We start from the raw sequence: 41353 nt of genomic DNA, 5'->3' as shown, positions 1-41353 counted from the left end.
AGGCGCCGAAATTGATCATCGGCGCCATGATGCGCAAACTGGTACACGTGGCATTCGGCGTGCTCAGGTCAGGAAAAATATTTGATCCGACCTTGCACGCCGCTTGACGGGGATAACAGTATCTACGCCACTGCGCTGGTTCGATTACGCGGCTTTGGCGCTGGTTTGATTACGCGGCTTTGGCGCTCGTTTGACGCCGCGGGTGGTGTCGGATTACGCCCTGCGGGCTAATCCGACCTACCAACGCGCTGAGACGTTTACGTTCGCGTTCGCGTAGGTCGGATTAGCGCTTCGCGCGTAATCCGACAATATTGTTGGCGCCGCGGTGTTGCATCAGCCGCAGCTGAATGTCGCCACGCCCTGGTAGTTGGCACCGTTGGCCAGCACCACCTTGTAGCCGCCGGTGACGAGGTAGCGGCCGGCGCCGCCATCACCGAGCGCCAGCAGGGTGCCGGAACTGCCGCCGAGGAAGGCGCCGTTGATCACGGTATTGGCTGGTGCAGGAATCGTGCCGCCGCCGCTGATCTTGCCGCTGCTGCCGCCGGCAGTCACGTCGAGCGCCATATTCAGCACGGCGCCGCCGCTGCCGAACGACAGCGTGGCCGCGCCGCTGGCCGTGCCGAAATAGGCATCCTGGCCAATGATTGTGCCGCCGATATAGCTCGGTGCCGTAAAGACGCCGGCATTGCAGCTCGCGCTGCCGCTCGCTGGCAGGCTGACCAGCGCATTGTAGGCAACGTAATGCGTACTGGCGTTATTGCCACTCAGCACGGATGCCACACCAGCACGCGTGACGGTGCCGGTAAACCAGCGGCCCTGCGCAAAGCTGGCGTCGCCGCTGATCTCGCGCGTGATGGCCGGAGATCCGGTAAAACTGCTGCCGGCGATCTCGGTCAGTGCACCGGAACTGCCTTGCGCCACGCTGGTCAGCACGCCGGTGCTCTGGCTGGCCACGGCCATTAGCAGATAGCGGCCACTGCCATTGGCGGCAAAGCGCGCGCTGACGCTGCCGGTATCGCCGCTGGCGGTCGGCGGCGTTACCGGCGTAGTAGGATTGGTCGGATTGGCCGGATTGACAGCCACCGGGCTGTCGGAGGAAGAAGAGCCGCCGCCGCAGGCGCTCAGGGCGCCGGCCAGCAGCGCCGTGCAGGCGATCTGGTAACGTAGGGTCATGGATATCTTGTCGGTAGTAAAAGAAAGGCCAGCGATGGGCGAAGTGCAGCATGCAGGATTGCTATCGTTGGCAAATCCATCATAGTTAAAAACTGATATTGCTGTCGCACGCCTGGTCGCTTGCCAGGCGCTACAATGGCTGCTGACTCCTGCCTGAAAGCCCGCATGCCGTCTTCGATCACCATCCGCCTGGGCCCGCGCGCCCGCGCGCGCATCGCCGAGCATGGCCTGTGCGCGGCCGATATTGCCATCGTGCCGGCCGCTGCCGGCGGGCCGAAAGGCCTGATTCTGCATCAGCTCGACTGCTGGCTGTTCGGCCATTACCTGCCACAGGCGCCACGCCGGCGGCATTTTGTCGGCGCCTCCATCGGCGCCTGGCGCATGGCAGCGGCCATGCTGCCTGACCCGCAGGCGGCGCAGCGGCGCCTGGTGCAGCAATACGTGGGCCAGCGCTATCCCGACAAGCCCACGCCGGCGCATGTCAGCCGCACCTGCCGCGCTTTGCTTGACGCCATGCTCGACGGCCAGGAGACGCATCTGCTGGCGCACCAGCAACACAGCCTGGCGGTGCTGGCCGTGCGCGGCACGGGCGCGCTGGCGCAGCCGGGCAAATGGCGCGACCGGCGCGGTTTTCTGCAGGCGGCGGCCGGCAATGCGCTGGCGCGCGCGCGCCTGGCCAATTCGCTGGAGCGGGCGGTATTTCATGCGGGGCCGGACGGCGCCGGCTGGCTGCGCTCGCGCTTTGACGCCTTCCAGGCCCATTTCGTGCCTTTGGTTCAGGACAATCTGCGCGACGCGCTGCTGGCCTCGGGTTCGATTCCGCTGGTACTCGACGCGGTGACCGACATCGCCGGCGCGCCTGGCGGGCGCTACTGGGATGGCGGCCTGATCGACTACCATCTGCACCTGCCCTACCAGCGCGAACCGGAACTGGTGCTCTATCCGCACTTTGCCGACCATATCGTGCCGGGCTGGCTCGACAAGGCGCTGCCGTGGCGGCGCGCGCGCGCCGGCGATCCGGCGCTCGACAATATGATCCTGGTGTCGCCCTCGCCCAGTTTTGTCGCCAGCCTGCCCAATGGCAAGCTGCCCGACCGCCGCGATTTCCCCCATTACGGCCAGGACCATGCGGCGCGCATCCGCGACTGGCGCCGCGCCATTGCCGAAAGCGAACGCATGGCAGCCGAATTTGCGCGCTGGGCCGAACAGCCCGATCTGCGGCAGGCGCTCGACCTGCCGGGCTGAACAACGATATCGCTATCGGCAATCACAGGCCCATGGTACGATTTCTCCTGATGTGACGCCGCCCTCCCCTCCAGAACGGCGCGGCGCTCTCCTGTAGACGATCATGCCGGCGGCCCCACACCTGCCCTGGCATGTCAGCCGGCCCCATGTCGGACGGCGCCAGCCTGTTATGGTCGGCCTGATTTCATTATTAAAATCATTACCTTGTGGCTACCTGGCAACAGCCTGCCACCACGCCGGCGAGCGCCTGCCGTCATCGCCCCGTCGCATTTTCCAGCGAAAATAGCTCAACAGTAGCTCAACAATAGCCTATCGACAATTGTAACCAAAAGACACCATGAAAACTCTTGCCAACATCCGCATCGGCAGCCGCCTGGCGATCGGCTTTGCCATCGTCCTGCTGCTGGCCATCGTCTGTACCTCGTTTTCAGTCATCAGCGCCTATCGCAATGCGCAGGCCACACGCATGATGATGGAAAAGCCGCTGGCCAAGGAACGGCTGGTGTCCGACCTGTACCTGCTGATCTATTCGGCCATCGAGCGCACCACCCTGATCGCCAAAAGCTCGGACGAAAGCCTGTCGGTGACCTTTGCCGAAGAAATCGCCGCCGGTACCAAAAAAGGCGGCGGGCTGCTCAAACAGGTCGAAGGCATGCTGTCTGGCGAGGCGGAAAAAGCCGCGTTTGCCGGCGTGATGGAGGTGCGCGGCGTGTACCAGAAAGCCAAGCAGGATGTGATGGCAGCGAAGAAAACCGGCAAGAGCGATGACGCCGAACGCGCCTACAGCCAGCAGTACATGCCGGCCGCCAATGCCTATCAGGCCAAGGTACAGGCCTTCCTGGCGCAGCAGCGCGAGGCCATCGACCAGACAGCGCAATCGATCGATGACGCCAATGCACGCAGCCTCACCCTGACGCTGATCCTGGGCGCGCTGATGATCGGCTTTGGCAGCCTGTGCGCCTGGCTGATCACGCGCTCGATCACGCAGCCGCTGCATGCGGCCATTGCGGTGGCCACCACGGTCGCCACCGGCGACCTGCGCACGCGTTTTGGCGCGCGCTCGCGCGACGAGGTCGGCGACCTGATGCATGAACTGCAGGGCATGAACGACGCGCTCACGCGCGTGGTGTCGCAGGTGCAAAGCGGCACCCACGCCATTGCCACCGCGTCGAGCGAAATTGCAGCGGGCAACCTCGATCTTTCATCGCGCACCGAAGAACAAGCCAGTTCGCTCGAGGAAACCGCTTCGTCGATGGAAGAACTCACCTCCACCGTCAAGCAGAACGCCGACAACGCGCGCCAGGCCAACCAGCTGGCGCAAAGCGCCTCCGACGTAGCCGAGCGCGGCGGCACCATCGTCAGCCAGGTAGTCGACACGATGGGCGCCATCGACGCCTCGTCGCGCAAGATCGTCGATATTATCGGCGTGATCGACGGTATTGCCTTCCAGACCAATATCCTGGCCCTGAATGCGGCGGTGGAAGCGGCGCGCGCCGGCGAGCAGGGCCGCGGCTTTGCGGTGGTGGCCACCGAGGTGCGCAACCTGGCGCAGCGCTCGAGCCAGGCGGCGCGCGAGATCAAGGCGCTGATCGAAGAATCGGTACAGCAGGTCAATGGCGGCAGCCGCCTGGTGGAGCAGGCCGGCAGCACCATGCAGGAAGTGGTCGACAGCGTGCGCCGCGTTACCGACATCATGGCTGAAATCAGTTCGGCCAGCGCCGAACAGAGCATGGGTATCGACCAGGTCAACCAGGCGATCGCACAGATGGATCAGGTCACCCAGCAGAACGCCGCCTTGGTGGAAGAAGCGGCAGCAGCCGCCGAAAGCATGCAGGACCAGGCAGCGCGCCTGGCGCAGGTGGCTGGCGGCTTCAAGCTGGAACAGGCGGCCGCAGCCCCGCCGGCGCCGGTATTGCGGGCAGCGCCAGCGCCCGTGTCGAAGCAGCTCGCTACTCGCCCACCGGCAGTGCGCAAGGCGCCGGCGCGCGTCACGAACGAACAGGACTGGGAAGAGTTCTGAGGCCACATAAAAAACTTGGCCAGGCGTCCTCCTGGACTGACTGGGCACGCTGGCAAACCCGGTAGGTCGGATTAGCGCAGCGCAGCTGCGTGTAATCCGACAATCCCACCGCCGTCAACAATGTTGTCGGATTACGGCCCCTCCGGGGCCTAATCCGACCTACCGCCAAATCCGTCCTCCTGGACGCGCCTGCCCCGGCAGTCAAAATTCAATCTTCCAGAAACATCTGCTGCAGGTCGTTCAGAAAACTCAAGCCCAGTTCGGTCGGCTTGATCAGCTGATGGTCGCGGTACAGCAGGCCCTTCGCTTCGGCTGCATTCAATGCGCGCTCGATGGCGTTAAGGGGCACGCCGGTACGCTCAGCAAACAGGTTGGGCGCAAAGCCGCCGGTCAGGCGCAGGGTGTTGAGCATGAATTCAAAGCCCATCTCGTCGCGCGCCAGTTCGCGCTCTTCCTGCACCGGGTTGCCGGCGCGTACCGCTTCCATATACGCCTTGGGCTGCTTGTAGCGCGCCTGGCGCAGCACGCGGTGCGGGAACGACAGCTTGGAATGGGCGCCGGCGCCGATGCCCAGGTAGTCGCCGAATTCCCAATAGTTCAGGTTATGGCGCGCGCGCCGGCCCGGCTGCGCATAGGCCGACACCTCGTAGCGGCCATAGCCGGCGCCGGCGGCAGTCGCGGCCACCATATCGGCAATATCGGCGCTTTCGTCGTCGTCCGGCAGTGCTGGCGGGTATTTTGCAAACAGCGTGTTCGGTTCGAGCGTCAGGTGGTACAGCGACAGGTGCGGCGGTGCGAACGACAGCGCCGTGGCCAGGTCGGCCTGCGCCTCGGCCAGCGTCTGCGACGGCAGCGCATACATCAGGTCGAGATTGAAATTGTCGAAGTTCGCGTGCGCGATCTCGACTGCGCGGCGCGCTTCGTTGTCGTCATGGATGCGGCCCAGCGATTGCAGGTGGCGGCTGTTGAAACTCTGGATGCCGATCGACAGGCGGTTAATGCCGCTGGCGCGGTAGGAGCGGAACTTTTCCGCCTCGAACGTGCCGGGATTGGCCTCCATGGTGATCTCGCAGTCGCCATCGAGCGGCAACAGGGTGCGCACGTCCGACATCAACTGGTCCAGGCCGGCCGCCGACATCAGGCTCGGCGTGCCGCCGCCGATAAAGATGGTGTGGATCTTGCGTCCCCAGACCAGCGGCAGCGCCATTTCCAGGTCCAGCCGCAAGGCGGCCAGATACTCGGCTTCGGGAAAGCTGCCGCGCACCTCATGCGAATTGAAATCGCAATACGGGCATTTCTTCACGCACCAGGGAAAGTGGATATACAGCGACAGCGGCGGCAGCGCCGTCAGGCTGAGGGCACCGGGCTGCAGGTATTTCAGGGCCGCACCGGCGGCGCCCGACAGGCCCTCCTGCGGCGCAGGCGCCGACGGCTTCGAGGCAGGACGCGACGTGCTGCCAACAACTTTAATCGGGATCATCGCAATTTCTCGACCAGCGCGCGCAGGGCCTGGCCGCGGTGCGACAGCGCATTTTTTTCATCGGACGACAGTTCTGCCGCGCACTTGCCCAAGGCCGGAATATAAAAGTGCGGATCGTAGCCAAAGCCGCCCTGCCCGCGCGGCATGGCAATCATTTCGCCATTCCAGCGCCCGTCGGCGATCACCGGCTGCGGATCGTCGGCATGGCGTACATACACCAGCACGCAGTAATAATAGGCCGACTTGTCGGCATGCGGTTCCAGGTCGGCAATCAGCTTGGCGCTGTTGGCCGCGTCCGACTTCGGCTCGCCCGCATAACGGGCCGAATAGACGCCCGGCGCGCCGCCGAGCGCATTGACGCATACGCCCGAATCGTCAGCCAGCGCCGGCAGGCCGGTCAGGCGCGCGGCATGGCGCGCCTTTTGCAGCGCGTTTTCAACAAACGTATGGAACGGCTCGTCGCTCTCGGGCACGTCGTATTCGCCCTGGGCGTGGACGGAGAAACCGATGGTCGAAAGCAGCTCGTTAAATTCCTTGAGCTTGCCGGCGTTATTGGATGCGAGAATCAGGCGTTGGGTCATGATGGGTGCAATAGCAAAATGAAATTAAAGACCGAGCGCCTGTTTCTGCAAACCGATCAGCTCGGCGATGCCGCCCTGCGCCAGATCGAGCAAGCGATTCATGCCGGCGCGGTCAAACGCGGCGCCTTCGGCCGTGCCCTGCACTTCGATGAAATGGCCCGCTTCGGTCATCACCACATTCATGTCGGTATCGCAATTGGAGTCTTCATCGTAATCGAGGTCGAGCACCGGCATGCCCTGGTAGACGCCCACCGAAATGGCCGCCACGAAGCTCTTGACGGGAATGGCGGTGATCGCGCCGCGCGCCTGCAGCTGCGCAAACGCATCGTAGGCAGCCACCATGGCGCCGGTAATCGAGGCGGTGCGGGTGCCGCCGTCGGCCTGGATCACGTCGCAATCGAGATGCAGCGTGCGCTCGCCAAAGGCCTGCAGGTCGAACGCGGCGCGCAGCGAACGGCCGATCAGGCGCTGGATTTCCTGGGTGCGGCCCGACTGCTTGCCGCGCGCCGCTTCGCGGTCCATGCGCGTATGGGTCGAGCGCGGCAGCATGCCGTATTCGGCCGTCAGCCAGCCCTGTCCCTTGCCTTTCAAAAAGCCCGGCACCTTGTCTTCGATACTGGCGGTACAAATCACCTTGGTGTCGCCGCATTCGATCAGGACCGAGCCTTCGGCATGTTTGGTGTACTGGCGGGTCAGGCGGATGGTGCGCAGCGCATCAACGGCGCGGCCACTGGGGCGGGAAACAAAGCTCATGGAATTCCTGTAAAGATGACGGTAGATAGAGTGCGGCAGCGATTCTAACATTGCCTGCGCCGGCTGCTGATGGCGACTGTTAGTAACTTGCTTAATTGCAATAGCGCGATGATGCACACACGATGCAGACTTTCGTGCCACACCGTGCAAAAATTTCTTTACAATGCGGTAAAACGCGCGGCAAGAAACATCAGTCCGGCAGCAAAGAACGTTACGCGCAGTGCGCGTTCTTGCGTGCGCCGGCTGAAACCGTGTATAAGACAAGTGATGGTATATAAAAGATCAAATCGGGGAATCCATTGAGCATTTCAAGCATGACAGGCTACGCGGTTGCCACCAGCGAAGGTGCTGCAGGCACACTGACGATTGAAATCAAGAGCGTCAATTCGCGCTTTCTCGACCTGCAATTTCGCATCAACGATGATTTACGCACGCTCGAGCCTGACTTGCGCGCCGCCGTCATGGGCGCCATTACGCGTGGCAAGGTTGAAGTACGCCTGAGCTTTGGCCGCAAAGCCGCCGCCAGCGGCACGCAGGCGCTGAACCTGCCGCTGCTGGCCGAACTGGCGCGGCTGCAATCGGAAGTAGGCCAGCACTTCGTGTCGGCACCGGTCATGACAGTGGCCGAACTGCTGCGCTGGCCTGGCGTGATCGAAGAGGCGCAAGTCGGCCAGGAGTCGCTGCAGGCCGACGTGGCCGCCCTGACCAAACGCACCATTGCCGCCTTTGTCGACAGCCGCAAGCGCGAAGGCGCCGCACTCGAAGCAGTGCTGATCTCGCGCATCGAAGCGATGGAAGCGATCGTCAAGCGCATTACGCCGTTGATTCCGCAAGTGGTGGCCGGCTTCCAGCAAAAAGCCATCGAGCGCATGCAAGATGCGCTGGGACTGGCCAGCCAGGGTTCCAATTCGTCGATGTCGCGCCAGGATGCGATGGAGCGCATCCGCCAGGAAGTGATCCTGTACGGCATCCGTATCGACGTGGCCGAAGAGCTGGCGCGCCTGTCGGCCCACCTGGGCGAAACGCGCCATATCCTGACCAAGGGCGGCCAGGTCGGCAAGCGCCTCGACTTCATGATGCAGGAACTCAATCGCGAAGCCAATACGCTGGGCGCCAAGGCCTCGGTCAAGGAACTGGCCGATGCCTCGATGGATCTGAAGCTGCTGATCGAGCAGATGCGTGAACAGGTGCAGAACCTGGAATAATCAGGCTGGCAAGCGGCTGCGCTCAGTAGCTTGAGCGCAGCGCGTACGGTCCGTGCTGCAAATGTTCGCGCAAGAAGGCTATGCAGGCGCTGATCTTGGCCGACTCGGCGCCGCGCGTGCTGGTCATCACCCATAAATCGGCCGGCTCGTAATAGTCGGGCAAGATGCGCACCAGCTTGCCGCTGGCCATCTCGCCTGCCACATCCCACTCCGACAGCAGCACGATCCCCATCCCCTGCAAAGCCCAGTCGCGGATAACCTCGCCCTGGTTCGAGCCAAATCGCCCGCGCACCTTGACGAACTCGGGTCCATCGGGGCCATGCAGGCGCCACAGGCCCAGTCCCTGCTCGCGGTAGCGTGCCACCAGGCACTCATGGTTTGATAGCTGCGCCAGCGTGGCCGGTTCGCCATGCTGCGCCAGGTAGCTGGGCGCGGCGCACAGCACGCGTGCACCGGTCAGGATGCGGTGTCCGATCAGCTCCTGCTGCGGTGGCTGTCCAACGCGGATATCGATATCGTAGCCTTCGCCTACCAGGTCCACCTCGCGGTCAGCCAGTTCCATCCAGATATCGACCAGCGGGTAGCGCTGGGTGAGCAGCGCCATGATGGGGGAAATCTGCGCACGCCCCAGGCACGGGCTGGCCGCTACGCGCAGCACGCCGCTCGGTTCGCTGCGGTTGCTGGCGATGGTCTCGCTCAACGCGGCCATTTCGTCCATCATCTTGCGTGCGCTGACGTAGACGGTTTCGCCTTCCTGGCTCAGCACCACGCGCCGGGTATTGCGGTGAAACAACTTAACCCCTAGCTGCCCTTCCAGGATGCCGATACGCTTGGTAACAAAGGCAGGCGAGACGCCCAGTTGTGCGGCCGTGCGGACAAAGGTACCCGCTTGCACTACGGTACAGAAAACGCGCAGATCGGAAAGTAGAGGTTCGGAAGACACACAACACCGTCAGTCAATAACACAGGCAATTATAGAGTTAACCGGGGCCAGGTCGCGGCCTGGCCCTGGCTTTTTAACGGGCGGCGTTGGCAAACTTCAGCTTGGCCGGCGCATTGATGCTCTTGCGCGCCTCGGCCACGCTGGCGGCGCTGACGGCCGGTGCCGCGTTGCCCCAGCTGTTGCGCACGAACGAGCCCACCGCCGCCACTTCGGCATCGCTGAGTTTCCAGGCGAAGCCCGGCATGCCTGCACCGGTCGGCTTGCCATGCGTAATGGCTGGCGTGGTGCCGCGCAGCACGGCGTTGATCAGGTTGCTGGCCACCCCTGCCTGCAGGGCGCTGTTGCCACCCAGCGAGGTGACCAGGCCGTCCAGGCCCTTGCCATCGCTGCCATGGCAGGCGGCGCAATTGACCTCGTAGACGCGCGCGCCCAGCAGCATCTGCGCATTGTCAGCCGGCAGCGGCGCCGGACGTGCCGGCATGGCTGGCCCGGCCACGCTCTTCAGATACACGGCAATCGCACGCAAGTCGGCACTGCTCATGTGCTGGGTCGAGTTCTCGACCGCTTCGGCCATCGGCCCCGAAGCCATGCTGATGCGGTTGCCGCCGGTCTGCAGATACTCCACCGTCTGTTCCACGCTCCAGTCATGCAGGCCACCCCGGCTGCCGGTGATATTGGGTGCATACCAGCCGCCCAGCGTGCCTCCGGCCAGCGTTTCGGACTTGTCGGCACCAAATAAATTCTTTGCAGTGTGGCACGATGCGCAGTGTGCCAGCCCCTGCACCAGATAGGCGCCGCGGTTCCACTCTACCGAGCGGGTTGCATCAGGCTTGAAGGGCGAATTATCGAAAAACAGCCAATTCCAGCCCACCATCAGCAGGCGTATATTGAAAGGAAACGGCAACTGGTTGGCCACCACCGTGTTTTCAACCGGCTTGATGGTTTTCATGTAGGCCCACAGGTCGCGCATGTCGGCGTCCGACACCTTGGCATAGGCGTTGTAGGGCATCGCCGAATACAGGTTCTCGCCATGCTTGCCTTTGCCCTGGCGCACCGCGCGTGTGAACTCTTCTTGCGTCCAGCTGCCGATGCCCGTTTTCACGTCCTGCGTGATATTGCTGCCCACCAGCTTGCCAAATGGTGTTTCAAGGACAAGCCCGCCGGCAAACGGCTTGCCCGATCCGTGCGCCGTATGGCAGGCTATGCAGTCGCCAGCGACCGCCACGTAGCGGCCGCGCTCAATGGCCGCTTCCTGCGCATTGCGCGGCACCAGGCCCGGCGTGGTATCGGGTGGCGCACCGGCATCCTTGCCTGCCGGCGCACCCACCAGCGCATCGCCTGCCACGGCCTTGCCGGGCGCATGATTGTCGGGGTCTGCCGCCAGAGCCTGCGTACCGGCAATAGTCGCCACCACGCCAGCACCGGCCAGGCCCAGCGCGCCGGCGATTTTCAGTTTCTTCAGCAAAGTCATTTTCATGTCACTCAGTCATTCAGGCCTGTACCAGCGGGCCGGGATTTTTCAGATAGCGGTCGATAATGGCGCGCGCCGTCCACAAGGTCAGCGCGCCGATGGTGCCGGTCGGGTTATAGCCAGCGTTGTTGGGGAAAGACGAGGCGCCGCAGACAAACACGTTGGGCACGTCCCAGACCTGCTGGTAACGATTGAGCACGCTCGTTGCGGGGTCCATGCCCATCACCGCGCCACCGATGGTATGGTCGCTGGCCAGGTCGTAGGGCGACCATTTGCGGTCGGCCGAATTGGTCGGTACCACATGTTTGACGCCTGCCATGGCATGCGAAATCTCAATGGCTTTCTGCTGGATAAAGGCAGCCGAGCGCTTGTCGTTTTCGTTGAAGTCGAACGTCATGCGCAGCAGCGGCTGGCCATGCATGTCCTTGTAGGTCGGGTCCAGGTCGAGGTAGGAATCCTTGTGGGAGTAGCTGGTGCCCTGGCCAAATACCACCGTACCGTTCTGGAACGCATGCTTGTAGGCTTTCTTCCACTCGCTGCCCCAGCGTGGCGTGCCGGCCGGCAGGAAGTCGGTATTGCCGATCGGACGCGAACCGCGCGATACCACCAGGATGCCGGCGCCGCCAATAAAGCCCAGGCCGGCATGGTCGAAGTTGTCGCCGTTCCAGTCATCAACCTGCGACGACAGCGCGCCGGCACCCATGTACTGGTTAAGCTGCTCGTCTTCAAAAAAGATACTGGTACCCGACACCGTCTGGTAACAGTAGGCGCGCCCCACCACACCCTTGCCGGTGCGATGGTCATACGGCTGGCCGATTTTCGACAACAGCAGCAGACGGACGTTTTGCGCCTGGAAGGCCGAAAACACCACGATATCGGCTGGCTGCTCCCATTGCTTGCCATCTTTGTCGACATAGGTCACGCCGGTGGCGGTTTTGCCGTCTTCGGCCAGGTTGGCGCGCAGCACGGTCGATTCGGCCAGCAGGGTAAAGTTGCTGCGCATTTTCAGCACCGGAATCACGCAGGCATTCGGGCTGCCCTTGGACCAGTTGCCGCAACCGTAGTAAAGGCAATAGCCGCAATAGGTGCACGGCCCCATTTTCACGCCCAGCGGATTGGTGTAGGCGCCCGAGGTTTGCGCGGCCGGCACCATGAATGGATGCAGGCCCAGCTTTCTGGCGCCGGCGTCAAAGATATCGGTCAGGCGCGTGCTTTTCAGCGCCGGCAGCGGGAACTCTTCGGCGCGCGCGCCCTCGAACGGATTACCGCCTTCGATCATGTCACCGCGCAGATTGCCGGCCTTGCCGGAAATACCGGCGATCTTCTCGAAACGGTCGTAATACGGCTCCAGGTCGTCATACGTCACGCCCCAGTCCTGCACGATCAGGCCGTCGGCCAGCTGCTTCTGGCCATAGCGCGCCTTGACGTGCGTGGCGGGCTGGAAATCGAAGGGCGTAAAGCGCCAGGCCATGCCGGCCCAGTGCGTGCCGGCGCCGCCGACATTGTAGCCAAAGTCAAAGGTATTCCATTCGCGGGCCGGCAAGGCGCGCTCGCTGCTGGTATTGCGAAACGTCAGCGCTTCGATGGCAGGCGGCAGTATCATGCTGCGCCGTGCATCCCAGCGCAGCTCGTCAGCATCGACGGCAGGTGGAAAATCGCTGGCGGCGTCACGCCAGGGGCCGCGCTCGAGCGCCACCACGTTCAGACCGGCGCGAGTGAGCTCCTCGGCCATCAATGAGCCGCACCAGCCCAGGCCAACGATCACAGCGTCGGCTTTCGGACGAATATTAGCCAAAATAATTCCTTCTTGAATGATTCAGATGACAGCCGCGGCCAGGCATGGGACCAGCGGCAAGGCAGTTCAGCTGGCGCTATCGATCAGGCTGACGGGGATAAAGTTGAATTTTTCGCCCTTGCGATCCATGTAGTCGCGAAAATCGTAGCGGGCGCCGGGAAAGCCCAGCATTTTCCAGCTGGCCATGTCCTTGTTGCCGCCATAAACGGGGTCAGCCAGGAAGCCCTCGCGCACGTTCTGCAAGACCAGCTCGAACAGCGGCTTGCTGTCGACCTGGCCCAGCGCCAGCTGGTTTGCTTCCATGCGGGTCAGCAGCTGATCCTGGGTTGCCGCATCGAGCTGGGCGAAGCCCTTGCCATATTCGCGCTGGCAGTAGGCAGCCAGTGCTGCCAGGCCGACGCGGTAGCGCTGGGCCGGCGTCAGCTTGTTCTGCGGACCCTGTTCAGGCGTGCCCTGATAATAGGGGCCACGCCGGTAGTCGGACACACCCTGTCCGAAAGTACCGTCGAGCTGGCGGTCGATAAACGCCACGCAGCCAGCCTCCTTGCCGCCAATGCTCAGTTCGTCAGCCGGTATCAGACGGTCGGCGATGGCGCCCAGCGTCTCGGCTTCGGTGGCAGTCAGGAACAGCAGGCCGCCTGCGCGAGGTGGCAGCGCCGGATTGGCGGCACCCGCTTCCCACCTGGCCGGTGGGCTGGCAGCAGGCGCGCCATCGGTGGTGGCGGCGCGCAGCAGCGGCACGCTGGCGGCCGTACCGGCAACGGCGGCCATGGATATCAGAACTTCTCTACGTTGCATAATCGTTGCTCACAGTGTCGTTCGCCGGTCGCGTCCTCCCGGATACGGCCTGCGCTCTGGCTTGATCGGGCTGGCACTGTATCAGTTGCCGGGGCGCCAATTATTCACGCTTCGTGAGCTTAAAATGCATGGCTTTCAAGCTGGCCAGACGGTCAACATGATGCTATGCAGACAGTGCTGCCTAGCGCCCAGCTGCTAAATTGATGACTGGAAAGCGCCATCTTGGTAAAATACGCCTTTGGGCGATGCCTTTGCCTGCAGTACAGCGGCCGCCCACCACAGAATATGGAAAAATCCGCATGACCCACCCTACCGCCTTTTCGGGCAGCCTTTTCGTGGTTGCCGCGCCGTCCGGCGCCGGCAAGTCGACCCTGGTCAATGCCTTGCTGGCACAGGAACCGGCCATCAAGCTGTCGATCTCGACCACCACGCGTCCACCGCGCCCGGGCGAAGAACATGGCCGTGAATACTATTTCACCAGCGCCGAAGACTTTGTTGCACGCGCCGACCAGGGCGAATTTCTGGAGTGGGCCGAAGTGCATGGCAACTACTATGGCACCTCGCGCATCATGGTCGAGCAGCAGATGGCGGCCGGCACCGATATCCTGCTGGAAATCGACTGGCAGGGCGCGCGCCAGGTGCGCAAGCAGTTCCCGCGCGCGGCCGGCATTTTCATCCTGCCGCCGTCGATCGACGCGCTCGAAGAACGCCTGCACAAGCGCGGCCAGGACGAGCCGCACGTGATCACGCGCCGCCTGCTGGCGGCCGGCGGTGAAATCGCACACGCTCCCGAGTTCGAATATGTTATTATCAATGAAGAGTTTACGGTCGCTTTGTCCGAACTGAGCGCGATCGTGAGAGCGGCCCGTTGCCGGTTTGCGCAACAAGCGGCCCGCAACGCATCGCTTTTCACCCAATTGGGCCTGCACGCGGAGTAAGCAGCACCTTTCCGCATCTGCGCCACAGTTCATCAAGCACACAGCACCACGCACTATTTTTAGGAGTTACCATGGCCCGTATCACGATTGAAGATTGCCTGAAACAAATCCCTAACCGTTTCCAGCTGACCCTGGCAGCGACCTACCGCGCACGTCAGTTGCTGCAAGGTCACACACCGAAGGTGGAAGCCAAGGACAAGCCTACCGTTGTTGCGCTGCGCGAAATCGCTGCTGGCAAGGTCGGCGCCGAAATGCTGAAAAAGGTCCCTATGTAATCGGGAATGCGCGTGACGGAACAGTGCTGATTCCCGGTTTTATCGTATCCTTTGTTCACACTGTAAAGTAACGCGACGTTTTATGAGTCTGACACCAGCCGACACGACCTCACCTGCCACGCCGCACCTGGCCCCGCGCCAGCCGGCAAAATCCCCGGGCGCTCAAGCGCCCGGTGTTGTCACGCCTGCTGCTCCGGCAGCACCGGTACCCGGCGTGGCTTCGGTCACTCACCTGATCGACAAGCTGTCCGAATACCTGTCCCCGCTCGACCTGAAAAAAGTCAAGGAAGCCTACCGCTTCTCCGACGAAATGCATTTGGGTCAGATGCGCCGCTCGGGCGAACCATATATTTCGCACCCGATCGCCGTCGCTGAAATCTGCGCCGACTGGAAACTCGACGCGCAAGCGATCATGGCGGCGCTGCTGCATGACGTGATGGAAGACCAGGACGTCAAGAAAGACGAGCTGCACGAACGCTTCGGCGCACCGGTAGCCCATCTGGTCGACGGCCTGTCCAAGCTGGAAAAAATCGAATTCCAGAGCCAGATCGAAGCGCAGGCGGAAAACTTCCGCAAGATGCTGCTGGCGATGGCTTCGGACGTGCGCGTGATCCTGATCAAGCTGGCCGACCGCCTGCACAATATGCGCACGCTGGACTTCATGACGGCTGCCAAGAAGCGCCGCATCGCCAGCGAAACCATGGAAGTGTATGTGCCGATCGCGCACCGCCTCGGCCTGAACAATATCTTCCGCGAGCTGCAGGACCTGTCGTTCTCGCACCTGCATCCGATGCGTTACCGCACGCTGGCCAAAGCGGTCAAGGCGGCGCGCGGCAATCGCCGTGAAGTGGTCAACAAGATCATGGAAGCGGTGAAAAGCACGCTGTCGATGGCGGAAATCGACTCGGAAGTAACGGGCCGCGAAAAAAGCCTGTACGACATCTACAAGAAGATGCGCAGCAAGCACCTGTCGTTCTCGCAGGTGCTCGATGTGTATGGCTTCCGCGTGGTGGTAAATAGCTTTGCCGACTGCTATGTCACGCTGGGCACACTGCACAGCCTGTACAAGCCGATGCCGGGCAAGTTCAAGGACTATATCGCGATTCGCAAGCTCAACGGCTACCAGTCGCTGCACACCACCGTGATCGGCCCGTATGGCACGCCGGTGGAGTTCCAGATTCGCACCCAGGAAATGCATCGCACCGCCGAGTCCGGCGTGGCGGCGCACTGGCTCTACAAGAGCGGCGAGACCAATCCGTCGGACCTGCAGCAGCGCACCCATGCGTGGCTGCAGTCGCTGCTCGACATCCAGCAGCAGACCGGCGACTCGGCCGAGTTCCTGGAACACGTCAAGGTCGACCTGTTCCCCGATTCGGTGTACGTGTTTACGCCCAAATCGAAGATTATCGCGCTGCCGCGCGGCGCCACCGCCATCGACTTTGCCTATTCGATCCATACCGGCATTGGCGACCAGACCGTGGCCGTCAAGATCAACAACGAAATCTCGCCGCTGCGCACCGAACTGCACAACGGCGATATCGTGGAAATCGTGACCGATTCGAGCTCGCGCCCGAGCCCGACCTGGCTGTCGTTCGTGCGCACCGGCAAGGCCCGCTCGGCCATCCGCCACCACCTGCGCACGATCAACCTGCCCGAATCAATTGCACTGGGCCAGCAATTGCTGGCGCAGGCGCTGCACAGCCTTAATATCGACGCCGAACTGCCGGCGCCGCTGGCCGAACGCCTGCTCAACGAATCGAGCGCCAACTCGCTCGACGAGCTGTATGCCGACATCGGTATCGGCAAGCGCATGGCCACGTTGGTGGCGCGCCATATCTTCGGCCTGAGCGGCGGCGAAGCGGCCAGCATGCCGGTCGAACACAACAGCGGCACCGAGCTCGACACCGTGACCATCTGCGGTACCGAAGGCGTGTCGGTACAGCTGGCGCCATGCTGCCTGCCGATCCCGGGCGACCAGATCATCGGCCAGCTGCGCCGCGACCAGGGTCTGCTGGTGCACACCAGCGACTGCTCGCAGGCCAAGCGCCAGCGCGTCAAGGAACCGGATCGCTGGATTCCGGTGCGCTGGGGTACCGAACTGAACCGACGCTTCGACTGCCGCATCAAGGTGCTGATCAACAGCGAGCGCGGCATCCTGGCGCGCGTGGCCGCCGAAATCGGCGAGTCCGACGCCAATATCATCTATGTCGGCATGGATGAGGACAAGGACAACGTGCTCGACCAACTGCGCTTTACCGTGCAGGTCAAGGACCGCGTGCACCTGGCGGCGCTGCTGCGCAATGTGCGGCGCGTGGCTGGTGTGAACCGTATCTTGCGCGAACGCAATTAAACCGTAGGTCGGATTAGGCGCGTAGCGGCGTAATCCGACAACGTTGTTGGCGTCAGCGGTATTGTCGGATTACGGCCCGAAGGGCCTAATCCGACCTACCCCGCTCCATCCCCGGGCGCGGGGTAGCTTACCTCCAGCAACTCCAGCTCCTGCACGCCCTGCGGGGTATTCAACATCACCACATCGCCCTCGCGCGCCTTGGTGATGGCGCGCGCCATCGGCGAGACCCAGCTGATCTTGCCGTTTAGCGGGTCGAACTCGTCGATGCCGACGATGGTGATGGTGTGCTCCTCGCCGTCGCTGGTCTGGTAGGTGACGGTGGCGCCAAAGAAGACCTGGTCGTTGCCATGGTGCACACTGGGGTCGACAATGGCGGCCAGGTCCATGCGCTTGGTCAGAAAACGGATGCGGCGGTCGATCTCGCGCAGACGGCGCTTGCCGTAGATATAATCGCCATTTTCCGAGCGGTCGCCGTTGGACGCGGCCCAATGGACGATCCTGACCACTTCCGGACGATCAACATCGATCAGCTGCAGCAATTCATCCTTGATGCGCTGATAGCCGGCGGGCGTAATGTAATTCTTGGCGCCCGCAGGGATGGCCAGCGCCAGCGCTTGCGCCTCTTCATCGTCGTCCTGGTCGGACTCTTTTACAAATGCTTTATTCATGCGGCTATTGTAGCTGCGACTGGCCTTGTGAACGGCGCGCGCACCGGCTTTTTTGACGTATCATCGGGCGAGGGCGGCCAACAAGGGCGCCAAGTGGAGACGGATGAAAAAAAAATACAGAAACCGGCGCTGGCTGTTTGCGCCGCTGGTCTACCTGGCCGCCATTTTCCTGCTGATCGAGGAATGGCTGTGGGCGACCGGCGCACGCATCATGCAGACCGTTGCACAGTTTCCGCCGCTGCATGCGCTGGAAGCGAAGATCGTGCGCCTGCCGCCGTACTGGGCGCTGGCGCTGTTCGTGCTGCCGGCCGTGCTGCTGTTTCCGGTCAAGCTGCTGGCCCTGCTGGCCATTGCGCGCGGCCATGCTTTTTCCGGCATCGGCGTGATTATTGCTGCCAAGCTGGGCGGCGCCGCTGCCGTGGCGCGTCTGTACAGCCTGACCCGCCCTGCCCTGCTGACGCTGCCCTGGTTTGCCCGCTGGCATGGTCTGTTTATGGAAACCAAGGACCGCTGGATCGCCCGCCTGCGCGCCACCCATCCATGGCGCCGCGTCAGCCGCTTCTCCAGCCTGCTGGGCCGCGCGCGCCGCAACTGGTGGCGCCGCCTGCGCGCCGGCATGCAGGCGCCCGGTCGCCACAACACCCGCTCGACGCGTATCCTGCGCCGCTTTACCGCCTTCTGGCGCGCACGCCGCTGATGAACGGGACCGCCATGCACCTGTCACCTGCCCTGCAGCACGCTGCCGCCGAAGTTTATCTGTTCGATCGCGCCAGCCTGCAGCTGCTCGACGCCAACGCGGCGGCGCGCGACAACCTCGGCTACAGCCTGGCCGAACTGCAGCAGTGGCGCCTGCCGGACCTGGCGCCGCAGCTGGCCACGGATCAGTTGCTGGCACAGCTGGCGGCGCTGGACGACGCGGCCGGCGCGCAGGCCAGCGTGCACCTGCTGCCGCGCCGCCGCGACGCCAGCCAGTATTCGCTGACGCTGTCCCTGTCGCACACCAGCTGCCGCGGCCGCACGCTACTGCTGGCCCAAGGGGAAGACTGGCGCACGCCGCAGGCCACGGCGGCCGCGCTGGAACAGGTACAGTCGCGCTTTAACGCGATCGTGTCGGCCACGCCGGGGCTGGTGTACCAGTTCTGCCTGCAGGCGGACGGGCGCACCGATTTTCCTTACCTGAGCGACGGCTGCCAGGCGCTGTTGGGCCTGAGCCCGGCGCAGCTGCGGGCCAACCCGGAACTGTTTCTTGAACTGATCTTGCCGGAAGACCGCGCCGCTTACCTGGCTTCGATGCAGGCCTCCAAAACCGCGCTGTGGAGCTGGAACTGGGAAGGCCGCATCTGGGTGGATGCCTGGAAAGATGTCAAATGGATCAATCTGCGCTCGACGCCGCGCATGCTGCCAGGCGGCGCGCTGCAGTGGGAAGGCATCATGACCAATATCACCGAAAGCCGGCTCGAACAAATCGAGGTGCGCCAGTCGCGCGCGCGGCTGGCCGAACTGACGGCGCATATCGACAAGGTCAAGGAGCAGGAACGCATGCGCCTGGCACGCGAACTGCACGACGACCTGGGTGGCAACCTGACCGCCATCAAGATGGCGCTGGCCATGCTGGGCAGCCGCCTGCCGCCGGAACTGCCGCAGTTGCAGGAAAAGGCCGCCTACGTCGATGCCCTGGTCGACCGCAGCATCGACGCCGTGCACCGCATCTCGCTCGACCTGCGTCCTTCCATGCTCGACTTGGGCATCGTGGCCGCGCTCGACTGGCAGGTGCGCGAATTTGCGCGACAGGCCGGTATCGACGGACACTTTCGCTGCAGCCACAAGGATATTGCGCTCGATCCCGACCAGGCCACCAGCGTGTTTCGCATAGCCCAGGAAGCGCTGACCAATATCGCCAAGCATGCGCGTGCCAGCCAGGTAACGGTCAGCCTGGCCCTGCAGCGCCAGCAGCTGCGTTTGTCGATCGAGGACAACGGCGTGGGCATACGGCAAAGCGACCGCGCCAAGCCGCAATCGTTTGGCATCCGTGGCATGATCGAACGCGCCAGCGCGCTCGGCGGCAGCCTCAGCCTGGCCGACGCACCGGGCGGCGGCACCAACCTGACCATAAAAATCCGACTGACAACGGCGCCAGCGGCGATAATAGCGCCTCAGACAGATCAGGACGGACCCGGCCTCGCGTAGGCCACAGATAAGAAATCATGCAGTCATGAAAGAAAAAGCCCCCATCCGCGTATTTATCGCCGACGACCATGCGATCGTGCGCGAAGGCTTGAAACAGATCCTGGCCGACACGCGCGACATCGTGGTGGCTGGCGAGGCGGAAAACGCGCACGATGCGATCAAGCTGTTCCGTGCTTCGAAATGCAAGGTCATGCTGCTCGATATCTCGCTGCCCGACCGCAGCGGCATCGACGTGCTCAAGCAGATCAAGAAGGAAAAGCCGGAACTGGCCGTGCTGATGCTGTCGATGCACCGCGAAGACGAATACGCGATCCGCTCGCTCAAGGCGGGCGCGGCCGGCTACCTGACCAAGCAGAGTGCACCGCACGAACTGGTCATCGCCATCCGCCAGGTGGCCGAGGGCCTCAAGTACATCAGTGCCTCGCTGGCGCAGGAACTTGCCAATACGGTGGGCGAAAGCCATGAGACGGCACTGCATGAAACATTGTCGGATCGCGAATACCAGACGCTGGTGATGATTGCTTCCGGAAAAACGGTGGGCGCGATTGCCGAGGAACTCAAGCTGTCCGTCAAGACCGTCAGCGAGTACCGCGCGCGGCTGCTGCTGAAAATGAAGTTAAAAAATAGTGCCGAGCTCACGCACTATGCAATCCGCAACCAGTTGGTGCAATAGCCGGCCCAGACCATGCCGCCGTATCCTGTGAAATAGGCGAGCTTATCCTTGCTTCTCGAAGTATAAGTGCTTTGCCAACTCGCATATCATGGGGATAATTAGCAAATATCTAAAAAAGGCCGTGCCTACATGTCCAGCAAACCGCCCTCACCGTCCGCCAGCAGCACCGGTACGCCGAACAATCCGGCCGATATCGCGCGCGAAGCGTTTCGCCGCCTGGCCGCGCGCCGCATTGCGCCCACGCCCAATGCCTATCGCGAAATCTATAATGAAATCGCCGGCATCAGCGAAGCGCCGGACGGCGCTGCCGACGCGCCGGCTGCGGTGCTGGCCGCCAGCGCACCGGTCGACCCGGGCGCAGAAAACGTCCTGAGCCAGTTTGCCGCCAAAATGAGCGAAGCCGGCGGCGAACTGGCTGACTTCGGACGCCGCTTCCAGCGTGCCGTCAAGGCGCGCGACTGGGACAGCTACGCGCGCACGCTGGCGCAACTGGCCGAGAAAAAACAGCTGAAGAAAGGCGGCGACATCGAATTGCCACCGCTGCCGGACGGCGAACAGACACGCACCCTGCGTGAATTGCTGAGCCGCACGCTGGGCTTTGCGGTGGCAACCTTGCTGACCGGCACGCCTGCCCTGGTGGAGGAAGCCGAATCGCTGGGTGCGGCCATCAAGCAGGCCCATACGGAAGAGGCGCTCAACGATGCGGCCGTGCGCCTGAAACAATTGTGTTACCAGATCGAACTGAAAAGCGGCGATACGGCCGAACAGCAGGAGTTGCTGCTGCGCCTGTTCAAGCTGCTGCTCGACAACGTCAGCCAGCTGCTCGACGACGACAGCTGGCTGCGCGGCCAGGTCGATGCGGTGCAGAACCTGATTGCCGGCCCGCTTGACCAGCGCGCGCTGGAAGACGCCACGCGCAGTCTGAAGGAAGTCATCTACAAGCAAAGCCAGCTCAAGCACAGCCTGACCGACGTCAAGGTGACCGTCAAGAACATGATGATGACCTTTATCGACCGCCTGGGCCAGGTGGCGGCCAGCACCGGCGACTTCCATGAAAAGATCGGCGGCTACTCCGACAAGATCAGCCAGGCAGAAAATATCAGCGAACTGAACGTGGTGCTCGACGAAGTGCTGCGCGAAACACGCATGGTGCAGACCGAGGCGCTGCGCGCGCGCGACAAGATGGTGCTGGCGCGCCAGGAAGTGCAGGACGCTGAACAGCGCATCCATACGCTGGAAGCGAAATTGCAGCATTTGAGCGAACTGGTGCGCGAAGACCAGCTGACCGGCAGCCTGAATCGCCGTGGCCTGGACGATGTGTTCGAACGCGAAACGGCGCGCTCGGACCGCCGCGGCACCCCGCTGTGCATCGCCATGCTCGACCTGGACGACTTCAAGCGCCTGAACGATACCTATGGCCACCAGGCTGGCGATGCCGCGCTGAAACACCTGGTCAAGATCGTCAAGGAAACGCTGCGCTCGATGGACGTGATTGCGCGTTTTGGCGGCGAGGAGTTCCTGATACTGCTGCCGGAAACCACGGTCGAGGCGGCGGCGGCCACCATGACGCGCCTGCAGCGCGAACTGACCCGCCATTTCTTCCTGCACGATAATGAAAAGGTACTGATCACCTTTTCTGCCGGTGTGGCCCTGCGCCTGCCCAACGAAGACCAGGGCGAACTGGTCAAGCGTGCCGACCGAGCCATGTACCAGGCCAAGCAGACGGGCAAGAATCGCGTGGTGATCGCCGATTGACCTGTGCCCCCGCCCTGTCACCTGCCCTGCCCGCCCTACGGCGGGCTTTTTTTTGCTTTTTCACAGCATGATTTAACCGTTATTTTTTTTATTTTTGCCATAAAGTATTAAAAAACGCTGCCGTATAGGCGCAGCGGCGAACAGCGCCCATAGGAGAAAAGTCGAAAAAAGTGCATTTCCACCCCTAAACTTTTTTGAGCAGGCACCGTTAATCTTTACAACTACGGTTTGTGTGCCCCAGAGCGAAGGGGCAGACCAAGGTAACTAGGCACAGAGCCAAAACCCAGATTATCCGGGAGCATTACCATGGCCGCAGTTATCAATACCAATATCGCTTCGCTCAATTCGCAACGCAATCTGAGCACTTCCCAATCCGCACTGTCCACCTCCCTGCAACGCCTGTCGTCCGGTCTGCGCATCAATAGCGCGAAAGACGACGCTGCAGGTCTGGCTATTTCCGAGCGCTTCACCTCGCAAATCCGCGGCCTCGACCAGGCTCGCCGCAATGCCAACGATGGTGTGTCACTGCTGCAAACGGCCGAAGGCTCGCTGCAATCGACGGGCGATATTTTGCAACGGATACGCGAGCTGTCTGTGCAGTCGGCCAACGCCACCAACTCGGCAGGCGACCGCAAGGCAATCCAGGCTGAGGTTGGCCAACTGCTGTCGGAAGCGGATCGCATTTCGCAAACGTCCGAATTTAACGGCTTGAAACTGCTCGATGGCACCTTTGGCACCGCCACTTTCCAAGTTGGCGCCAACGCCGGCCAGACCATCCAGGCTACTACCGCCAATTTCCGTACCAATAACTACGGCAACAACGAAGTGGCCACCACGGCGCCAACCACCACGACCGCAGGCACTGCTTACACCGGTGGCACCTTCGATATTCAGGGCCTGCAGACGTCCTCCATCACGGTCAATTCCACCGATACCGCACAGACGCTGGCGTCGACCATCAACGGTTCCTCCGAAAAAACCGGCGTCACGGCATCGGCAAAGACCGATCAGGCTGCTGCATTCGTTGCCAACGGCGTCTACTCGCTGGGTGTGAAGTCGGACAATGGCACTGCAGCCAACGTCACCTTCACGGTGGGCGCCTCCCTGAACGCCTCTGGCCTGGCGTCGGCTGTCAGCGCCTTTAACGACGTTTCCTCATCGACTGGCGTCACGGCCAAGCTGAACAGCACGAACGACGGCCTGATCCTGACCAATGCGGCGGGCAACAATATCACGCTGACCAATAACAGCACCGCTGTCGGCAGCACCATTACCACCGGCGCGATGAATAGCGCCGGCACCGTCGGCACAACCGTCTCGGTCGCCGCCAGTGGCGGCTCGGCCACCACAATGGGCTATATTTCGATGAATTCGGATAAAGGCTTTTCGATCGGCAACGTCGCCACCACCAACGCCGTTACGGCTGGCGGCGCCAAGCTCAGCTCGGTATCGACCATCGACGTCTCGACCGTCAAAGGTTCCAACGATGCGCTCAAGGTGATCGATTCGGCCCTGGCGGCTGTCAACGGACAGCGCGCGATCTTCGGTGCCTTGCAGTCGCGCTTTGAAACGGCTGTGTCGAGCCTGCAATCGACCTCGGAAAACCTGTCAGCTTCGCGCTCGCGCATCCAGGACACCGACTTTGCCGCGGAAACGGCCAAGCTGACACGCGGTCAGATCCTGCAACAGGCAGGCACGGCCATGCTGGCCCAGGCCAATACCTTGCCGAACGGCGTGCTGTCGCTGCTGCGCGGCAGCTAATACCAGCGGCACGATTCATCCAGTTCATCCCCGGCCGGTATCGATCCCTGATCGATGACCGCCGGGGATTTTTGCGCTTGAAAAATTACTTTACTACCATCTATGTTAAACGCAAGGAAATAAAAAAATGCTCTCAAGTTTTGCCGGAATCTGCCGACAGACGCCGCAAAAAGTCACAACTTGAGGGCCAAATTAAAAAATATAGACGGCGTGTTTTACTAAACTTTCCACGGGGCATTCCGTTAATTGAAATAACTGCGGTGTGAGCGTCCCGGAATGGAGGGGCGGACCAAGGTAACAGGCATATAGCCAAAACATATAGCAAGGAGCATCAAAAATGGCCTCAGTAATTAACACCAATACCGCGTCACTGAATGCGCAACGCAACCTGAGCACTTCGCAGTCGGCCCTGTCCACCTCATTGCAACGCCTGTCCTCGGGTTTGCGCATCAATAGCGCAAAAGACGATGCTGCAGGCCTGGCGATTTCCGAGCGCTTTACGTCGCAAATCCGCGGCCTCGACCAAGCCAAGCGCAATGCCAACGACGGCGTCTCGCTGCTGCAAACGGCCGAAGGCTCGCTGCAATCGACGGGCGACATTCTGCAACGTGTACGTGAATTGGCAGTACAGTCGTCGAACGCCACCAATTCGGCCGGCGACCGCAAGGCAATCCAGGCCGAGGTTGGTCAGCTGCTGTCGGAAGCCGACCGTATCTCGCAAACATCGGAGTTCAACGGCCTGAAGCTGCTTGACGGCACGTTCGGTACGGCTTCGTTCCAGGTGGGCGCCAATGCTGGCCAGACCATCCAGGCTACGACCGCAAACTTCCGTACCAGCAACTACGGCAACAACCAGGTATCAACCACGGCTCCAGCCACGGTAACAACTGGTACGGCGTACAGCGCAGGCACGTTCGACATTCAAGGCTTGCAGTCGAAAACCATCAACGTCAAAACAACGGACACGGCGCAATCGCTGGCCGCGACCATCAATGGTTCGACTGACTCGACCGGTGTAACGGCATCGGCCACCACCAACGAGTCGGCAGCGTTTGTTGCAGGCAAGGTCTACTCGCTGGCCGTCAAATCCGACAATGCCACCACGGCAGCCAACGTCACCTTCACCGTGGGCACTGCCTTGAACGCATCGGGCCTGGCTTCGGCTGTCAGCGCGTTCAATGATGTGTCGTCAACCACCGGCGTGACTGCCAAGCTGAACTCCAGCAACGATGGCCTGATTTTGACCAATGCTTCAGGTAACAACATTACGCTGACCAACAACAGCACCGATGCTACCTCGCTGGTAACGGCAGCATCGATCAACGAAGCTGGCACGGTTGGCGCGACCGCATCGATCGCTGCCAGCGGTGGTTCGGCAACCACGATGGGTTTCATTTCGATGAACTCCGACAAGGGCTTCTCGATCGGTGGCACGGTAACGGCCAACAACGGCATTACAGCAGGCGCTGCCAGCCTGAAAGCGGTAGCCGATATCGACGTATCGACCGTCAAGGGATCGACCGACGCCTTGAAGATTCTTGATGCAGCCCTGTCCAAGGTCAACAGCCAGCGCGCCTCCTTCGGTGCCTTGCAGTCGCGCTTTGAAACGGCCGTGAGCAATCTGGAATCGACTTCGGAAAACCTGTCAGCATCGCGTAGCCGCATCCAGGATACCGACTTCGCATCGGAAACGGCCAAGCTGACACGCGGCCAGATCCTGCAACAGGCTGGTACGGCAATGTTGGCACAAGCTAACTCGCTGCCTAACGGCGTGCTGTCGCTGCTGCGTTAATTCTCACAGCAGTCCTGCACCCTCCCCGGCCGGTACAGATATGATGTCTGTACCCGCCGGGGAATTTTCGTTAGAGGATCATCATGGACATACTTCCAAGCAATAATGTCGCTGCAACACCATTACGTGCGGTGACGCCTGCCCCAGGCAACGTCATCAGCAATGGCAAAACGTCGCCAGCGGCTGGCGTTGCGAGCACTGCAGAGACAAAAAAGCCTGCCGACGACGCTGAGCTGAAAGAAGTCAAGCAGGCCGTCAGTGATATCAACAAGGCCATGCAGTTCATGTCGCGCCAGCTGGAGTTTTCCGTCGACACCGACAGCGACCGCACTATCGTCAAGGTGATCGATCAGCAGACGCGCGAAGTGATACGCCAGATGCCGACCAAGGAAGCGCTTGAAATCGGTAAAGCATTAGAAAAAGCACAAGGCCTGCTGATCAAGCAAACGGCCTGAACGCCCCGATGCCACGCTATTGCGTGGCATCATTCAAACTGGCAGCCAAACACCCCTCTAAAGTCCGGATAGAATATGCCGTTAACTGGGTATATTCATGTTTTCCCATAGGAGGCGATTGTGGCTGTTTCATCCGTCAGTACCGGTGGCGTTCTCGACGTAAATGGCCTGGTCAGTCAACTGATGGCGGTGGAAAGCCGTCCCTTTGTTGCCATGCAGGACAAAGAGAAGGCTTTAACCACGCAAATTTCCGCCTATGGCACCCTGAGCGGCATGGTCGGTGCCTTCCAGACCACCGTCACGGCGCTGGCCGACTCGTCCAAATACAAAGTGGCCAATGCCACGACTTCGGATGACAAAGTGCTGACCGCCACGGCCGGCAAGGATACCGTCAAGGGCAACTACAGCGTCAATGTCACGCAACTGGCGCAGGCGCAAACGATTACCGCAGCCGGCCAGGAAACCACGACCTCACAGATCGGCGCTGGCACCAGCACCGTGCTGACCTTCAATTTCGGCACCGTGACGGGTGGCACGTTGACCGATGGCAAATATGCGGGCGCCACCTTCGATACAGATCCTGCCCGCGTGGCACGCACCGTGACCATCGACGGCAGCAACAACTCGCTGCAAGGCATCCGCGACGCCATTAACAAGGCAGGCATCGGCGTGACGGCCAGCATTATTTCCGACGGTAGCGACAAGCCCAACCGGCTAGTACTGACCTCCGACAAGAGCGGCGAATCGTCAAGCATGCAAATTTCCGTCGCAGGCGACCAGGAACTGAGCGATTTGCTGTCCTATTCGCCGGCCGGCACGCAGAACATGACTCAAAGCAATGCCGGCCAAAGCGCCAAGCTGACAGTCAACGGTGTGGCGGTGACCAGCCAGACCAACAACGTTGAAAACGCCGTACCGGGCGTCACCATGACGGTAGCCAAGATAGGCACCAGCAATGTCGGCGTTACCATGGATACGTCGGGCATCAAGACGGCCCTGAACAACTTCGTCAAGGCTTACAACGAACTGAACGCATCAATCAAGAGCCTGACTGCGGTAACGCCCGATCTCAAGCAAGGCGCTGCCCGCTCCGGTGGTCCGCTGGTAGGCGACTCGACCACCATCAGCTTGCAAACCAGTTTGCGCAAGATATTTGCCTCCAACGTTCCCGGCCTCGACAGCAGCCTGACCAGTCTGAGCCAATTAGGCGTGGCGTTTCAGAAAGACGGCACTCTGAAGCTCGACACCGGCAAGTTGCAAACAGCGATCGACAAAAATTCCGATGATGTCGTCAAGCTGCTGGCGACCTCCGGTTCGACTACCGACAGCCTGGTCAGCTTTGTCAGTTCGACCAGTAGTTCCACTGTGGGCACCAAGGGCATTTCGATTTCCAAGCTGGCCACACAAGGCACGCTGGTGTCCAGCGAAGCGGCCGACCTGACGATTACGGCCGGCGTCAACGACAGCCTGTCGCTGAGCATTAATGGCGTGAGCACCAAGGCCACCCTGGTGCCTGGTGCCTACACGGCAGATAGCCTGGTCAGCCATTTGCAGGCGCTGATCAATGGTGCCTCCGGCATCGCCGAAGCAGGCGCTGGCGCCGGTGTCAAGGTCACGCAGGAAAATGGCATAATCAGTATCACCTCGAACAAATACGGTTCGGCATCGAAACTGGAAATTACCGGCAATGGCGCCAACGGACTGTTCGGTACGCCAACCATGACCACTGGCGTGGATGTGGCTGGCACCATTGGCGGCGCCGTTGCCGTGGGTAGCGGCCAGACGCTGACTGGCTCGGCCGGTTCCGGCAGTGCAGGGATCGCGGTGACCATCAATGGTGGCGCCCTTGGTGACCGTGGCTCGGTCAATATTTCCAAAGGTATCAGCGCCCTGTTTGCCAGCATTACCGACAGCTACATGGGTACTTCTGGACTGATCCAGAACAAGAACGATGGCCTTAACAAAAGTATTGCCGATATTACCAAGCAGCGCGACGCGCTGAACACGCGTTTGACACTGACCGAAGCGCGCTTGCGCAAGCAGTACAGCTCGCTCGACGTCACGCTCAGTTCGATGAACAGCACCAGCAACTACCTGACGCAGCAGCTTGCCGCGCTGTCCAAGTAAAGCTAACGAATTTATCAGAGGAATACTATGTTTGGATCTTCAAGTCGCGGCGCACAGTCTTATGCCAAGGTAGGCCTGGAAACGGGCGTGGTGGCGGCGTCGCCGCACAAGCTGATCTCCATGTTGTACGACGGCGCGCTGGTGGCCGTCCTGAGCGCTCAGATGCACATGAAGGCCGGCAATGTACCGGAAAAAGGCAAGGCCATTTCGCGCGCCATGCAGCTGATCGACAGCGGTCTGCGCGCCAGCCTGGACAAGAATGCCGGCGGCGAAATCGCCGAGAACCTCGACGCCCTGTACGAATACATGGGCGCGCGCCTGTGGACGGCCAACCTGAAAAACGACCTGGCCCTGCTGGAAGAAGTGCAAGGCCTGCTGACCGACCTGCGCGACACCTGGAACGCCATCGGAACACCCGGTGCCGCGATCGCCACGGAAGCCCCTGCTCCCCGCCTGAACAACTATGCGAGCGCCTGATCCATGATGACCAATCAACAAGTTTTATCGACCTATGAAGCCATGCAGGCATTAACCGCCAGCATGGTGGTCGCTGCCAGCAATGAAGAGTGGGACCAGCTCGATAGCCTGGAGCAACAGATCAGCGCGCATGTACAGCGTCTGCAGGCCAATGAAGAAAAAGTCGTGCTGGAAAAAGAAGGCCGTTTGCGCAAGGTGGCGTTGATCCGGCAGATGCTGGAAGACGACCGCAAGATCCGCGACCTGACCATGCCGTGGATGGCGCAGTTGTCCAAACTGATCAGCAGTACCGGCACCGAACGACGCCTGGCCAACGCCTATAGCGTTTAATAACAGGAGCACGGGCCATGCTGCCCAGTACCGTAGGCATGCAGCCGGTCAGTCCCACCAAGGGTGCGCGACCGGCTGACAGCGTTGCCGACCCGCGTCAGGCCGATTTCCAGCGCTCCCTGCAAGGGCAGGTCGGCAAGACCATGCCCGGCCAGGTAATGGGCCGCATGAGCGACGGCAGCTACCTGGTGCGCGTAGCCGGCACGCCGGCGCGCATGCAGTTGCCGGCTGGCGCGCAGCTGGGCGCCGAGATCCCGCTGACCTTGCTGGGCATTAATCCGCGCCCCTCGTTCCAGGTCGGCGCCGGACGCGACGGCGCCGCCAATCTCACCTACGCCGACGCCCAGGCCGAGCCCGATGCCGCTGCCACGCTGGGCGCCCAGGCAGGCTCGCGCGCCGGCGGCGCCGCCGCCACGCTGCTGGGTAAAGCGCCTTTGACGCCGTCCGCGCTGCTGCCCACACTCAATGCCGACACCCCTGCCCCCGAGTTGAGTTCGGCTGCGCGCGCCATCAACAGCGTGCTGGTGCAGGCGGAAAGTGCGCCGGGCGCACCGCAATCGCTGATCGGCAAGGGCCCGTTGATGGCCGCCCCACCGGTCAATCCGGCGCAGTTGGCGCAAAACCTGCGCAATGCGGTCGACAGCAGCGGCCTGTTCTATGAGTCGCATGTGGCCGAGTGGGCCGAAGGCAAGCGGCCGCTGGCGTCGCTGATGCAGGAGCCGCAAATGCAGAAGGCCATGCAGGGCGAGATGCCGAAAACCGGCACCGACCTGGCGTCGGCCCAGCTGATCAACCTGCAATTGCACACCCATGAGCAGTCGCGCGTGCAATGGCAGGGCGAAGCCTGGCCGGGCCAGAAAATGCAGTGGGACGTCACGCGCGATGCGCCCGAAGGCGGCCAGCATGGCGCACAGAAGGACGGCGAGGAGGAGCAGGCAGCCTGGCGCAGCGGCGTGCGCTTCCAGTTCCCCTTGCTTGGTGATATAGCCGCGCAGGTGGTGGTGCAAGGCGGCAAGGTGCATATCCAGATGCAGGCCGGCAGCGAAGACAGCGCCGCCACCTTGCGCCAGCATGCGGCCACGCTGGAAAACGCCATGGCCGCCTCGGGCTGGCCACTGGCCTCGCTGGCGATTGCCGGCAAGCAGGCAGAAGGCGACGGCAATGGCTGAGGACGGCAAGCGCAAGGTGCCGCAAACGGCGGTGGCGCTGGCTTACCTGGCCGGCACGCCGGCGCCCAAGGTGGTGGCCAAGGGCAATGGCCTGATTGCCGACCAGATTATCAATACGGCGCGCGAGCACGGCGTATTCGTGCATGAATCGAAGGAACTGGTGGCGCTGTTGATGGATGTGGATCTGGACAGCCAGATTCCGCCGGCGCTGTACCGGGCGATTGCGGAACTGCTGGCCTGGTTATATCATATTGAATCGGCCAAAGGCGGCCCGGTTCCGCCAGCGCCCGATACCAGCGCACTGCTCCCCGAAACACCTACAGATACATAGACAGGCATCAATGCAAGCACATTTTATGGATTCCGGCCTTGAAAATTGGCATGATTTTGAAGTGGAATCGCGGCGCGAAATCATTGCCTTGTTACGCAGCATCGGCGAAAAAAAGCAATTGATCCGCATGCTGGTTCAAGGCCAGTCCGATGTGTGCGTCACCACCATCCTGGCCGTCGATGGCGAACGCGACATGGTGATACTCGACCGCTCGATCAATAACGAGCAGAACCGCCGTCTGGTGGCAGCTGAGCATATTGCCTTTGAAACATCGCTCGACAAGATCCGCATCCTGTTTTCCAGCGAATCGATCTCGGAATGCACGTACGAAGGCATGCCGGCGCTGCGCATGGCCGTGCCCGAAACGCTGATCCGCTTGCAGCGGCGCGAGTATTACCGCATGAATACGCCGGTAGGCAACCCGGTGCGCGTGAGCATTCCCCTGCAAGGCGACAACGGCATCATCAATGCGCCGTTCCCGCTGTCCGATATCAGCTGCGGCGGGATTGCCATCATGGATAACAAATTGATGCTGGGCGAGAGTATCGGCCGCGAATACCGCGATTGCCGCATCGACCTGCCCGATATCGGCATCATTACCACCACGCTGCAGATTCGCAATTCGCTCGACATGACGCTGCTCAACAACAAACTGAACCGCCGCCTGGGCTGCCAGTTCATCGACCTGTCGCGCGGCACGCTGGCGCAGGTGCAGCGCTATATCACGCGCCTGGAGCGCGAGCGCAATGCGCGTATTGCAGGATTGGGTTAAACGGTCATCAGCCCTGGTTAAAACCATCATCCCCGCACGGGGGTGATCCCGTTCAGTTAGCATCCCTACTCAACCAGCCAACCTGAAAAACGGATTAAAGCCCAGGTTGCCAGCACAGGCGCTCCGGGCCAAGCAGGGCTGAAAAATGTCGAGGGCAAGGCGCAGCAACGAAGACAGTACGCAAGTACGGCGAGGAGCTGCAACGCCGCCATCGGCATTTTCTCAGCCCTGCGTCTCCGGCCCGCCATTCTTATACCTCGGGCCAAGCGGGCCCGCGGTTTTTAAACCTGCATATTCATCACTTCGTGATACGCCGCCACCAGCTTGTTACGCACCTGAATAGTCGCCTGAAACTCAATACTGGACTTCTGCGAAGCCACCATCACGTCCGACAGGCTGACCTTGTCGTCGCCCAGCGTAAAGCGCCGGCCCAGGTCGGCCGAGGTTTTCTGTGCCGTGTTGACCGAGTCCAGCGCGCCTTTCAGGGCGTCGGCGAAGTTGACCTTGGCCGCTGCGGGCTCGGTCTGGATCGCCGGAATTTTTGCGTCAGGGCGCGTCGCTGCCGCCTTGAGCTGCGCAATCATCGCCTCGATCCTGCTGCTGTCGATACCGCCTGTTCTCACCTTGCCTCCCGATTCGGTCTGTTGCGTGCAGAGTACAAAATACCGGTCTGCACGGTGGCGGCAGGTACAATACCGATGCCGCATGTTGCCAGGGTTCCACAATACCAGCCTGAAAGCCAGTTGCTGCGCCGAGCAGGCGGTAAAACCACCCTCTATTTGAACCTTTGAAGCGCGTGACTTTGTCGCATAATTGTGCCTATCGCCCCTCCTGTTCCTGGACGCGGCGCCCACCTACCACACCAACCCAGCGCCACGGAAGGCAATCATGGCTGTAGCGGAAGAAATCGATCTGAACCAACCCCCGCCGGGCTCGCCGCCGGTGCCGGCGCGCACGCCGATCGAGTCGGCGCAGGAGTTTGCCAGGACACCGATGGGCAAGAATTTCCTGCGCGGCCTGGGCGTGGCGGCGCTGATCGGCATCGGCGTGGCGCTGTATATGTGGAACCAGCCGCCTGAATACAAAGTACTGTTCTCCAACTTTACCGACCGCGACGGCGGCGCCATTACGGCCTCGCTCGACCAGCTCGGCATCAAGCACAAGTTTTCCGAAGGCGGCGGCGCCATTATGGTGCCAACCGAGCAAGTCCACGATGCGCGCCTGAAACTGGCGGCGCAAGGCCTGCCCAAGGGCGGCAATGTCGGCTTCGAGCTGATGGAAAACCAGAAGCTGGGCGTGTCGCAGTTCCTCGAACAGGTCAATTTCCAGCGCGCCCTCGAAGGCGAGCTGGCCAAGTCGATCGAATCGGTCTCGGCCGTCGATACGGCGCGCGTGCATCTGGCGCTGCCCAAGCCATCCGTATTCGTGCGCGATCAGCAAAAGCCGACCGCCTCGGTGCTGCTCAACCTGCATCCGGGCCGCGGCCTGGACCAGTTGCAGGTCAGCGCCATCGTGCATCTGGTGGCGTCTTCGGTGCCCGAATTGCTGCCGATTAATGTCACCGTGGTCGACCAGGCCGGCAGTCTGCTGTCGAACCAGGAGCGCGACAAGGATCGCGCCAACGGCATCAAGAGCCTGGATCCGAACCAGTTGAAATACGTGCAGCAGTTGCAGCAAAGCGTCAACAAGCAGGTTGAATCGATCCTGCTGCCTATCGTCGGCGAAGGCAATGTACGCGCTGAAGCGACGGCCGACGTGGATTTTTCGCAAAGCGAACAGGCCGCGGAAACCTACAAGCCCAATTCGCCGCCGGAAGCGTCGACCATCCGCAGCCAGCAGACAAGCGAGTCGACCGGCGCCGGCAACGCCAATCCGTCGGGCGTGCCGGGCGCGCTGTCGAACCAGCCGCCGGGCGTGGCCACCGCGCCGCTGACCGCCGAGGCACCGGGCGCGCCAGGCGCTGGCGGCCCGACGGCACCGACGCAAAAAGAGTCGACCACCAATTATGAAGTCGACAAGACCGTGCGCTACGAGCAGAAATCGATGGGCGGCCTGCGCCGGCTGTCGGTGGCGGTGGTGGTCAATTACCGACGCAATATCGCCCCTGACGGCAAGATTACCGTCACCCCGCTGACGCCGGGCGAAATGGTGCAGATCAACAATCTGGTCAAGGAGGCGATGGGCTACAACAAGGATCGCGGCGACAGCTTCAGCGTGGCCAACTCCCCGTTCGACGGCATCGACCGCGCGCCCGAAGGCAAGCTTGAATGGTGGCGCGACCCGGCCAACCTGCCGCTGGCCAAGGAACTGGCCAAGTTCCTGATCACCGCCCTGATCCTGCTGTATCTGTTTATCAAGATCGTGCGGCCGATGATGCGCCCGGTAATGCGCAAGATCGACGACTTTGGCGCACCGCCGCCGGTGATCGAGCCGGAACTGGCAAAAACCGACGAAGAAAACGAGGTTCTGCTCAGCGAAGAAGAGCTGGGCGAACTGGAAGAAGACACGGCGCGCACCTACCGCGAAAACCTGGCGATGGCCAAGAAACTGGCCCAGGAAGATCCGCGCGTAGTTGCCAACGTCATCAAGGCATGGGTGGGCAATAATGACTGAATCGACGGGACTGCAAAAAGCAGCCATCCTGATGCTCGCGCTGGGCGAGAGCGAAGCGGCCGAAGTAATGAAGTTTCTCGGTCCGCGCGAAGTGCTCAAACTGGGCGCCGCGATGGCCACCATGAAAGGCATCGCGCACGAACAGGTGGTCGAGGTGCTCGACGACTTCCGCTCGCAGACCGAGCTCAACTCCACCGTGGGGCTCGACTCGGACGAATATATCCGCCAGGTGCTGACCAAGGCGCTCGGCGACGACAAGGCGTCGGTGCTGCTGTCGCGCATTCTGGGCGGCAAGGATGCGTCCGGCATCGAATCGCTGAAATGGATGGATTCGCAATCGGTAGCCGAGCTGATCCGCAACGAGCATCCGCAGATTATCGCCACCATCCTGGTCCATCTCGAGCGCGACCAGGCTTGCGAGATTCTCGGCCACTTTACCGACCGCCTGCGCAACGACGTGGTGCTGCGTATCGCCACGCTCGACGGCGTGCAGCCGGCGGCGCTGCGCGAACTGAACGACGTGCTGACCAAGCTGCTGTCGGGCAATGAAAACATCAAGAAGTCGACCCTGGGCGGCGTGCGCGCGGCCGCCGAGATTCTCAACTTCATGAGCGGCGAGCAGGAAGGCTCGGTGATGGACAATATCAAGAACTACGACAACGACATGGCGCAGAAGATCATGGACGAGATGTTCGTGTTCGACAACCTGATCGATATCGAAGACCGCGGCATCCAGCTGCTGCTGCGCGAAGTGCAGTCGGAAATGCTGATTATCGCCCTGAAGGGCGCCTCGCAGGAGCTGCGCGACAAGATCTTCAGGAATATGTCGCAGCGCGCCGCCGAGATGATGCGCGAAGATCTCGATTCGAAAGGTCCGGTGCGGCTATCGGAAGTGGAGTCGCAGCAGAAGCAGATACTGCAAATCGTGCGCCGCCTGGCCGACGAAGGGCAGATAGTATTGGGTGGAAAAGGCGAGGATTCGTTTGTCTAATTTTATTCCCAAAGAGCAACAAACAGCGTACCAGCGCTGGGAGATGACCTCGTTCGGCGATGACCGCCCGAGCGTGGTGGCGGCGCGCAAGCTGCTCGAAGCGGAACTGGTGCAGGAGTTGGAAACGGCGTCCGAAACGGCGCCCGAAGCGCTGGAAGACCTGCCGGAAGCGCCGCTGCTGCACTACCCGACCCAGGAAGAAATCGACGCCATCCGCGAGGCCGCCCATGCAGTGGCATTCGATGAGGGCCGCACCGCCGGCTACGCCGAAGGCCATGCGGCCGGTCACGCCGACGGCCATGCGCAAGCCTATGCCGAGGGCCAGCAGGCCAACAGTGTGGCGCTGGCGCACCTGGAAACCATTGCCGTGGAGTTCGGCAGCGCCGTGCAGCACGCCGATGAGCTGATTGCCAACGATGTAATGGAGCTGGCCTTGCAACTGGCCAAGGGCATGCTCAAAGCCGCCTTGCCGGTGCGCCCCGAACTGATGCTGCCGATGGTGCGCGAAGCCATCGAATACCTGCCGGTACTGCAACAGCCGGCGCTGCTGATGCTCAATCCCGACGACGCGCAAATCGTGCGCGACGGCATCGGCGAAGAACTCGACAAGGGCGGCTGGCGCGTGATCGACGACCCGGCCATCGAACGCGGCGGCTGCAAGATCGACACCGCCAGCAACCAGATCGACGCCCAGACGTCGACCCGCTGGCAGCGTCTCACGCATGCGCTGGGCAAGGACCTGGACTGGCTGGCGCCATGAGCGAACATGCGGCCACGCCGGCCCCACCGCATGCGGCGCGCTGGCGCGCCTACCTGAACGACTGTTCGGCAGTGGTCGGCTTTGTCGAGCCGATGCAAATTTCTGGCCGCGTCACGCGCGTGGCCGGGCTGGTGATGGAAGCGGTCGGCCTGCGCCTGGCCGTGGGCGCGGCCTGTACCGTACCGTTGCCCAATGGCGGCCGGGTCGAAGCCGAGGTGGTTGGTTTTGAAGGCGACCGATTGTTTTTGATGCCGCAAAGCGATGTTGAAGGCATCGTGCCGGGCACGCGCGTGTTTTCGGTCGAGCCGGCCATTCCACGTCCGGGCAGCGTAGCCCACCCGCGCCGCCGCCCCAGCGACCGCGCGCGCCACCTGCCGGTCGGCTGGCAATTGCTGGGCCGCGTGCTCGATGGCGCCGGCCGCCCGCTCGACCAGCTCGGGCCGCTGCACACCACCGACAGCGCACCGATCAACGTGCGCCCGGCCAATCCGCTGGGCCGCGCGCCAATTGTCGATACGCTCGACGTCGGCGTGCGCTCGATTAACGCCATGCTGACGGTCGGCCGTGGCCAGCGCATGGGCCTGTTTGCAGGCTCGGGCGTGGGCAAGAGCGTGCTGCTGGGCATGATGGCGCGCTATACCGAGGCCGATGTGATCGTGGTGGGCCTGATCGGCGAACGCGGCCGCGAGGTCAAGGAGTTCATCGAACAGATCCTGGGCGCCGACGGTCTGGCGCGCTCGGTGGTGGTGGCCGCGCCAGCCGATACGCCGCCGCTGATGCGCCTGCAGGGCGCCGCCTACACCACCGCGATTGCCGAGTATTTCCGCGACCAAGGCAAGAACGTGCTGCTGATTATGGATTCGCTGACGCGCTATGCGATGGCGCAGCGTGAAATTGCACTGGCCATCGGCGAGCCGCCTGCCACCAAGGGCTATCCGCCATCGGTGTTTGCCAAGCTGCCGGTGCTGGTCGAGCGCGCCGGCAACGGCGAAGAAGGCGGCGGCTCGATTACCGCGTTCTATACCGTGCTGACCGAGGGCGACGACCAGCAGGACCCGATTGCCGACTCGGCGCGCGCCATTCTGGACGGCCATATCGTGCTCAACCGCCGCCTGGCCGAAGCCGGCCATTATCCGGCGATCGATATCGAACAGTCGATCTCGCGCGCGGCGCACTCGATTACCAGCCATGAACACCAGCAAAAGGCGCGCAAGCTCAAGCAATTGTATTCGCGTTATGAGCGCAGCCGCGACCTGATCAGCGTGGGCGCCTACAGCGCCGGCACCGACCCGGTGCTGGACCAGGCGATTGCGCTGCATGAACAGATTGAAGCGTTTTTGCAACAGCAAATCACCGAACGGGTCAGCATGGACCAGAGCTTGGGGCAACTTGCCGCTCTGTTCGACTGATTGCCTTGTTTCAGCCAGGAATATAATGTGCCATGGCCTCCCCTTCCCAACTTGCTACCCTGATCGACCTGGCGCAGCGCGAAACCGATGATTGCGCCAAGCGCCTCGGTGCGGCACTGAAAGCGGTCGAGGATTGCCAGCAGAAGCTGCAGATGCTGGCCGGCTACCGCGACGATTATGCGCAGCGCTTTGAAGCGAGCATGGCCAATGGCATTACACCCATGGCCTACCGCAACTTCCAGGCCTTCATGGTCAAGCTCGACAGCGCCATTACCGGCCAGCAGCAGGTCGTCAACCATGCTCAGGCGCGCAGCGAGCAGGAAAAGGCGCGCTGGCAGGAGGCCGAACGCAAGCGCATGTCGTATACCACGCTGGAAAAGCGCGCGCAGGAAATGGCGCTGAAGGTGGAAAACAAGCGCGACCAGAAAGCCATGGATGAACATGCCGCCCGCCAGGCGTATTACCGGCGCTAAATGCGTCATTGACCAGCAACCATTCGTGCAAGCGAGCCTTTCATGCAAACCCCACTGACCCAGATTTCCACGCCCAATGCCGCGCCGGCGCAAAGTAGCCAGAACAACCGCGCCCAGCCGTCGGCCAGTGCGCCGGAAGGCGATTTCCAGCGCACGCTGAACCGCCAGCTTGAGCAGCGCCAGGTCGATGATCGGCGCGCCGCACAAGGCCAGGCCCAGGCACAGCAGGCCGCGCGCCAGGCGACGCCAGCCCAGCCGGCTGCGCCTGCCCCGAACCGCGCGGCCGAACAGGCCGCAGCAAGCCAGGCCCAGTCAGCGGACAAGACAGACAAGTCCGACAAGACCGACGCTGCACCGGAAAGCGAGGCCAGCGAGGAAGGCAGCGATAACGAAGCGAAAACCAGTACCGACCACGCCAGCGACATGCTGGCCCTGGTCGGCAGCATCCAGCTGGCCATGCAGCAGCCGGCCGCCGGCAGCGCCGCCGCGCTCGAAGCGGGCAGCCGCATCGGCGTCAAAGCCGATGGCAAGGGCTTGACGGCCGCCCAACTGCTGGCCGCCGGCAAAGCCGGCGCCGACAGCAAGGCGCAGGGCGCCGAGGCCGGTGTGGCGTCGGCCGACGACTTTGCCGCCAGCCTGGGGCAGGCACAGGGCAAGGCGAATGGCAAGACGACGCTGGCCGCCGGCCAGCAAGGCGGCAAGGAACTGCGGCTCGATGCCGGCAAGCTGTCACTCGATGCGCAACTGGCCGCCACGGCCAAAACGGCAATTGGCCCGGGCGAAGCGCTGCCCAGAGAAACCCCGGCCGAACTGAGCCGCCTGGCCGCGCAGCTGCAGCCTGGCGCCTTGCAGCAGGCGGCGGCCGCAGCCGCTGTGCCGGGCGACAAATTGATGGGCCGCGTCGGCACGCCGGCCTGGGATCAGCAACTGGGCCAGAAAGTGGTGTGGATGGCCGCCGGCGGCGACCAGAGCGCCACCCTGACCTTGAATCCACCCGATTTGGGGCCATTGCAGGTAGTGCTGACGGTCACCAACGACCAGGCCGACGCCGCCTTCATGTCGGCCCAGCCGGAAGTACGCCAGGCGCTCGAAGCGGCGCTGCCGCGCCTGCGCGAAATGATGAGTGAGGCGGGGATTGCCTTTGGCAACGCGACCGTCTCGGCCGGCTCACCCGAGCAGCAGGGCAGCGGCGAGCGCCAGGCAAGCGGGCGCGGCGGCAATGGCGGCGGCCAGCTGGCAGGCGCCAGTGGCGAAATGACCATCACGCAAAGCGGCTCGCGCGCCCGTCCGACTTTGGGCGAAGTCGATACCTTTGCCTGACGTTCAGGGCGGCATCGATCAAGCTGAATGCACTTCGCCTTTCTTTTCCGCACTTGGCCCTGCGCAGAATTTGCCGATAATGACATAATGGCGTCGTGATCCACTTCCATGCACCCGAGTACCATTGAAAGCAAATCCTAAAATGAAAGCAGATCCCAAAGGCGATGCCGCCCTGGCACCTGCAGGCGCATCGAAAAAGAAACTGATCATGATCGTGGCCGCTGCCGTGCTGGTAGCCGGCGGTGGTGGTGGCGGTGCGGCCTGGTTTTTCCTGCACGACAAGGGCGGCCACGAAGAAGCGGCGCCCACCAAGAAAAAGGGCAAGGCCGCCAAATCGGGCCCGCCGGTGTTCGTGCCGATCGACTCGTTTACCGTCAACCTGCAGCCGGAAAACGGCGAGCAATACCTGCAGATCGCCTTTACGCTGCAAGTGCCGAACGCCGAGGAAGCGGACAACATCAAGCTCAATATGCCGAAAGTGCGCAGCCGCCTGTTGCTGCTGCTGTCGGGCAAGAAAGCCTCGGAGCTCAATACGGTGGAAGGCAAGCAGCAGCTGGCTGCTGAAATCGTCGGCCAGATCAACCAGCCGTTCGAAGAAAAAGGCTCGGAACAGGACGTGTCGGATGTATTATTTACCGCCTTTATTATTCAATAACATTATTTAGAAGCAATCATGGCCGATAATTTCCTCTCCCAGGAAGAAGTCGATGCCCTTCTGAAGGGCGTCAATGGTGACCAGGACGACGCGCAGGCGCCGGAAGATGTCACGGGAGTACGTACTTACAACTTGGCAACCCAGGAGCGCATCGTGCGCGGCCGGATGCCAACGCTGGAGATTATCAACGAGCGCTTTGCGCGCCTGTTGCGGGTCGGCCTGTTCAACTTTTTGCGCCGCAGCGCCGAAGTGTCGGTCGGCTCGGTGCGCGTATCGAAATACAGTGAATTCATCCGTAACCTGGTGGTGCCGACCAATCTGAACCTGGTGCACATGAAGCCGCTGCGCGGCACCGCGCTGATGGTGTTCGATCCGGGCCTGGTGTTTTTGCTGGTCGACAATCTGTTTGGCGGCGATGGGCGCTTCCATACGCGTGTCGAAGGACGCGACTTTACCCAGACCGAGCAGCGCATTATCCTGCGCATTCTCGATATCGTGTTCGAGGCCTATACCAAGTCATGGGAACCGGTGTTTCCGGTCGAGTTTGAATATATTCGCTCGGAAATGAACACCCAGTTTGCCAATATCGCCACGCCCAACGAGGTGGTGGTGGCCTCGACCTTTACCGTCGAGCTCGGTTCGGTATCGGGCCAGATCCACTTCTGCATGCCCTACTCGATGATCGAGCCGATCCGCGATTCGCTGACCTCGAGCCTGCAGGGCGAGGCGCTGGAAGTGGACAAGCGCTGGATTCGCCTGATGACGCAGCAGATCCAGATCGCCGAAGTCGAGCTGGTGGCGTCGCTGGGCACGGCGCGCGTCTCGTTTGACGAGATTCTCAACATGAAAGTGGGCGACATCATTCCGCTCAATATCCCCGAACTGATCGCCGCCACCGTCGACGGCGTGCCCGTGATGGATTGCACTTACGGCGTATTGAACGGACAATATGCATTGAAGGTCGAGAAACTGCTCGCCAATGCCGATAACATCAAATAAGGCTGGCCGCGCAGCGGCCCGCATCTGTACAACAGGAGAGTGACATGTCCGATAACCAAGACGACACCAGCATGGACGACGACTGGGGCGCGGCCATTGCCGAGCAGGCCAAGGCGGAAGCCGAAGCGCTGCAGAACCAGGCCGCCAATACCGCCAGTGCGGCCAGCGCGGCCGTCTTCAAGGATTTTTCCAAGCAGGCGTCAAAAACTGAAACGCACAACGATATCGACTTCATTCTCGATATCCCGGTACAGCTGACGGTCGAACTGGGCCGCACCAAGATCGCCATCAAGAACCTGCTGCAACTGGCGCAGGGTTCGGTGGTGGAACTCGACGGCCTGGCCGGCGAGCCGATGGACGTGCTGGTTAACGGCTGCCTGATCGCCCAGGGCGAGGTGGTGGTCGTTAACGACAAGTTCGGCATCCGCCTGACCGATATCATCACGCCATCCGAACGCATTCGAAAACTCAATAAATGAAGCCAGGCCTGTTGATTTCCCTGCTGCTGCCGCTGGCGGCGGCCTGCGCCATCGCGCAGGCGGCGCCGGCAGCCGATCCGGCAACGGCTGCCTCGACCCCGGCCGCCTCGGTCGCTGCGGCCGAAGCGCC

At 62.0% G+C, this 41353-nt stretch carries 38 protein-coding genes and 1 pseudogene; 29 read left to right on the top strand and 10 right to left on the bottom strand.

The annotated features are described in order from the left end of the window. Positions 1 to 107 (top strand): annotated as a pseudogene (locus tag GCM43_RS26340) (IS110 family transposase); the annotation flags it as partial. 226 nt (positions 108 to 333) lie between these two features. Here GCM43_RS26340 and GCM43_RS25150 read toward each other — a convergent pair. Continuing rightward, entirely contained in the window at positions 334 to 1173 is an 840-nt protein-coding gene (locus GCM43_RS25150) for a hypothetical protein (RefSeq protein WP_152248612.1), read from the bottom strand. Positions 1174 to 1308: 135 nt separating this feature from the next. Between GCM43_RS25150 and GCM43_RS25145 the strand changes: the two genes are divergently transcribed. Continuing rightward, the gene (locus tag GCM43_RS25145) at positions 1309 to 2418 is read left to right on the top strand and encodes a patatin-like phospholipase family protein (RefSeq protein WP_226929662.1); all 1110 of its coding nucleotides are present in this window, start codon (positions 1309 to 1311) and stop codon (positions 2416 to 2418) included. A gap of 337 nt (positions 2419 to 2755) precedes the next feature. Continuing rightward, a complete protein-coding gene (locus GCM43_RS25140) occupies positions 2756 to 4438 on the top strand; it encodes a methyl-accepting chemotaxis protein (RefSeq protein ID WP_152248611.1) in 1683 nt (560 codons plus the stop codon). Between the two features lie 208 nt (positions 4439 to 4646). On the opposite strand, the gene hemW is transcribed toward GCM43_RS25140, so the two are convergent. From hemW to rph, 3 genes are read right to left on the bottom strand one after another with little or no spacing between them, the layout of a single operon-like run. After that, entirely contained in the window at positions 4647 to 5918 is a 1272-nt protein-coding gene (gene hemW, locus GCM43_RS25135) for a radical SAM family heme chaperone HemW (protein WP_152248610.1), read from the bottom strand. Continuing rightward, entirely contained in the window at positions 5915 to 6499 is a 585-nt protein-coding gene (rdgB, locus tag GCM43_RS25130; RefSeq protein ID WP_152248609.1) for an RdgB/HAM1 family non-canonical purine NTP pyrophosphatase, read from the bottom strand. The genes hemW and rdgB overlap by 4 nt, the downstream gene beginning before the upstream one ends. A 24-nt stretch (positions 6500 to 6523) precedes the next feature. Next, positions 6524 to 7252: a ribonuclease PH gene (gene rph / locus GCM43_RS25125; RefSeq protein ID WP_152248608.1), complete on the bottom strand. Its 729-nt coding sequence runs from the start codon at positions 7250 to 7252 to the stop codon at positions 6524 to 6526. 314 nt (positions 7253 to 7566) lie between these two features. Between rph and GCM43_RS25120 the strand changes: the two genes are divergently transcribed. Further along, complete coding sequence (locus GCM43_RS25120) at positions 7567 to 8457, top strand: YicC/YloC family endoribonuclease (RefSeq protein ID WP_152248607.1); 891 nt, start codon at positions 7567 to 7569, stop codon at positions 8455 to 8457. Positions 8458 to 8479: 22 nt separating this feature from the next. On the opposite strand, the gene GCM43_RS25115 is transcribed toward GCM43_RS25120, so the two are convergent. The 4 genes from GCM43_RS25115 to GCM43_RS25100 all read right to left on the bottom strand — a co-directional run bounded on the left by GCM43_RS25115 (position 8480) and on the right by GCM43_RS25100 (position 13437). Continuing rightward, complete coding sequence (locus tag GCM43_RS25115) at positions 8480 to 9400, bottom strand: LysR substrate-binding domain-containing protein (protein WP_152248606.1); 921 nt, start codon at positions 9398 to 9400, stop codon at positions 8480 to 8482. Positions 9401 to 9473: 73 nt separating this feature from the next. Beyond that, positions 9474 to 10877 carry a c-type cytochrome gene (locus tag GCM43_RS25110; protein WP_226929661.1) on the bottom strand — a complete coding sequence of 468 codons (1404 nt, stop codon included), beginning with the start codon at positions 10875 to 10877 and terminating at the stop codon, positions 9474 to 9476. A 13-nt stretch (positions 10878 to 10890) separates the two neighbouring features. Then, entirely contained in the window at positions 10891 to 12666 is a 1776-nt protein-coding gene (locus GCM43_RS25105; RefSeq protein WP_152248605.1) for a GMC family oxidoreductase, read from the bottom strand. A 66-nt stretch (positions 12667 to 12732) separates the two neighbouring features. Then, positions 12733 to 13437 (bottom strand): gluconate 2-dehydrogenase subunit 3 family protein, encoded by a 705-nt coding sequence (locus GCM43_RS25100; protein ID WP_226929660.1) that lies wholly within the window; start codon positions 13435 to 13437, stop codon positions 12733 to 12735. Positions 13438 to 13763: 326 nt separating this feature from the next. On the opposite strand from GCM43_RS25100, the gene gmk reads away from it, so the two are divergent. From gmk to GCM43_RS25085, 3 genes are all read left to right on the top strand, one after another. Continuing rightward, entirely contained in the window at positions 13764 to 14402 is a 639-nt protein-coding gene (gmk, locus tag GCM43_RS25095; RefSeq protein ID WP_193315743.1) for a guanylate kinase, read from the top strand. Positions 14403 to 14473: 71 nt separating this feature from the next. Further along, positions 14474 to 14677, top strand: a complete 204-nt coding sequence (gene rpoZ, locus GCM43_RS25090; protein ID WP_152248603.1) for a DNA-directed RNA polymerase subunit omega — start codon at positions 14474 to 14476, stop codon at positions 14675 to 14677. Positions 14678 to 14759: 82 nt separating this feature from the next. Continuing rightward, positions 14760 to 17027: a RelA/SpoT family protein gene (locus GCM43_RS25085; RefSeq protein ID WP_152248602.1), complete on the top strand. Its 2268-nt coding sequence runs from the start codon at positions 14760 to 14762 to the stop codon at positions 17025 to 17027. A gap of 95 nt (positions 17028 to 17122) precedes the next feature. Here the strand turns inward: GCM43_RS25085 and greB are convergent, their stop codons facing one another. After that, positions 17123 to 17695, bottom strand: a complete 573-nt coding sequence (greB, locus tag GCM43_RS25080; protein ID WP_152248601.1) for a transcription elongation factor GreB — start codon at positions 17693 to 17695, stop codon at positions 17123 to 17125. Positions 17696 to 17798: 103 nt separating this feature from the next. Between greB and GCM43_RS25075 the strand changes: the two genes are divergently transcribed. The 13 genes from GCM43_RS25075 to GCM43_RS25015 all read left to right on the top strand — a co-directional run bounded on the left by GCM43_RS25075 (position 17799) and on the right by GCM43_RS25015 (position 31524). Further along, a complete protein-coding gene (locus GCM43_RS25075) occupies positions 17799 to 18392 on the top strand; it encodes a hypothetical protein (protein WP_152248600.1) in 594 nt (197 codons plus the stop codon). 14 nt (positions 18393 to 18406) lie between these two features. After that, positions 18407 to 19882, top strand: a complete 1476-nt coding sequence (locus GCM43_RS25070; protein WP_152248599.1) for a sensor histidine kinase — start codon at positions 18407 to 18409, stop codon at positions 19880 to 19882. Positions 19883 to 19907: 25 nt separating this feature from the next. After that, positions 19908 to 20555 (top strand): response regulator, encoded by a 648-nt coding sequence (locus GCM43_RS25065; protein WP_152248598.1) that lies wholly within the window; start codon positions 19908 to 19910, stop codon positions 20553 to 20555. A 129-nt stretch (positions 20556 to 20684) separates the two neighbouring features. Beyond that, positions 20685 to 22310, top strand: a complete 1626-nt coding sequence (locus GCM43_RS25060; protein WP_152248597.1) for a GGDEF domain-containing protein — start codon at positions 20685 to 20687, stop codon at positions 22308 to 22310. Between the two features lie 306 nt (positions 22311 to 22616). Further along, on the top strand, positions 22617 to 24071 hold the full coding sequence (locus tag GCM43_RS25055; protein WP_152248596.1) for a flagellin N-terminal helical domain-containing protein: 1455 nt from the start codon (positions 22617 to 22619) through the stop codon (positions 24069 to 24071). Between the two features lie 337 nt (positions 24072 to 24408). Next, positions 24409 to 25863, top strand: a complete 1455-nt coding sequence (locus GCM43_RS25050; RefSeq protein ID WP_152248595.1) for a flagellin N-terminal helical domain-containing protein — start codon at positions 24409 to 24411, stop codon at positions 25861 to 25863. An 83-nt stretch (positions 25864 to 25946) separates the two neighbouring features. Then, on the top strand, positions 25947 to 26318 hold the full coding sequence (locus GCM43_RS25045) for a flagellar protein FlaG (protein ID WP_152248594.1): 372 nt from the start codon (positions 25947 to 25949) through the stop codon (positions 26316 to 26318). 120 nt (positions 26319 to 26438) lie between these two features. Further along, a complete protein-coding gene (gene fliD / locus GCM43_RS25040; protein WP_152248593.1) occupies positions 26439 to 28445 on the top strand; it encodes a flagellar filament capping protein FliD in 2007 nt (668 codons plus the stop codon). A 27-nt stretch (positions 28446 to 28472) separates the two neighbouring features. Further along, on the top strand, positions 28473 to 28922 hold the full coding sequence (gene fliS / locus GCM43_RS25035; protein ID WP_152248592.1) for a flagellar export chaperone FliS: 450 nt from the start codon (positions 28473 to 28475) through the stop codon (positions 28920 to 28922). Positions 28923 to 28925: 3 nt separating this feature from the next. Further along, complete coding sequence (locus GCM43_RS25030) at positions 28926 to 29252, top strand: flagellar protein FliT (RefSeq protein ID WP_152248591.1); 327 nt, start codon at positions 28926 to 28928, stop codon at positions 29250 to 29252. Between the two features lie 17 nt (positions 29253 to 29269). Beyond that, positions 29270 to 30421, top strand: a complete 1152-nt coding sequence (gene fliK / locus GCM43_RS25025) for a flagellar hook-length control protein FliK (protein ID WP_152248590.1) — start codon at positions 29270 to 29272, stop codon at positions 30419 to 30421. Next, positions 30414 to 30752 carry an EscU/YscU/HrcU family type III secretion system export apparatus switch protein gene (locus GCM43_RS25020; RefSeq protein WP_152248589.1) on the top strand — a complete coding sequence of 113 codons (339 nt, stop codon included), beginning with the start codon at positions 30414 to 30416 and terminating at the stop codon, positions 30750 to 30752. Before fliK ends, GCM43_RS25020 begins: the two co-directional genes overlap by 8 nt. Before the next feature lie 25 nt (positions 30753 to 30777). Next, positions 30778 to 31524: a flagellar brake protein gene (locus tag GCM43_RS25015; RefSeq protein WP_226929659.1), complete on the top strand. Its 747-nt coding sequence runs from the start codon at positions 30778 to 30780 to the stop codon at positions 31522 to 31524. A 281-nt stretch (positions 31525 to 31805) separates the two neighbouring features. Here the strand turns inward: GCM43_RS25015 and fliE are convergent, their stop codons facing one another. Further along, positions 31806 to 32147 carry a flagellar hook-basal body complex protein FliE gene (gene fliE / locus GCM43_RS25010; protein ID WP_152248587.1) on the bottom strand — a complete coding sequence of 114 codons (342 nt, stop codon included), beginning with the start codon at positions 32145 to 32147 and terminating at the stop codon, positions 31806 to 31808. Positions 32148 to 32412: 265 nt separating this feature from the next. On the opposite strand from fliE, the gene fliF reads away from it, so the two are divergent. The 9 genes from fliF to fliN all read left to right on the top strand — a co-directional run bounded on the left by fliF (position 32413) and on the right by fliN (position 41223). Continuing rightward, a complete protein-coding gene (gene fliF / locus GCM43_RS25005; RefSeq protein ID WP_152248586.1) occupies positions 32413 to 34137 on the top strand; it encodes a flagellar basal-body MS-ring/collar protein FliF in 1725 nt (574 codons plus the stop codon). Continuing rightward, positions 34130 to 35128, top strand: a complete 999-nt coding sequence (fliG, locus tag GCM43_RS25000; protein WP_152248585.1) for a flagellar motor switch protein FliG — start codon at positions 34130 to 34132, stop codon at positions 35126 to 35128. Before fliF ends, fliG begins: the two co-directional genes overlap by 8 nt. Positions 35129 to 35171: 43 nt before the next feature. Continuing rightward, positions 35172 to 35888, top strand: a complete 717-nt coding sequence (locus GCM43_RS24995) for a flagellar assembly protein FliH (protein WP_152248613.1) — start codon at positions 35172 to 35174, stop codon at positions 35886 to 35888. Next, positions 35885 to 37297 (top strand): flagellar protein export ATPase FliI, encoded by a 1413-nt coding sequence (gene fliI, locus GCM43_RS24990; protein WP_152248584.1) that lies wholly within the window; start codon positions 35885 to 35887, stop codon positions 37295 to 37297. Before GCM43_RS24995 ends, fliI begins: the two co-directional genes overlap by 4 nt. 32 nt (positions 37298 to 37329) lie before the next feature. After that, the gene (fliJ, locus tag GCM43_RS24985; protein WP_152248583.1) at positions 37330 to 37770 is read left to right on the top strand and encodes a flagellar export protein FliJ; all 441 of its coding nucleotides are present in this window, start codon (positions 37330 to 37332) and stop codon (positions 37768 to 37770) included. A 42-nt stretch (positions 37771 to 37812) separates the two neighbouring features. Then, positions 37813 to 39090: a flagellar hook-length control protein FliK gene (locus GCM43_RS24980; RefSeq protein ID WP_152248582.1), complete on the top strand. Its 1278-nt coding sequence runs from the start codon at positions 37813 to 37815 to the stop codon at positions 39088 to 39090. A gap of 142 nt (positions 39091 to 39232) precedes the next feature. Further along, complete coding sequence (gene fliL, locus GCM43_RS24975) at positions 39233 to 39745, top strand: flagellar basal body-associated protein FliL (RefSeq protein WP_152248581.1); 513 nt, start codon at positions 39233 to 39235, stop codon at positions 39743 to 39745. Between the two features lie 18 nt (positions 39746 to 39763). Next, positions 39764 to 40744, top strand: coding sequence for a flagellar motor switch protein FliM (gene fliM / locus GCM43_RS24970; RefSeq protein WP_152248580.1), 981 nt, complete (start codon positions 39764 to 39766; stop codon positions 40742 to 40744). Positions 40745 to 40788: 44 nt separating this feature from the next. Beyond that, positions 40789 to 41223, top strand: coding sequence for a flagellar motor switch protein FliN (gene fliN / locus GCM43_RS24965; protein WP_152248579.1), 435 nt, complete (start codon positions 40789 to 40791; stop codon positions 41221 to 41223). The last annotated feature ends 130 nt before the right edge of the window (positions 41224 to 41353 follow it).

The sequence above is a fragment of the Janthinobacterium aquaticum genome, from assembly GCF_009208565.1.
Lineage (GTDB): Bacteria > Pseudomonadota > Gammaproteobacteria > Burkholderiales > Burkholderiaceae_D > Janthinobacterium.
Note: the sequence above shows the minus strand (reverse complement) of the source record. Positions and strands in the feature narration are given on the sequence as shown.

Bases quoted from the DNA above. Each gene is read 5' to 3' on its own strand.
- fliI (WP_152248584.1), top strand. From the start codon at position 35,885: ATGAGCGAACATGCGGCCACGCCGGCCCCACCGCATGCGGCGCGCTGG.
- fliF (WP_152248586.1), top strand. From the start codon at position 32,413: ATGGCTGTAGCGGAAGAAATCGATCTGAACCAACCCCCGCCGGGCTCG.
- rpoZ (WP_152248603.1), top strand. From the start codon at position 14,474: ATGGCCCGTATCACGATTGAAGATTGCCTGAAACAAATCCCTAACCGT.
- GCM43_RS25030 (WP_152248591.1), top strand. From the start codon at position 28,926: ATGATGACCAATCAACAAGTTTTATCGACCTATGAAGCCATGCAGGCA.
- GCM43_RS25140 (WP_152248611.1), top strand. From the start codon at position 2,756: ATGAAAACTCTTGCCAACATCCGCATCGGCAGCCGCCTGGCGATCGGC.
- fliG (WP_152248585.1), top strand. From the start codon at position 34,130: ATGACTGAATCGACGGGACTGCAAAAAGCAGCCATCCTGATGCTCGCG.
- GCM43_RS25100 (WP_226929660.1), bottom strand. From the start codon at position 13,437: ATGGCCGCCGTTGCCGGTACGGCCGCCAGCGTGCCGCTGCTGCGCGCC.
- fliJ (WP_152248583.1), top strand. From the start codon at position 37,330: ATGGCCTCCCCTTCCCAACTTGCTACCCTGATCGACCTGGCGCAGCGC.
- fliK (WP_152248590.1), top strand. From the start codon at position 29,270: ATGCTGCCCAGTACCGTAGGCATGCAGCCGGTCAGTCCCACCAAGGGT.
- GCM43_RS25050 (WP_152248595.1), top strand. From the start codon at position 24,409: ATGGCCTCAGTAATTAACACCAATACCGCGTCACTGAATGCGCAACGC.
- GCM43_RS24995 (WP_152248613.1), top strand. From the start codon at position 35,172: ATGACCTCGTTCGGCGATGACCGCCCGAGCGTGGTGGCGGCGCGCAAG.
- gmk (WP_193315743.1), top strand. From the start codon at position 13,764: ATGACCCACCCTACCGCCTTTTCGGGCAGCCTTTTCGTGGTTGCCGCG.
- greB (WP_152248601.1), bottom strand. From the start codon at position 17,695: ATGAATAAAGCATTTGTAAAAGAGTCCGACCAGGACGACGATGAAGAG.
- GCM43_RS25120 (WP_152248607.1), top strand. From the start codon at position 7,567: ATGACAGGCTACGCGGTTGCCACCAGCGAAGGTGCTGCAGGCACACTG.
- fliN (WP_152248579.1), top strand. From the start codon at position 40,789: ATGTCCGATAACCAAGACGACACCAGCATGGACGACGACTGGGGCGCG.
- hemW (WP_152248610.1), bottom strand. From the start codon at position 5,918: ATGATCCCGATTAAAGTTGTTGGCAGCACGTCGCGTCCTGCCTCGAAG.
- GCM43_RS25055 (WP_152248596.1), top strand. From the start codon at position 22,617: ATGGCCGCAGTTATCAATACCAATATCGCTTCGCTCAATTCGCAACGC.
- GCM43_RS25015 (WP_226929659.1), top strand. From the start codon at position 30,778: ATGGATTCCGGCCTTGAAAATTGGCATGATTTTGAAGTGGAATCGCGG.
- GCM43_RS25020 (WP_152248589.1), top strand. From the start codon at position 30,414: ATGGCTGAGGACGGCAAGCGCAAGGTGCCGCAAACGGCGGTGGCGCTG.
- GCM43_RS25085 (WP_152248602.1), top strand. From the start codon at position 14,760: ATGAGTCTGACACCAGCCGACACGACCTCACCTGCCACGCCGCACCTG.
- GCM43_RS25075 (WP_152248600.1), top strand. From the start codon at position 17,799: ATGAAAAAAAAATACAGAAACCGGCGCTGGCTGTTTGCGCCGCTGGTC.
- fliM (WP_152248580.1), top strand. From the start codon at position 39,764: ATGGCCGATAATTTCCTCTCCCAGGAAGAAGTCGATGCCCTTCTGAAG.
- GCM43_RS24980 (WP_152248582.1), top strand. From the start codon at position 37,813: ATGCAAACCCCACTGACCCAGATTTCCACGCCCAATGCCGCGCCGGCG.
- fliS (WP_152248592.1), top strand. From the start codon at position 28,473: ATGTTTGGATCTTCAAGTCGCGGCGCACAGTCTTATGCCAAGGTAGGC.
- GCM43_RS25150 (WP_152248612.1), bottom strand. From the start codon at position 1,173: ATGACCCTACGTTACCAGATCGCCTGCACGGCGCTGCTGGCCGGCGCC.
- GCM43_RS25060 (WP_152248597.1), top strand. From the start codon at position 20,685: ATGTCCAGCAAACCGCCCTCACCGTCCGCCAGCAGCACCGGTACGCCG.
- rph (WP_152248608.1), bottom strand. From the start codon at position 7,252: ATGAGCTTTGTTTCCCGCCCCAGTGGCCGCGCCGTTGATGCGCTGCGC.
- GCM43_RS25110 (WP_226929661.1), bottom strand. From the start codon at position 10,877: ATGAAAATGACTTTGCTGAAGAAACTGAAAATCGCCGGCGCGCTGGGC.
- fliL (WP_152248581.1), top strand. From the start codon at position 39,233: ATGAAAGCAGATCCCAAAGGCGATGCCGCCCTGGCACCTGCAGGCGCA.
- GCM43_RS25065 (WP_152248598.1), top strand. From the start codon at position 19,908: ATGAAAGAAAAAGCCCCCATCCGCGTATTTATCGCCGACGACCATGCG.
- GCM43_RS25045 (WP_152248594.1), top strand. From the start codon at position 25,947: ATGGACATACTTCCAAGCAATAATGTCGCTGCAACACCATTACGTGCG.
- GCM43_RS25070 (WP_152248599.1), top strand. From the start codon at position 18,407: ATGCACCTGTCACCTGCCCTGCAGCACGCTGCCGCCGAAGTTTATCTG.
- rdgB (WP_152248609.1), bottom strand. From the start codon at position 6,499: ATGACCCAACGCCTGATTCTCGCATCCAATAACGCCGGCAAGCTCAAG.
- GCM43_RS25145 (WP_226929662.1), top strand. From the start codon at position 1,309: ATGGCTGCTGACTCCTGCCTGAAAGCCCGCATGCCGTCTTCGATCACC.